The organism is Methylosinus sp. Sm6 (genome assembly GCF_019802345.1).
In the GTDB taxonomy this organism is placed as follows: domain Bacteria; phylum Pseudomonadota; class Alphaproteobacteria; order Rhizobiales; family Beijerinckiaceae; genus Methylosinus.
Genome location: NZ_JAINDZ010000039.1, coordinates 1 through 43676, shown reverse-complemented (window position 1 = coordinate 43676; position 43676 = coordinate 1). Strand labels below are relative to the sequence as shown.

The following is a 43676-nucleotide window of genomic DNA, read 5'->3' as shown; positions in this document are numbered from 1 at the left end:
AAAACCCTCACCGACGAGCGCCTCGCGACCGCCCCGCGCTTCTCCGATCCCTGGAAAACCCCGACAGCCGCGAAATAGATGCGAGACCGCGCCGCCGCGTCCCTTCTCCCGCTTGCGGGAGAAAGGGACGGCGCGTCGAAATTCGGAAATGGCGTCGTCACCAGCCCCAGCCGCCGGCGCCGATCGCATAACCGCCGAAGCCGGCGTCGATGATTCCCGAGCCTCCATAGGCATAGCCGTAAGGATAGCCATAGCTGCCGTAATAGCCGACCGAATAGGCCGGATAGGCGTAGGAATAAGCGGGATAGGCGACATATACGGGCGCTGCGACGACCGCCGCCGGCTCGACGTAAACGGTGCGGCGCTCCACCACGCGGCGATAGACCGTGCGGGTCTCGCAGGGCCGCTCGGTCTCCGTTTTCTCCACCGTCTTCTCAGGGCAGACGCAGCGGCGCGCGCGCGTCCTGGCGAAGGCTGGATCGGCGCCGATCTGCGCGCAGAGGGCGGCGAGAACAGCGAGGCAAGTCGGCTTTACGAAATCTCTCATGGCCCTGTTCCTCAATAGCGACGCGGCCGAGCTGCGGCTTTCGCTCCAACCGCTTGCGCGAAAGGAATTAACGCGCCCGCGCCATCCGGCGAGCCCGCAGGCGGGCGACGCTCGCCTCTCATCGGAGCTTTCTGTGGAATGCAAAAAGCCTCGAAGAATGGTTCGGCGCGCGCAACGGCCCCCTTCGAGACGCTCGCTGCGCGGGCTCAGGGCGAGGGGATTGTTTGTCTCGACACGGCCGGGCTCCCGAGCCGATCGGCCGGAAACGCCCTCAGCTCGCCTGCGCGAATTTCTCGGCCTGCTCGAGATCGACCGAGACGATCTGCGAAATGCCGCGCTCGGCCTGGGTCACGCCGAACAGGCGATCCATGCGCGCCATGGTGATCGGATTGTGCGTGATGGCGATGAAGCGCGTGTCGGTCTTCTTGCGCATGTCGTCCAAGAGATCGCAGAAGCGCTCGACATTGTAATCGTCGAGCGGCGCGTCGACCTCGTCGAGCACGCAGATCGGCGAGGGATTGGTGAGGAACACCGCGAAGATCAGCGACATCGCGGTCAGCGCCTGCTCGCCGCCGGAGAGCAGCGTCATCGTCTGCGGCTTTTTGCCCGGCGGACGCGCCAGAATGTCGAGCCCGGCCTCCAGCGGATCGTCGCTTTCGACGAGCTGCAATTCCGCCGTGCCGCCGCCGAACAGAATTGCGAACAGCTCCTTGAAATGCGCGTTCACCTTGTCGAAGGCCGCGAGAAGGCGCTCGCGGCCTTCCTTGTTGAGGCTGGCTATGGCGCCGCGCAATTTCTTGATGGCTTCGGCCAAGTCCTCGCGCTCGGCCATCATCTTGTCGCGCTGCGCCTCGACCTCGGCGAGCTCGTCCTCGGCGCGCAGATTCACCGCGCCGAGCCGCTCGCGATCGGCCTTCAGCCCCTCGAGCCGCTTCTCCACCTCGGGGATGGCCGGCAGAGGCGCGTCGGGAGCGACGCCGGCGAGTTCGGCGAGCGCCTGCGGCGCGCTCTCCAGCTCCATGGCGATGGTGTGCTCGACATCGGCGGCGCGGCGGCGGGCGGCGTCGAGCTCGGCCTCGCTGCGCGCCTTGGCCTCGCGCGCGGCGCTCATCGCCTCGAGCGCGGCGCGGGCGGCGCGGTCGGCCTCGGCCAGGGCCGCCTCGCCGGCGACGCGCGCCTCGGTCGCGGCGATGCGCGCGGCCTCGGCCTCGGCGATGCCGGAGAGCAGCGAGCGGCGCTGCAGCACGAAAGTCTCGGGCGCGTCGGCGAGCCGCTGCTGCTCCTCGCGCGCATCCTCGAGCCGCTGCTCCAGCTCCGCGATGCGGTCGCCGGAGCGGTCGCGCCGCTCCATCCAGGAGGCGCTCTCGCGCATGATCGCCGCCTTGCGCGAAGTGCGCGTCTCGGCCTGATGGCGCAGCGACGTCAGCATGGCGCGGGCTTCGCCGGCCTGGGCGCGCTCGGCCGCGGCGCGGGCGCGCACATGCTCCAGAGCGCCGGCGAGCGAAGCGGGCTCGTCCAGCTCGTCCAGCGCCCGCGAGGCCATCTCGCGCTTCTGCACGGCTTCGTCGCGATTGGCGACGATCTGGCTCTTGGCCTCCTGCAGCGCCGAGAGGCGCTGGGCGATCTGGCCGAGGCGACGCTCGGCCACGACATGGCGCTCGCGCGCCTCCTCGACATCGGCGCGGGCGCGGCGCTGCGCCTCGCGCGCCTCGCTCTCCATCAGCGCCGCGGCGCGCACCTGCTCTTGGGTCGCCTCCGCCTCTTCGGCGAGAGCGTCGGCGACGGCCCGCGCGGCGGCGGCCTCTCTGCGCAGATCGGCGAGGCGGTTCTTCTCCGCGAGGCGGCGGGCGGCCGGCGTCGGCGCCTCGGCCGCCTGGGTGAAGCCGTCCCAGCGCCAGAGATCGCCCTCCTTGGAGACGAGGCGCTGGCCGGGCTTCAGCAGCGCGCGCAGCGAGGCGCCCTCGCCGCGCAGCACGACGCCGATCTGCGCGAGACGGCGGGCCAGCGCCGGCGGCGCACGCACCATTTCGGCGAGCGGGCGCACGCCGGGCGGCAGCGCCGGATCGCCGGCGGCGGCGGTGAGCGCCCAATGGGCGGGGGCGGAGGTCTCGATCGAGGCGTCGAGATCGTCGCCGAGGGCGGCGCCCAGCGCCGTCTCATAGCCCTTCTCGACCTCGACGCTCTCCACCACCGGCGCCCAGAGGTCGCCGCCGCCGCCCTCGAGCAGCTTTTCCAGCGTGCGCGACTCGGTCTCCAGTCGTCCGGCGCGCTTCTCGGCGTCGGCGAGCGGCGCGCGCGAGGCGCCTTCCGCCGCACGCGCCTCGGCGGTCGCCTCCTCGGCCCGGCGCGCCGCCTCGTCGGCGTCATGGGCGGCGTCCATCGCGATCTCGAGCCCTTCGGCGAGGCGCTCGACCTCCTCGATCGCGCCGCCCTGCCCGGCGATCAGCGCGAATTCGGTCTCGACGCGGGTCTGCTCCGCCTCGAAACGGGCGACGCGCTGGGTCTCGTCGCGCAGCGAGGCCTCCAGCGCGGCCCGCTTGGCGTTGACGCCGGCGAGCGATTGCTGCGCGTCGGAGAGCTCGGCCTCCGTCTGCGCCAGCGCCGCCTCGAGCTCGGCGAGGCGCGCGCGCGCCTCCTCCTCCTGCATCGCGCCGATCTCGTCCTGCTCGGCCAGTTCGCCGCGCTCGTCCTCGAGCCGCTGCGCCACTTCGGCGGCGTCGTCGATCAGCGAGCGCTCGCGCGCGAGGTCGCGGGCGAATTGCTCGGCATGGCGGGAGAGCTCGGCGATGCGCTCCTTGGCGCGCTTCTCCTCGCCGTCCAGCGCGTCTCGCGCGACGATCAGCCGATGCAGCGCGGCTCCGGCCTCGGCCTCCTTGTCGCGCAGCTTCGGCAGCTCATGGGCGGCGATCGCCTGCGCGCGCGCCGTCTCCGCCTGCTGCAATGTGCGCTCGGCGACGAGCTTCACATCCTCTTCGAGCCGCCGCTCGGCGCCCGCCAGCTGCTCGCTGGCCTGGCGATGCGCGATGAAAGCGATGAGAGCCTCGTTCTGGCGGATCTGCGCAGCGACGGCGCGATAGCGCTGCGCCTGCCGCGCCTGGCGGCGCAGGCTGTCGGTCTGGCCGTCGACCTGCTTCAGCACATCCTCGAGCCGGGTGAGATTTTCCGACGCGGCGGTGAGGCGCAGCTCGGCCTCGTGGCGGCGCGAATGCAGGCCGGCGACGCCGGCCGCCTCCTCCAATATGCGGCGACGCGCCTGCGGCTTGGCCGAGATGATCTCGCCGATCTGGCCCTGGCGCACCAGCGCCGGCGAGCGGGCGCCGGTGGAGGCGTCGGCGAACAGCAATTGCACGTCCTTGGCGCGCACCTCACGGCCGTTGACGCGATAGGTGGAGCCCGATTCGCGCTCGATGCGGCGGGTGACCTCGAGCGTCTCGGCGTCGTTGAAGGCGGCCGGCGCGGCGCGGTCGCTATTGTCGAGAACGAGGCCGACCTCGGCGACATTGCGCGCCGCCCGCGAGCCGCCGCCCGAGAAGATGACGTCGTCCATCCCCGAGCCGCGCATATTCTTGTAGGAATTCTCGCCCATGACCCAGCGCAGGGCCTCGACGAGATTGGATTTGCCGCAGCCATTCGGCCCGACGACGCCGGTGAGGCCCGGCTCGATCAGGAAATCGGTCGATTCGCAGAAGCTCTTGAAGCCGAGGAGTCGCAGCCGCTGGAATTTCATGGACCGAGAGCGCCACAAAATAGCGGGGAAATCAACAATGGCGACGCGATATGTTGTGGAGGCGGGGGCCCACGATGATGAGGCTCTTCCTTCTCCCGCCATCGCGGGAGAAGGGATACGCCCCTTCTTGCGAGAGCGAAGACCCCCCTACTCCAGCGGCTCCACCGCCACGATCTCTATGCCGAAGCCGGACAGCCCGACATAAGTCCGCGGCTTGGGCTTCGACGTGCGCAGACGGATCGAGCCGACGCCGAGATCCTTCAAGATCTGTGCGCCGAGGCCGACGTCCAGCCATTGCGCCGTGCGCGCCTCCTCCGAGCTCTTGTCGGAGCCGGCCGGATTGACCGGCACGCCGGCCGCGCCGTCGCGCAGATAGACCAGCACGCCGCGCCCTTCCGCCGCGAACCGCTCCAGCGTGCGGCGGATGGCGTCGGCGCCGCCGAACACATCGGCGAGAATATCGGCGCGATGCAGCCGCGCCGGCACGCCCTTGCCGTCGCCGATCTGGCCGACGACGAAGGCGAAATGCTGGACTGGATCGAAAGCGCTGACATAAGCGTGGCAGGTCGCCTCGCCGGCGAAAGTCTTGACCGGAAAGGTCGCCACCCGCTCGACCAGCTTTTCGCGCGCCTGGCGAAACGCGATCAGGTCAGCGGTCGAGACCAGCTTCAGGCCATGGGCGGCGGCGAATTCGACGATCTGCTTGCCGGCCATCACCGTGCCGTCGTCATTGGCCAGCTCGCAGATGACGCCGACCGGCGGCAGCCCGGCGAGGCGGCAGAGGTCGACGGCGGCCTCCGTATGGCCGGAGCGCATCAGCACCCCGCCCTCCTTGGCGATGAGCGGGAACACATGGCCGGGCCGCACGAAGTCGTGCGGGCCCATATTGCCATTGGCGAGCGCCCGGACCGTGTTGCAGCGCTGCTCGGCCGATATCCCGGTGGTGAGCCCGTGGCGGACGTCGACAGAGACGGTGAAGGCGGTGCCGAGCGGCGCGTCATTGGCGGCGACCATGGGCGCGAGATGCAGCCGCCGCGCCTCCTCGAGCGTCAAGGGCGCGCAGACGATGCCGCAGCAATGGCGGATGATGAAGGCCATTTTCTCGGGCGTGCAGAGCGAGGCGGCGACGATGAGGTCGCCCTCGTTCTCGCGGTCGTCGTCATCGGTGACGACGACGATCTCGCCGCGCCCGATCGCCTCTATGGCCTCGGTGACGGAATGGGACAAGGGTGGCTCCGATGTGGGCGCGGCGCGGGAGGCGCGCCGGGGCCGGTGGGGAGTGGTTTACTCTCGGGGCCGATGGGATTCAAATGGCGGCTTCTTCGCCGGTCCATGCCGGCGCCTCGTCGAGAGAGACTTCAGGTTCCGTTTTCGCCGCAATAGGGTAGGAAAGGACCGATCGCCCCTTACGACAGAGGAAATGGATAGCATGAAGTGCCCAAAATGCGGTTCGGAATATGCCTATCAGGACGGCGCCTTGTGGACCTGTCCAGAATGCGCGCATGAATGGAGCGAAACGGAAGCCGCGCCCGAAAGTCCAGCGCAAGACGAGGTCGTGCATGACGCCAATGGCAACCCGCTGGCGGATGGCGACACGGTGACGCTGATAAAGGATTTGAAGGTCAAGGGATCGTCATCGACCGTCAAGAGCGGCGCCAAGGTCAAGAATATCCGCTTGGTCGCCGATGCTGTCGATGGCCATAATATCGCCTGCAAGATCGATGGCGTCGGCGCGATCTATCTGAAGTCCGAGTTTGTCAGAAAGGCTTGATTGCTCGGCGCCGCCGCACAGCGGCGTGAGCGGCGGCTGACTTTCACGAGCGGGCGGAAAACTCCGCTTGCTCGCGCGCTATCGCGAGACGCGCATCGCGGAGTCGACAATGCATTGGAGCGCGACCAGGACCCTCGCCGCGCTTGGCCGACATCGACGCGGACCGGGCGAAGGAGTGCGACGCGGAGGCCAGCATCGCCAGAGGGAGGGAGCTATCGGCCGAGCGCTGAACCCGTCTGCCCGAAGCGGCGGAGACTGACCTCGCCGAAATCTAACTTTTGTCGCAGACGACGGTGCCGAAGCGAGCGCGACGTTCCTGCTCGACAAAATCTGCGAGAGCTTTCTCTTGCGGCTCATACGTTCGAATACGCGCTTGCCAACGACTCGGGCGAGGCTAAATTCCGAGACGAAACGCCGCGCATGGACCCGAGGGCGACCTGGGGCGGATCGTGCGGCCTCGATCGTGCATGAATTACTTTCGATCAACAGTATATTGTTCGACGTCGCATTCGACAGAATTTGACACCGGCGCCTCGGCGGATGGCCGGCGCGATCAGAAACGAGGAAACAGCGGTCCGGCGGGCATATGAGGACGTGGAGCAAAGGCGCAAGCCTGCGCTCTTCCTTCGAGTCGGCTTCGACATGCCAGCGACAAACGCAGATGGAAAAAGCGTAATGACGAGCGTCTTGCACCAAAACGATCGGATTGCGCCTTGAAAGTTCTCCACATCATTGCTTCCGTCGATCCTCGCCACGGAGGTCCGATCGCCGGTGTGACGTCGAGCGCGGAAGTCTGGTCCCGACACGGTCACGTGCGGCACATCCTCTCGCTCGACGCAGCCGATGCGCCGCACATCGCCGATTGTCCGGTTCTCGTTTTTCCCATCGGCTTCAAAGGACGCCTCTATGCGTTTGCGCGCCGAGCGCTTCCGTGGCTTCGCTACGGCTATTCTCCTCATCTCACGAGTTGGCTGAAGGCCCATGTGCATGAATACGACGCCGTGATCATCAATGGGCTTTGGAACTATGCCTCACTGGGCGGCTGGCGCGGGCTGCGGGGCCTCGACGTCCCCTATTTCGTCTTCACCCATGGCGCGCTCGACCCCTGGTTCAATCACGCCTATCCGATGAAGACCATCTTCAAGTCGATCTTCTGGAGATTATTCGAGCATCGCGTGCTGCGTGACGCCGCTGGCGTGTTTTTCACGTCAGAAGAAGAACGTCTCGTCTCGCGAACCTCTTTCGCTCCGTATCGCGCGAAGGAGATCGTCGTCGGCTATGGATCGCGCGACATCGTCGGCGACGGCGACGCGCAACGCGCCGCTTTCCTCGAACGCTATCCGGCGACGAAAAATCGCCGATTGATCCTTTTTCTCAGCCGAATTCACAAAAAAAAGGGCGTCGACCTCCTGCTCGACGCCTTTGCGCAGATCGCGGCAGATTTTCCCGATTTCGATCTCGTGATCGCCGGTCCGGATCAAGTCGGCTTGCAGGCGAGTCTCGAAGCGCGGGCGGACCGCCTCGCGATCGGCGATCGCGTGCTGTGGAGCGGAATGTTGTCGGGGGACCTCAAATGGGGCGCTTATCGCGCCGCGGACTTCTTCGTGCTCCCGTCGCACCAGGAGAATTTCGGCATTGTGGTCACCGATGCGATGGCGCTGTGCGTGCCCGTTCTGATCACGAACAAGGTGAACATCTGGCGCGAGATCGAAGCAGACGGCGCCGGAATCGTCGTCGACGATGAAGCGAATTCGATCGCCCAGGGCCTGCGCCGCCTTTGCGCGATATCGGCGGAAGATCGCGCGGCCATCGGTCGGAAGGCGAGAGCGAGCTTTCTCGCGCGCTTTGACCTCGAGGCGAACGCGATCGACTTGCTCGAGCAGATCCGCCGCTCGATCGGAAATGCCGACGCCTCTGTCTCTGAAGTGGCGCGAGCGCACGAACAACACGTTCCGGCGCAGGATTCGGTAAGGATTGCCACATGATTTCAGTGATCGTTCTGACCTATAATTCGGCGAAATCGATTTCGAGAACAATCCGAGCCGCGAAACTCGTATCGGACGATATCCACATCGTCGATTCGTACAGCAATGACGACACCGTCGCCATCTGCCGCGCGCTCGGCTGCCATGTCGTTCAACGCGCCTTCAAAAACTATGCCGACCAACGCAATTGGTCGATCGACAATTTGCCGCTCGCGCATCCATGGCAGCTGCATTTGGATGCGGATGAAGAGCTCGAAGCGGAGCTGGCGCGCGCCATAAACACGATCGATTTGTCGAGTTGCCCATATGACGGATTTATCATCGGACGAAAGATGGTCTTCATGGGACGCACGCTCAGGTTCGGCGTCCTGAACAAGACCTGGCATTTACGTCTGTTCGCGAACGGCAAAGCCAGATGCGAAAACAGGCTGTACGATCAGCACTTCATCAGCCCCGGCAAAATCGGACGAATCAATTGCTATGTGCTCGACCATCAGGACCAACCCCTATCCGAATGGACGATACGTCACAACAGATGGTCGGACCTCGAATTGAACGAACTTTTGCGAGGGGGACGCTTGGACCAGGACGTCGTTGCGCCATCGCTTATCGGCACGGTCATCGAGAGAAAACGCTACGCAAAATTGACCTATTATGCTTTGCCGTTGTTTTTCCGCGCCTTTGGATATTTCTTCTATAGATATGTCATGAGGGGCGGCTTTCTCGACGGAGCCGAAGGCCTCATATTTCATGTCCTGCAGGCATTTTGGTTCCGCTTCCTGGTCGACGCCAAAATCTACGAAGAGCGTCTGACGCAGGGCCACGGCAGCGCTGTGCTCTCGGATCGCGTCGAGGGGATTTGAGAGCGTGTCGCCTCGAAGGATGAGGGGCTCGAGCTTGCCTCGAAGCGCAGCAATCAACGGGAAATCACGCCATCCGCGTTTCGAACAGCAATTATGGCATGGTAGGATTCGTCTGCCGATTCCGGCCCGCGGGTGCGCGCATTATATATTTTGAAGCCGGCGCCGACGAGAATTCCTCGAAACTCGCGATAGGACTCGTTTGCAATTCCATCCGAGAAAACCACCCGCAGCGCGCCGCGCGCGAGCAGGCCGTTCGCCCCGCGCAAAACCTCCAGCTCGTGGCCCTCGACGTCGATCTTCAAAGCGATATTGCCGACGTCGCCGAGGCAATCGTCCAAGGTGACGGCCGCAATCCGAAGGCGCTTGCTCTCATCGGCGTCATTGAAATTGCTCTTCGTGACACCGAACACCCCGGACGTGGTCGATTCAAAAAAATCGAGCGTACCGTTGCGATCCGACAGCGCGAGGTTGTGTAGCTGGACATTGTTCAATTCCGAGCAATTTTCTCTCAGCCTTTGGAAGGTCCGCGGATGCGGCTCGAACGCCACGACCTTCAGACCATCGACGATCTGTCCAAGGCTCGCAATCTGCTTGGTCCAGGTTCCGATATTGGTGCCGGCATCGACGAATATCATTCCCGGAGAGAGCGCCGCAACAAACGAAATGAATTGTGGAACCTCGTCTCTGAAAAAAATATTCGAGTTGTTGGCAATAGACGCCCTGTAATACCCGACCTCGGACTGACAGTCGATTTTGAATGCCTGACCGAGCAGCGACACATTTTTTTCGCCGACCGGATACACGAGTTTCTGAATCCATCCTCTGAGCTTTGGATTGCGCATTATGATTCTATAAACGAGATAGTCAAAAAACTTGTTCCGTCCGTACATTGCGGCCTCGATCAGGTTCGGCTGAAGTCGCTGCAGCAGCCATTTTCAACATCGGTGTCCCTCAGGAAGCTTCCGACATGCCGCCGCCGGCGACGCGCGAAAAGGTGCGCTTTCGAATTGCCGTCTCGAATACAGTGCGCCGAAGCAAGCTCACATGTCGGAACGCTCGAGTGGCTTCTTCTTCAAGACGAAAACAATTCTGTTGGAAAACAGCTCGTCGTCATCAAATTGCGACGGTATCGCGGCGCGGCGGTCGCCGGTGAGATATTGCGCGCCCAGTCGACCATATAGGCAATGCTCTTCGACGATATCGAAATATTTCGAAAACGCCGCCCTGAAATCAGCGGCCGTCATCTCGTTCAAAAACGTATCCGCGCCTTTCGATTCCCCCGTCAAATGGCCCCAAGCCGGCCCTCGCTCTATATATCCCTGGTCGACCTGATGTGGATACCAGCCCAGCTCATGGCCTCCGGTTATGCCGGTGAATATCACCGGCGCGACAAAGGCAACCGAGTCGAGGTTCATATGGTTAAACATATGAGACAACACTCTATCGAGATCATTTCTCGGAATATGCTCCATGACGTCGAATGAATAGAGGAGATCGAAGACTCCGCCCGCTCTTTGCCAAACCTCATCATCCGCCAGATCGCCGACGAGGAGGCGCGAGAGCGAAGGGCGGAGCGTGGCGCCGCGAGACCGCAGAAACAGGTCCAACCATCTATATTGATGATGATCGAACGCGATATATCTGAAAACCGTCTTTGCGCATCTGTAGATACCGTTCTTTGTAAAAATCTGTTGCGCCTGCCGAATGATAGGCCTGTACATCGGCGCATCCAGATCTATTCCACTCGCATCATACCCCAGCGATTGCAACGCGAACAGCCTGAACGGCCGCTGCCCGAAGCCGAGCTCCAATATCCTGGATTCGTCTATGCGTTTGGTCGAGAACCTGCTCATGGCGGCGGTCATGAGATCGATTTCATTGCCTAGCTGGCCGAACGAATTTCGCGCTCCGTATCCCTTGATATAGAGCGACAGCAGACCGAGCACGTATCTGCCCCTCTCCGCCGGACCAAGTCCCCGCCGTTGCGAATTCGATCTCTTCTCGACACGCATCGATCGCGCTCTTTCGAAGGACAACTTTTTTTCAAACCGGCTTGCGCTCATTCCTCGCTCCAGCGGTCGAAACCCCTTTCGACGCGAGCCGGCGTCAGCGCCCGCCCTGCGTCAGCCCGGCCCTTGCTCACAACATCAGACGCGGCAACGAGGAGTCCGAGCTCTCTTTTCTCGAGCCGGATTTCCTGCATAGACTTTCCAGCGTTCCAAGTTCCGCATCGCGACCGCCCTGGCGCCGAGAACAGCGCCCTCTCCGATCGCGACGCCGGGTCCGACAAAGGCCTCCGCTGCGATCCATGCGTAGGGGCCGATGACGATCGGCTTTGCAACGAGCTGAAAATTCGGATCGTCGAGGTCGTGCGTGCCGGCGCAAAGATGCGCCCCCTGCGATATGATCGCGCCCTTCTCCACACGAATGCTCGCCATATTGTAGCATATGACGCGGGGGCCGAGCGAAGCGTTCTCGCCCATGATCAGATTCGGCGGATACCATATTTTGACGCTCCCTCGCACAGCCGAGCTCGCCGCGAGCTGCGCGCCGAAAAGCCTCAAGAGAAAGCAGCGCCAGCGGTTCATAAAAGGCGGCGTCCAAGCGGCCGTCGATAGCCAGGTGAGAGTCCAGACTGCGCGAAACATACGATTGGCCAGACCGAAGCTGGGCCCTCCTTCGCACGGCTTGTATTTGGCGGCGTCGAGCGGATTCATGAAGCGAGCTCTCTCATTTTTCTCCGCGAAGATAGATCGGCCCTTTCGCGAGGCGCTCGACAAAACCGCGCGGATTGCGCAAATGCTTCCAGAGCCGCAGCAGGATCGCGATCGCCACATCATAGGGACGCCAGTCGCGACCCATGAGCTTCTCGAAACGCTTGCGCGCAAACAACGCCATTTGATCGGACATCGCGCCGCTATTGGTGATGCTCACTTCGTGCAGGCGATAGGAGCTCAAGCAAGCGTCGATCACTTCGATCCTGGCGCCGCAGAGGAACAGATCGGCCATCAGCTCGCCATCCCAGGACCGTCTGTTCGCGACATTGAACCCTCCTGTCTTCAGAAAGACGTCGCGGCGAAAAAACGTCGAAGGTTGAATCTGAATAGCGGCGCCATAGGCAGAGGACAATCGCGTGAAGGGTTCGGACCAGCCTCTACGCAGCCGATTGTCGCGCCCGTCGGTCACCCAGCAGTGACCGCAGACGACATCCACCTCGGCGTGGCGCTCGAAGTGATCCGCGACTCGTCTCAACGCGCCGGGCTCGAACACATCGTCGGAATTCAAATAGCCGTAAATCTCTCCCGTCGCAGTGGCGAACCCTTTGTTCAGCCCGTCCGCCGGCCCGCGATCCGGCTCGAGGATCACGCGCGAAATCCGGTTCTGGTGACGAGCGATGATGTCACGGCTGCCGTCGGTCGAGCCCGGGTCGACCACGATATACTCGACCTCGACTCCCTCTTGCTCGAGCACGGAGAGAATGGCGCGCTCGAGGAAGGCTCCCTGATTATACGAGATGGTGACGATCGAGAATTTCATGCGCTCGCCCTCTTTCGTCCGAAGCGAATTCCGATCGCTCGAACGAGCGCGCTCGAGCGGAACGCGCTCTACCGACTCGGCGTTGGAAAAGCGAGCCCGAAGGCTCGCTCGAGGCCCCCTCCCCGGCCCTCCCCCGCTGCGCGGGAGAGGGAGCAGAGTCGGCGCGTCATCGAAATTCTCGACACATCGGCCGTCCCACTCCCGAAAAGGGACGGCCCCTTCAGCTCGCGTCGTTGCGCGACGTTCCTCGCGCCAGACGCCGTTCGGCAGCTCGCGACAATCTTGCGAGGCACAGCAAGGACAGAGCGGATTCGGGCGCATGAGGGTTCATGCCGGATAGGATCTGCGCGACCTGGAACTTCAACGCCGACGGTCCTTGCCGACCACTCAGCGCCGCGACGCCATTGCGATGGTTATGTGGAAAAATCTCGACATCGAAACCCAAGGGCCGCAGCGCGTCCGCGAACAGCTCATGCGTCACTCCATCGCCCGGATTATGGTGTAGTTCCGAAGCGAGAACCGCGGCCTGCTCTTCGCTGGTGGAATGAAAGCCTCTTTTCATCCAGTGATAGATCCAAAGCCGCGCGTTCCAAAGCCACAGGCCCAGACCTTTGAAATCCCATGCGCTCTTTTGCGGGTCCTGATCGGCCGCCAAGAGACCGCCCGGAGCGACGAGGCGTCCGGCCTCTTCGATCACGCGCGCCATGTGCTCGCAATGGTGGATCGTCGCGTTGAGAATGACGATATCGGCGACTCCGGACGCGAACGGCAGGTCATGAGCGTCGGCCAAGAGCACCTCGTAACCGGTTGTGCGCGCCTGCTCCAGAGCGCCCGCGGCGACGTCGACGCCGACCAGAACCTTGGGCCTTAGTCCAAGCGTCGAAAAAACGTTGCCGGGGCCGCATCCGATCTCGATGACAATCTTGTCGGTCACGTCTCCCAGAAGCGCTGTCCAACGCTCCCTGAACGACGCTTCACGATGGACGTAATCGAAATAGCTCTTCGTCCAATTCGGATTGCCGAAGTAGCGCCGGTGAGCTTCAATTCCTTCCGACGATTGCATTTTGGCGTCGACTGGAATCGCGCCTGACCAGTCGATCTCCGCATCGGACCTCAGCAGGAAGCGCAATTGGGACTCCAACTCGACCGAACTTTCGTGGCCGCGCACTCGACTGTTTGCTTGGCACATGCAAAGCACCCCTATTTGGCGGCGACCCGGAGACGCGATTTGCGGTCTCGTTTCTCACGACTGCCTTTCACCTGCGAGGCCAAGGGCTTTCCGCCCCTCGGCAGTTCCACCGCATCCCGGTCATGACCGGGATGCGGATTTGTCTGGTGCCTGCGCGCCTGTCGATGGCCGAAGACCTGCGCGACGGCTGCATTTCGGCGCTCTCGGCGCATAGGCGAAGCGTCGCGCCAGGCGCATGTTCGAAATCTTTCGCGTAGATGGCTGCGCCGCGGCTCGCGCGGCGTCAGCGCCGGAATACAAGGAGATGGTCGCCGCGATCATGATCAGCACGGCCGCGTCGGATACGCGCGACGAGTTCGCGAAAGGAGAGAACGGAATCGCCCAGGCGAAACCGAGCAGATTGTAATAGACGAATGTCGAGTATTTGGTGGACCGCGATTTGCCCGTGGCCGCGCCTTTGAACGCGACATATGCCGCAGCAAATATCAACGCCAGACAATAGGTCCAGAACACGCCGCCGAAAATTCCGGCGTCCACCCACGACCCGAGAATGTGAGAATGCGTCGGTATGGTGAAGTCATCGACGCGGTAGATGTCGTCGTAATTCGCATTGCCGGCGTCTTCCAAAGCGATATACAGTGATCTCACATATTTTTCGTCTTTTGCCCACGACCCGTGCCCGATGACGGGCGAGTCTCCTATCGCTTCGAGCGATGCCAGCGATTCCACCCGTCCCGCCTGCAACAGACCGAGGCTGCCGGACGTCTGCCGCTGATATTTCTCGAGGGCGGCTTCGCCGAGCAGATGATTGACGGCCGCATATTCGTAAATCCCCACGAGGCCCTTTCCCGAAAGAGCGGCGAAGGCCAACAGAATCACAAAGCGCGGCAATGTGATCCGTCGGCCGAGCGCTGGCCGCCGCGCGACGAATTGCGTGACCGCGCCGGCAGCCGCCGCCGCTACGGCAATTCCAAAAGCGCTCCTGCTGTTCATAGCCAGATTGACGACTCCGGCAATCAACAAGGGGAGATATTCCGCAGCCATGCCGATCATGCGATAGAGCAGATCGCTCACGCATAGCGCCGCCGCAGCGGCGCCGAAGAACGCTCCCACGCCGAACTTCCACATTCCGTCCGCGAAATCGCCGTCGGCCTGCGCCTGATTTGGAAAGAGGATCGACTGCAATAGAAAGGCGACGCCGAGTCCCAATGACAACAGCACCGCCGATCGCATCCTGAATCGTGTCGACAGCGCCAGCCCCATGAGGTCGATCATGAAAAAGATGATCTTCGCCCAACCGCGAGACCAATCCTCGAATGGCGTGTTCCTATACACATCTGTGAGGATTTGGCCGAGCAGCCACAAGCCGGCGAGAATGAAGGCCCATTTGAGCATCCGGTTCCGAAACATGCCGCCTATGCGCCGCCATCCGGCCGCGACCACGACCGCCAATATGATCTCACAGATGTACAAGTCTCCGATCAGCTTGACACTGATGCGGCTCGACGCCCCGATGAAAAAGATGAACAAATCCACGCGGGACATGCCGATCACCTCGCAGAGTCTGCGGCCTGCTCGAACAATGAGCGGTAGGCGCGCGCGACGGCGGCGGGACCGTATCTCGTCTCGAACCGCTCGATTGCGGCCTCCGCCAGCATGAGCCGATCGCGAGCGCCGCGCAAAGACCTCAGCGCGGCGCAAACCGCCTCCGGCGTCGTCGCCACATTGACGCCGGCGCGCCCGTTATCGAAGATTTCTCTCTGCACTTCCCAGTTCGGCGCGATCACCGCGCAGCCGTGGGACATGGCTTCGACGAAGACGAGGCCGAAGGTCTCGAAGCGGCACGGCATCACATAGACATGCGTCTTGTTCAGAATGTCGTCGAGAGATCGATCGTCGATCTCTCGATGAACACGCAGATCCATGTTCGCCGAACAATCGATCGGACCGTCGCCGAAGGTCGTGACGACGTCGAAGCGCATTGCCTCGCGCTCGACGTCGCTCATCATTCTCAAAGCGTCGAGAACAATGTCCAAGCCCTTGCGGCGCGCCTGCCGGCCGACGAAAGCGAGCCGCAACCGACCATCATCGGCGTGCTTTGCGCGAACATATTCGAGCGACGCCGCGGAAAGACCCGGACGAAACCATGGCGCCCGTACAAATTTATCGGCGAGCTCGGGGAATTTCTCGCGATGGCGGGCGACCTCGGCGTCCGACGTCATTTGCACCTTTGTCGCCGAGCGATAGCCATGGGCCTGCCTTTGATAGTCGGCCTCGATTTCTTTCTCGCCGGCGCCATTGGCTTTCATCATCGCCGGATCGGCAACGGAATGGAACCAGACGAAGGGGGTCGCCCGAAGCGGCGTCGGCAGCTCGGCGCGATGAGAATAGATGACGTCCACATCACGGCCGACACGCACCCTGCGCCGCGGCGGCGCGCCTTGCAAGGGAGCGGCTCCCCCTTTCAGCAGCCGACCGAGCTTGCTGGAAATGAAGCCGATATTTGCTCCGAGCACGTCGAACGGATCGAGCGGATATACAAAATCGACGCTCTCATATTCGGAGATATGGCGTAGCTCCCGCATATATCTCCAATCCGTGTTCGTTCGCGGGCGAATGAAATATGCGGGCGTGTCGATATGGACTCTCATTCCGGCCGCCTGCCTTCGATGGCGCTTCGTCGCATGTCGGCAGCTTCCTCCTCATTCGTCATCGCACAGAAGCTTCGGATCGCGTCTACGCCCGGCGCGAGGCGACGGCGAACTCGGCCGCGGACAGCAGGACCTCGGCGCAGCGACGCCGGCGAGCCTTTCCCAGTCGACGCAAGTCTTCGATCGGCATGCGCTCCGCAGGCGCGTCGAGCATCGACTCCATGCTTTGATGCAGAGCGTCGACGTCATTGGACGGAAAATAGGCCGTGACCCATTCCTCGATCTCGCGATTGACCGAAATGTCGGAGACGATCGTGCGCACGCCGAGGGAGATCGCATCATAGACGCTCAGCCCCCCGGGCGTGCCCTCGAATTCAGTGGGCTGGATGACGGCGAGGCAGTGCTTCATCAAGGCGATCTGGTCGAGCTTTGGAATGAATCCCAATATGCGGATCCGCCCCTCGAGCCGGCGCTCCTCGATGAATTGCAAAAGACGCGGAACATATAGCGGATCCCGATGCTCCTCGGCCTTGCCCGTGCAGACGAGCTGCACGTCCGAGTGATCGCGCGCGAGCTTTTCGAAAGCCGCAAATGCGACGTCATGACGTTTGCTCAGCCAGAATTGATTGCTGATCAGAAAATAGCGTTCGCCGACCCCATATCGGCGCGCGACATCGCGCTGGTCCGTCAGCCACTCCTCAGCGGGAGCGGCGGCGAAGGGCAAGGGAAACATCGTCGCGGTCAGGCCGGGATAGAATTTTCGCGCGTCCGCGGCGGCGTTGCGCGACAGCATCACGACGGCGCGCGGCTCGGTGAGCATGCGGGCGAGGAACCGGTCACGCTTGTCGCGAAATGCGGGCGCATAATTTTGCGGAAAATATCGGTATTGAAAATCATCGATGAAGCCGGCCCATGGGATGGAAAAATTGGCGCCGAGCGGAAATCCCGCCGGCAGCACGGCGTCGAGACGCTCTTTGCGGGCGAGCGCCGCGAGCGCGCCGCGCCAATCATCTATGTGATGAAATCGCGCGCCGATTTGTCCCTCGCCCAGAGACGCTTTCACCAATTCGGATGAAATCCCGCCGGGCTTCGGCGAGACGTCGCCCAGAAGCGCGCCCCGGACGACGGCTCTGACGCGCCACGCGAATGTTCTGGCGCGCAGCACGGGGCCGCGATCTGGAATGATGACGTGCAGGTCCAAGCGCCGATCGTCGAGACCGCCGAGCGATTCGATGACCAGCCGGGCGAAATCGAGCCCACCGCCCCAGCCGGTGTAGCCGCCGCAGAGAATGCCGAGCTTCATCGATGTCATGCCGGCTCACCTCGGAGCCGCTTGACGCCGATGAAGCTATAGAGCCGGCCCGGCGTCCGGTCCAACCATCCATAGAGCTCGAGAGCCAGATGCGGAATGGCGGCGGGAAATGGCCACGCCAATTTTCGTGCGACATGTCGTTTGAGATCGGCAATGGCGGCGGGATAGAGATTGATATCCGACTCCTTGGGGTTGAGCGTTCTCACCACGTCGATCTCCCCGCCGCGGATCGCATTCAGATATTGCGCCAGCAGATAGGCGTTTTCGCCGTGGTGCAGCCGATGCAATGGATGACTGTCCAGAAAGGCGTCCAAATCCGCCTCCTTCGAAATGACATGCTCACGCGCCGCAATGAACATCCCGCCGGGACACAAGACGCGCCCCGCTTCTCTGCACATCTGAAACAGGTCGCGGGAGTGATGCAGCACCGCGCGGCAATAGACCAAATCGAAAGCCTCGCTCGCAAACGGCAGCGACTCGCCGCAAGTTTCGACGACCTCGATGTGGACCTTGCCGGTCCGCGCGAGCTCATGAATTGCGCCGGCTCCGATGATCTCGCTTCGGTCCGGCTCCAGGGCCGTGACATCCCAGCCATTCCGGGCGAAACAATAAGAGACGATCCCTCGCCCTGCGCCGATATCGAGGACCTTTCCGCGCCGTTTCGGCAAAAATGCCTGTAGCGCCGCCCACTCGCCGCCAGAATGGAAGCGCTCGGCGGCGTCGATCAGCGGGTCGTCGAATCCGCAGGCTTCGACCAGCTGGCGTAGATGAGGCTGATTGCGCAGGTATATGACCGCCTGTTCCGCGGTCATCGACATTGGCGACATCTGCGGATTCCGTTGGTTGTCGACACAAAAATCCGAACTCAATGACGCGCACGCGCATTGAGATAATCGCGTAAGAACTTCAGTGTCGGCGGATGCCCCGCAGCAACTCGTATCAACTCGAATCGCGCAGGTTGGTAAATATCCGAGATCGAATACCCAGAAAACCCAGAGGCCTTGTCTTTTCTGACAAAAAATGCATTGGCCCCTGAAGCGTTGCAGCAAACAAGAACGTAGTCGGAAAGCAGCTCGCAAAATGCGCTCAACGACGCCCCGTGATAATCATCGCCAGCCCATTGGACACCCTCGCTGTAGGCGATCGAGATAGCGACAGGCGGCGGAAATTTAGCATTATACTCGACGCAGACAACCTCTGGATTTGATATTTTCATGATCTCGCCGAGAACATAGAGATCATTTCCATCGATGTCCAACGAGAGAAATCCGAGCGACTCGGAGCCGATGAATTTCATGCAATCATCGATCAAAGCCCCTATATTATCTCTATTCACGAACGCATTTATTATATTGAGACTGTCGAATTGAAGCCGTCCCAACTGTCTTTTGATTTGCGCGATGTTTGCGGCAGAACCGTCGATCCAACACCCATCATAGCCGAGAAGAGCCAGAAAATGCGTGTTGTTTTCGACGCCAGTTCCACAACCGATCTCGATGAACGTACGGCTGTGATTTGGAATTCGGCCGAGAATGTTCTGAATGATCCCGTCCTCGTCGACCTGAGAATATACCTTGTAACCGAACACGCACGGATTGTCCGGCATGCTTTCAGCGATCTGACGTCTTATGGAAAAGAGGCGCTCACGCTCATCGCCAAACTCGGCTTGTCGCCGCGAAATATCGCTGGGATAGCGCAACTTGTTCACGACAGTCTCCCACAAGAAGCCCGTCGGCCTTACTCTCCAATCGATGCGCGCTGACATTTCGATCTCTCTATTAGAAAATACAATATCAACAAAACCACATTCACACCTTACGTCCTGTAGCCTTGTTTTTTATTACATACACATCATAATTAATAATATTACTGTGTATTATTCATGACAAGATTCGACATCGACACGCGAATGCTGAAAAAATCCCAAGCTTGCGGCCGTCTTTAAGTAAATTTTCGTTTTATGCGCAAAACTGACGTTAAATATATTTCTGTGCATATATCGATCGAGACGCGGATCTACCTCACATGCCGATGGATGAGTTACAGGAAAGTGTAGTTCACTCGCTCCATACTTGCGGACATACCAGGGCGCCTTGCCCGCGTGCGTGGCGCCGATGTCGAAGCCGATATTGGATACGATCGAGTTTCGAGGCACAATCGTCTTGAAGTTGCATTCAAAATTCTTGAATAGCCATTGGTAGTCCCAGGTCACCTTGTTGTGGCTGCGGTACATGCGCTCGAAAACGTCTCTCCAATGATTTTCAAAAAACCTGTCTCCCCTCGACAAATTGGCCAGTCCTGCGGCTCGGTCCCAGTTCGGCCACGTCCGCATTTCATAGTCGTAGTGCCTCCAGGCTCGCTTCCAGCTCGCCCATCCCCAAATCAAGGGGAAGGCAGAAAATTTGTAGCTGAATCCCTCGAACAGACGAGACGGGGCAAAGCAGCTGCCCGCGATCATCGATATTTGCTCATTATCTTTATATTTGTCGAGCATGGCGTCGCAGAACGCAAAAAAGCTCCGCGTCGGCAAGATGTCGTCCTCGAGGATAATTCCCGCGTCCTCATTGGCGAAAAACCAGGATATAGCTTCGGAAGCCCCTCGCCCGCACCCGAGGTTGTCTTCCCGAAACAATGTCTCGATTCGACATGGCCAATCGACGAAGGAGATCAGATCCCGTACTTGGCCACAGAGCGCATCATCGTCCGGCGCATGGGGGCGTGGGCCGTCCACGGCGACATAGAGTCGCTTCGGAGCGGCGAGGCGGATTTTTTCCAGCACCATTCTGGTTTTAGAAGGTCGATTGAACGCAATTAACAAGACCGGATGACGTGTCATGTCGACCCTTTCCGCGTGACAACGGCGAGAGGTGCGGCGGCCGCGCGCAAAGCGCGTCCTATGCGCTGCTCCAGCGTGTTTTGATTTGGAACAAATTCTGATCGATCGAACGATTCCGTTCGATCGGAAAGCGCTCTAATCAGCCTTCACGAAAGCAATATTCTGATACGCGAATATCTCGGCGAAAAGCGGACGGTAGGGCGTCAGCGGAAGCAGCCTTCCCTGCGGCAATATCCGGAAGGGCTCATATCCGGGGAGCATATTCGTGATATCGCGAAGAAAGCAATGAGAGATAATATTCATCTCATTAAATTCCATAATGATATACTGCGGACAATGGCGCCGGATCGTCTCGCCCAAGCCGACCAGAACGTCCCTCTCGAACCCTTCCACGTCTATCTTTATGATTTGCACTCGCCTGTCTTGGTTCAAAATGATCGAATCGAGCTTCTTCACGGGAACGTCGATTGCTGTCGCAACGCCTTTGTGCAGGTCTTCGATGGCTTCTCGATAGAAGGACGCATGACCGGAACCGTCCCGAGCTTCGTAATCGAACAAACGGTGGGCGCGATCCTCGGGCCCGGCGCCGACGTTCAGCAATTCGATGCGCTCCGAGTTCGAGAACCTCTCGGCCAGCCTGGAAAATGTCTTTGGATGCGGCTCGACGCACAGGACGTGAATATATCTCGACGACGTCAAGACGACATCCGCGAAATCTCCCTCATTGGCGCCGACGTCGAGGACGATCGAGCGGCCATCGTCCAGCTCGGGCAGGACGCGAGCGACAAAGGCGTCTTCTCCGCTCGCCTCCGGCGTCTCATAATTGAGTATCCCCAGGCCCTTGGCGGCGAGCACGAACAAGAACCGGTTGAATTTTGCGAAAATCGGGCGAGCAAATATTTTCACATATGCATGTGAGACGATGTTTCTCATGAGACCTCTCGTGTCATGACGGCCTCACGCTTCGGCGCGAAGGACAAGCGTCGCCGCGGTCGTGAAAATCCAAATTGCATGATGAAAATGTTCGGCGCGAACACGAGGTTGAGAAAGATCGCAGCACAAGCTTGCGACAATATGTAGGACACGGCCGCTCCTCGCAGGCCCATGATCGGCAGGAGGACGACATTGGCGCAAATGGAAACACAGGCCCCGATCAGCACGCGCCAGACGGCGAGGCGCCCCTCTCTTTCGTTCACCACCCAGAGCCCTTGCGCAACTCCCTGGAAGACGAAGAAATTGCCGAAAGCGTGAATGGCGAGCAGCTGGTCCGCGCCTTTGTATTGCTCGCCGAACAAGAGGCCGACGATCAAAGGCGCCGCGGCCGCCGTGACGATCGACGACAAGAGGCCAAAGCTCCCGAACACACGGAAGACCAGCGTGAGCGAGTCATAATAGGCGGCCTCGCTCTCGTTTTTTTTCCGGGCGATGAAGGGGGCGAGGCTCACGGCGAGCGTCGTCGGGATCACCGTCCAGACCGTCGATAGAGGGACCACCGCCGCATAGACGCCCGACGCCTCATAGCCGAGGAGATGGACGACCATCAGCTGGTCTATCCTCATATAGACGACGATGGCGACGGCGCCGAGCATATAGGGAAAGGATTCGCGGACCTGCTTCTCGGCGCGCTCCAAGGTCGCCTTCAACGGCTGCCCGGCGGGAAAAAGGCGGTAGGCCACACAGAGGCCGACAGCGGCGATGAGACCGTCCATCGTCTGGACCAGCGCGAAAACTAACAGCGGGGCCGCCTGAATGATCGCCATCACCTTGAATGCGCTCGCGCAGAGATAGGCGACGAGCTTCGGAACAATGGTCCGCCGGCTCTGGCTCCGACTCTGGAACCATAAATCCACGGTGTCGAAGGCTTGAAATATCAGTCCTCCGGCGGCGAGGGCGCAGAGCATGACCTCGCGGCTGCCGGGGCCGCGCCACAGCGCCAGGCCGCCGACCGCGAGCCCGAAGCAGGCGACGCCGGCGGCGAGGCGAACCGCGAAAGTGGCGCCGAGAATTGCGCCGGCTTCGGTTCGATCCACCGCCAGATCGCGGACGACGACGGCGTCGAGCCCCAAAGGCGCGGCGCTCTGAAACAGCGCGAGAAAGGCAAGAACGAAATAGAGCTCGCCATATCGCTCCGGTCCCAGATAGCGGGCCGTCCACACTCCGACGGCGAGAGCCAGCCCCATGCGCGCGAAGCGGTCGAACAGCAGCCAGGCGCTGTTGGACGCGACCGCGCGAAATGCCTGGCTGGCCGCGAGGCTGGAAAAAAGCGCGCTCGAAGACTTGATCGTCACGTGCGAAGCATCCCCCCGACGACGGCTGCGCGAGCGCTCGGAGCGGCGGCGTCCGTCGTCGGGGAAGCCGCCGCAACGCGGCGCCGCGACCGCCGCTCGCCGAACGAAGTCGCGCCGGACCAGATGTCGGCGCTCGTCACTGTCCCACCGCCGAAATCATGCGATCGGCGACGTCCGCTGCGATCTCCGCCGCCAGAATGGAGCCGAGCATTCGGTTTCCCTCCACATTCGGATGCAAGCCGTCGCGATAATGGCTCTCGTTCCATTCGATCTTTGCAGCGACGTCGACGATCCTCAGCCCGTTGCGTCTCGCCATGGTCTCGATCAGCGCGCGCTCGGGCAGCCATTCTTCGCCGCGCCTCGCCATGCGCAGCTGTTCCTGAGACGGGTACAGCCAAATGAAGCCGGGACGATCGCTGCGCGTGCTCGCCGCGAGATCATGCAGCATGCGATCGAAATCGGCCGCATGGGCATTCTCCGCGTTGCCCCGCGGCGGCAATTCGCTGGCGAGCGTTCCCGGAACGAGCCACGGAATTGCATAGCGACGCAGCGCATACCAGGCGGCCGAGACCGGCCTTTGCGTCGGAAAGACATATTCGCCTCGCCAGGCCGAAGCGGACGAGAGCCCTCCCGCCATATATTCCCAGGCGACATAGCCCGCCGCGCGGACGATCTCTGGGCGCCGATCGAGATAGGCGACCTCATTGGGCTGATTCCAGCCGCCCACGGCGATCGGCCACACCGTCGATCGCGCGCCGAGTCGACTCTGGATCTGCGCGACCAGCTTTTCGGGCTGCTTGTAAGGATTTCCGCCCATGACGATCGAATTGCCGATCAGCAGCGCATCGATCGCGCCGCCTGGCTTCCAATCCTGCGCGAGCGGCATGCTCTCGTTGTTGAAATACCAGTCGTTGGCGTTCATGAAGCGGCCGGACTGCCCGGCTTCGGGGAGATATTCCGTCCCCGGCTCGCGTCGGTAGACCGGGACATCGACAAAGCCCAGCGCCCTCGCCGTGAGTTCCGCGGCGACCAGGACCGCGAGAAGGCCAAAGCCAATCGAATATCCGGGGCGCTTCGACACGAACGCTCGCGATCGCGAGCCTGCGCCTGCCGACCCCGCCTCGCGGCGACGGACGCCCTCGCGCTCCACCAGCAGCTGCTCGAAAGCCGGCAGCAGCCGCGCGGCGCTGAAGGATTCGGCCAAGGCCAGCCCGCGCGCGACTTTGTCGGACGAGTCGCGGGATCTCGCCGTCAGGATCGATGTGGCCAGCGCCTCGTCGTCGCCCGGCGCCGACAGCAGCGCGATATCCGCGAGAAGATCGGCGATTTCCGTTCCTGGCTTCGCCGTGGCGGCGATCGGCCGACCGCTCGCGAGCATGCCGCCGAGCTTCGACGGCAGGACGAGATCCGCCGCGCCGACATGCTGCGGCAGCACGTGAAGATCCGCCATCGCCAGCAATTCGTTCACTCTCACTGCCGACTGCAGCGGCAGGAAGGCGACATTGGCGGCGTCGCGGTATGTCTGCAGGAGCCCCTCGAGAGCAGGGCCTTCGCCGGCGACAACGAAGCGAATGGAGCGTTGGTCGGCGAGACGGCGCGCCGCCTCGAACACCACATCGAGCGCCTGCTTGGCGCCGATATGGCCTGCATAGAGGACGACGAAATCATCCTCCGCAAAACCCAATTGCAGGCGAAACGCATTCGACGCGCTTTTCGGTTGCGGCCGGATGGCGTCGAGGTCGACCCAGTTCCGGAGAACGACCACCTTCGCAGGCTCGAGCCCTTTGGCGGAAAGCGCCCGCCTCATTTTGTCTGAAATCGTCACGATGCAATCGAACCCGCCGAGAAGACGCCGTTCGAGGAAATTCGCCGCCTTCCGGACCGAGGCGCCGCGCAACCGCCCGAGCTCGAAAGCGGCGTCGACTTCGAGGTCCTGCACATGCAGCACGCTGCGCGCTCCGACGAGCTTGGCGGCGAGCAGGGCCGCGGGCGCGGAGAACAGGGTCGGCTCCACGCACAGCACGACATCCGGCCGGCGCCGCAGAATGCGCCAGGCGACGATCGGAGCGGCGGCCACCGCGAAACTGAGCGGCGCCAGCAGGCGCCACACACCAGCCGCTCCCGCTTTCGTGGCCATCGGGCAGCGGATCAGACGTATGGAGCCGAGCGTCTCTTGCCGATAGGCCGAGCCGCGATAGGGAGCACGCACGATCCATCCTGGATAATGCGGCGGCGCGGTGACGACTTCGACTTCATGTCCCCGCGCCGCGAGATATTGCGCGAGCTCGGTCGTGCATTTCGCGCACCCGATGAGCTCCGGCGCGAAATTAATGGCGTGAACGAGGATCTTTTGCGTGAGCCGATCCGCGCTTCGCGACCTATCGTCCAAAAGAGGCCTCGCTTTCCGCAACGCTGCAAATCGGAGGACGTTCGGCCATGCAGCCGCCGTTCGTCCGTGCGATGAAACGACTGTTTCGATGGTCTGCCGAGCGGAACAGAATCGGTTCTCGCGGCTGGCTGGAGCTTCGGAAGAGACGGTTAGTCGAAAACGCTCTAGTGAACTGCTTCATCGAATTTGATGGGCTTCGAGAGCGAGCCTGAAGGCTCGCGGTCCATGGGCCGCGCTTGGACCGCGAGCCTTCAGGCTCGCAATGTCACGACCCGCTTCGGCGCGGCGCGCTCATGCGCCATCGCAGAGCCGGCGACGGCGCGTGAACGCCGCCAGAAGCATCGGTGAAAGCTCGGCGGCGGCTCTGTTCGGATCGCTTGTCCGCGCCGCCGCGGCCAGCTTCGCGACGCTCGGTTCTGGGAATGGCGCACAAGACGGCGCCACAGAATGCAAATACCGCGGCGACTCCCGATGTGCGCAACGGATAATCCCAGAGCGAGTGAACGAACAGCAATATCGCGACGAGGAGCGCAGCCGATCGTTCGGTCGCGACGGTCGCGTCGCCTTCGCGAAGGCAACGCCAGGCCGAGAGCCCCGCAAAGACGATCGCGCCGATGATGACGACGAGGCCGACGAGACCGAGCTCGACCACGAGCTCGAGCACATCATTATGCGCATGATTGACGAACGCCGGGACGATGCCCGCGGCGCCCTCGAACACGGGATACACCCGATCGAAAGCGCCGAGACCGGAACCGAACGGGAAAAACGCCTCGGCGGCCGAAAACGACGCTTTCGCGACCGACCAGCGCGCATCGGCCGCAATCTTCTCCTCGCTGAGACGAGCGAGAATGCCGGACAATCCGAACGAGGTCGCAAGACCGCCGGCGCCGGCCAGGAAGCCGCCGGCGATGAGATAGTCGGCGACCCGCAGCTGCTTCAACAGGCCCATTCGCCCCCGCATCAGCAGAGCGGCGGCCCCAACTGTCGCGATAAAGCCCATCAGCAGCGCGGAACGTGACGCTGTCATCATGAGTCCGAGCCAGGCCGTCAGCAAATAGCCGAGCAACAGCGCGACGCCATGGTTCCCGTGTCGAATAAACCGATCCGAGGCGAACGCCGCGATCGGGATCGTCGCGTAGAGAAACGCCGCCGTGTGATTCCGATTGGCGAAAAACCCGACCCCGACATCGCGAAACGTCAGCGCATAGAAACGCAAGGCGCTGTCTTGACCCTGTACCAGCTGCATGATCTCGAGGACGACGGTCGCGACGCCGAACGCCAGAATGAGCAAGGCGAGACGTCGACGCTCGCGGCGCCCACACATCCGCACGCCGAGAAAGATCGTGACAGGCGGTATGAGCGCGAATGCGGACCGTGTCGTCGCCCAGCGGCTGACGGAGATGCTCGACCATGGAACGTCGAGCCCCGCGCTGTGATATGTCGCGGCGATCGTCGCGTGCCCCGGCAGCGCTGTCCAAACCGCAGGAGGAAGCGGGATCGTTTGAATGATCGGAACCGCCGCCAGGATCGCCGAGCCGAAAAGGACCCAGGCGAAAGAGCCTCCACACGATCGATATTCGAGAATGATGCAGCCGAGCAGCGGGAGACAAAGGAGCTGAACACTGTCGTCCGATAGCGCGCCTTTTTGGGTCGCTCCCCCCAGCAGAAGCGACGCGGCGATAGCGAGGCCGCTGGCAATTTCGATCCGTCTCACGCCGACCCTCTCGATCACGGACTGAGAGTCAGCGGCAAATTATCGTTGGGATTATTGTTGCTGCTGTTCACGCTGGAAATGCCGACGCCCAATCCCACGCCCAGGGCGCCGAGAGCGCCGCCGGCCAGGAGCAGCCCCTGCGCGTCGAGGCCCCCACCCTGCTCCGCCTGACCGACAGCCGACGGGCTCGCGGATACGCGAGCAATGCAGACAGCGCCGTCCTTCTCGCCGATCGTGATCATCACGCCGTCGCTCACGCGCGCCACGATCGCGCCGCCCATCACGACATTTGCGAATCCGTCCCGGGCGATGACGTGGTCGCCAGCCGCCAGCCGCATGCCTTCGGACGCTTGCGTGAACGACCCGCCGCGGGAGACCAGCACGGCGCCCTTCACCGCTTTCAACCACGCTGGACCCGCGGCGCAGACCTTGCCGGGCCCCTTCGATTCGACGCGCTGGTCGCGCTCTTCGGCGGACGCGGATGCGAGCGCCAGAGCGTTCAAGACGACGATCGCCGCGACTGTCTTTCTCATGGGAGACGTCCCTTCAAAGATGAAAGCGCAGAACAGATTGCTCGAAACACGACGAGCCTATAGCCGATCGGCTTCACTGTCGAGGCGCTCGATCTGCAGAGCCTTGTAGCGCGCTTCGCCGCTGACCTGCGTTTCGAGAACGGCGCGCGCCGGGATTTCGAGCACGAGCCATTGCGCCGGGCAGTCGGTGGGGGCGACCACGAATGTCGAACGAAATGGCGTCCATGGCGTCGTTCCGACGAGCAGATCGGTCGCGCCCAGCGTCGCTTTCGTCTGGTGACAATAGAGCCTCCAGCGAAGGCCCCGCTCGCTCTCGACATGATCCAATTTCGCAGATCCGGAAAAGGCGTAGGTTCCCGCCGGAAGCGCCAAGAGATGCATCACATGCGCGAAAAGCACGCGCGTTCCGAAAAACCGCACTCTGAGCGCGCTCGCGTTTCCGTCCGGAACAACGTCGATCTTGGCGCCGCGAGCCGGAAGGAAGCGCCAATCGAACGCGAGATTCGAGACCGCGTGCCGGAAGCGGCCGTTGTACAGATAGCCGAGCTCCTTCCACCTGCTCTGCGGCACTTGCGCGAGCCAGAAGAAATAGGCCTCGTCCACTCGTCCATCCCGAACGAGCCGATCGAGAAACGCGCGCCTTTCCTCTAGGGATGGCGGCGCGCCCGATGCGCTCAATTGCTGGAACAGCGCTATCAGGACGTCTGTTTTCTCGAGCGTCTCGCACAAATGCACGAACATTCGGACGCGCCAGGGAGGTTGCGTGGCCAGTGAACGTCCGAGCTCCGCCGCGGCCTCGACATTCGTGCGGATCAACACATTCGCGGATTGGTAGAGGGACGCGCGATGCGGGCGGCCTCGCAGCAGAATGTCCAGCTCGCGGATGGCGGTCCGATGATCGCGGGCCTCGGCCGATCGCAGGAACAATTCGCCATGTGCGATGAGATCGAGCGGCGCATGCTCCGCCGCTGTTCGGAAGATGTCGTCCGCGCGCGCCGTGTCGCCGGCGCGCGACAGCGCCACGCCGTACAAGGAGAGCCCCTCGAAGGCGAGAGGATCGACCGAGAGGAGCCGCGCCGCGCTCTCGATCGGATCGCCGCTTTCTCCGGCCTCACCGAGCTCCATTCGCACGAGGGTCGAGAGCGCGCGTGGATCGTCCGCGACCCAAGAGAGAGCAGCTGGCGGATCGTCGAAAAGGAAATCCGCGGCCGCGTGGCGCACCATCCGCCAGCCCAGCGCCAGCAGAACCGCAATCACGCCGAGTCTCACGCTCGAATCGGCGCCCGCGAGCCGATTCCGCATCATCCTTTCGGACGTCCCGCAATCAGCGAGTCGACTTGCGTCTGCTCGCAATCGTCCCAATGAGACGGCGCGAAGCGGCCGCGATCCATCGTATCGAACGAACGGAAGGTCGCCGTCGGGCCGACGCCTAGGCGCGATGTGAACGATCCGGCAGGAACGCCGTCCGGCAAGGGAAGCCTGCGCACCGCTGCGGCGAGCCTCGCAGCTGCCGCGAGCTCGAACGCCTGCATGAGCGCCCTATCCCGCCGCACGTCGAATCCTCGCAGAGACGAAAGGCTCCCGCTCATTTTCGAGCATCGTCCGTCAGCCTTCCATATCGATAATCGTGCAAGCCATAGGCGTCGTAGGCGTATCCGAAGCCGTAGCCGTAGGAATGGCCGGCTTTCTTGGCGTCAAATCTGTTCATCACTGCGCCGAGCAGCCGGGTCCGCGAGAAATACAATCGCTTCAGCGCGGCCCGAACCACTCGCTTTCGCGTCTCGCGCGAGCTGACGACGAGAATTGTTCCGTCCACCAGATGGCCGATCAGCGGCGCGTCCGCCAGACCGACGACCGGCGGACCGTCGACGATGACGATGTCGAATTTCTCCCGCGTCCTCGCCAGAAGCAATCCCATGCCCGCCCCCGCCAGCAGCTCGGCGGGATACGGCGGCGCCGGCCCCGACAGGAGCACGGTCGCTCCAGACAGGCAGGTCTCGATCGCGACCTCCTCGGCCTGCGCGGTTCCGATCAGAACGTTGGACAGGCCGGCGTCGTTATCGAGACCAAATATCTTGTGCAGGGAAGGATTGCGCAGATCGCTGTCGATCAACAGAACACGCATGCCGAGCTGCGCGAAGTTGCTCGCCACGCAAACGGATGTCGTGGATTTTCCCTCGGCGGCCTGCGCGCTGGTGACGAGCAATGTTCTCGGAAGCCCCGTCTCCGTCGTGAACTGGAGTGACGTGCTGAGGCTGCGAAACGCTTCGGCGGCGGCGGAAAGCGGAGTCTCGATGACCATGCGCGCCATCGCGCGGCTCTCGCCGTCCTTTTCCCCCACTGGGATGACTCCGAGCACGGCCAGCCCCAGCGTCTCCTCGACGTCTTCCGGAACTTTCAGCGTATCGTCGCGGATTTCGCCGACGATGATGGCGCCGGCCGACGCCAGCACGCCGAGCGCCAGCGCCAGGCCGAGATTGAACAGCAGCTTCGGGCTGGACGGGCCCTTCGGCAGCTCGGCCCTGTCGATGATCGACACATTGCTGGTTCCGATCGCGCCGGTGATGCCGACCTCCTTGTATTGCTGCAGGAGACCGTCGTAGAGAGACCTGTTGGTGTCGAGCTCTCGTTGCAAAATGTTATATTGAATGCTTCTGCCACGAAGATCGAGAACGTCCGCCTTCAACCTCTCGATCTGCTCGCGGAAAGAGATCTCCTGGTCTCGTGCCGCCTCATAGCGAGCCTTTATGGCCTGCTTTATCAGCGAAACCTGCGCGCTGATCTGGCGATCATATTCGGCGATCTGCCCGCGCAGCTGGCGCATCTCCGGAAAGTCCGGCTTCATGACGCTGAGCTTGTCCTGGAACTCGGCCATCAGTTGCGCTCGCCGATCGCGCGCGGACTGAATGTTGCGATCCTCGAGCACTTGCGGAAGCCCGACGCCATTGCCTGCCTGCGCCTGGGCCCATAGCCGCTCGCTCTTGATCCGCTCGGCCGTCGAGACGGCGAGCGAGTCGTTGAGCGTCTTCAGATTTGCGCCCGAGGTCGAGATCTTGTCGTCGACATTGACGATTCCCTCCCTCTGCGCGTAGTCGACGACCAGCTTCTCGGAGTCCTCGAGCTTGACCTTCACCTGCTGAAGCTTGTCCTCGAGAAACTGGCGCGCATAGGCGGAGGCTCCATAGCGACGATCCAATGTCATCGCCACGAAGTTCTGTCCGATCGCCGAGCTCACCTCTTGCGCGATGGCGGGATCCCGAGAGCTGAACCCCACTTTCACGATGCGGGATTTCGCCACCGGCTGCACCGTCAATCCGTTCATCACCAACTCGACGGCGCGCTCCCGCAGGCGCTCGACATCCGGCGCGCTTTCGCGCTTTTGCGAGAAGAGCTTTCTGATCGCGCTCGAAAGCGACCAGCTCTCGCCCTCCCCGAATCCTCTCCTGTCGGCGAGCGACAGGGACGACACGACTCGCTCGGCGAGCGCTCTGCTCCTCAACAGCTCATATTGCGTTTCATAGAATTGCGGATCGGACGAATTCTCGACGATCGCATCATGAAGACGCAACACCTTCGCTGCTTCTCGGTCGATCTGTATCGTCGTCGTCGCCGTGTAGATTCTCGGCATGAGAAACGTGACCACGAAGCCGACGATCGAGAACGCGGCGCAGATCATCGCGATCCGCTTTTTGTATTTCAGAATGATGTCGTATAGCTTCAGGAATTGGAGCGCTTCGATGTCGTCGGGAGCTCCCCCATAGCCGTCGTCGCGAAAGCCCGAAAGCGGCGCACCCGCCGCCGCCAGGTTTCGCTCGCGGGACGTCTCGTCCAGGATCACGGCGGGAACATCCCCGCCCATTCTCCGCTCTCGATTCATCCGATGAGCCTTCTCTCGACAAGACGATCCGTGATCGACGCGATCACCACGGTCGCGCTCCGACGTTCACGAGCGTGGGAACAGTGCTCTTCAAGACCTGCACGCCCATGCGCGCCGCGGATTCCTCGACGACGATCGTGTCGCCTCCATACACCAATGGATCTTCGGCCTTTCCGGATCGAATAGCGGACACGTCATATTTCGCGGTGAAGCGCCGCTGTCCGGACACCCGGATCAATGAAACGGTGTAGTCGCCGACGTCATTGATGCCCTCCGCCAACGCCAGCGCTTGCACCAGCCTCGTCTTCCCCTTCAGCTGATAGACGCCGGGCCTCCTGACCGCGCCCTCCACAGTGACGCGAGACCCGACCGACTCCTTGATGAGAACGGTCACTTGCGGCGAGCGGAGAAATCGCGTCCCCAGCCTGGCCGCGAGCTCCCTCTCGAATTCGCTCGTCGTGCGCCCGGCGGCCGTCACAGCGCCGATCAGCGGGAATGACACGCGGCCGGAGCCGTCGATCTGCACGGTCCGACTCAAGCTCGGAAATCCGAACACCTCGATCTGCACGATGTCCTGCGCGGAGAGACGATATTCGGCGCTCGTGAAATCGGCGCCCGCTTGCACGCTGTCCGCGGCCGGCAAAGCGGACGATCCGATCGAGTTCGTGGCGGCCTGATCGAAGCTCGCCTCTGTGGTCGAGCAGCCGCTCAGAAGGATCGAGCACTCCAGCGTCAGCAACGCGAGCAGAGAGCGCCACGCCCGCCTCATCATCGGCGAGCCTTCGTCGAAAATCATACGATCGATACTCCTGGCGAGAGGCTCCGAAAGAGCCACATCGAAAATGAGCGCCGGCATCGGAACGACGCGGATGCTCCCGTCTGGCCCGACCTCAATATGCGTCGCGTTCGGTCAATATGATCATGGCGGTTCGCAGAATGATCCGCACATCGAGCCAGATGCTCGCATTGGCGGCGTACCAGAGATCGGCGTCGATTCGCTTCGCCATGACATCCGGAGAAGGGGTCTCTCCACGCAGACCCGTGACTTGCGCCCATCCCGTGACGCCCGGCTTCACATGCTGGCGAATTTCGTAGTTTTCGATGATCTTGGCAAACTCCTCGTCGTGCGCGATCGCATGCGGCCGTGGGCCGACGAGCGACATCTCGCCCTTGATGACATTGATCAGCTGAGGCAGCTCGTCGAGGCTCGTGCGTCGCAGCACGCGGCCGACCTTGGTGACGCGCGCATCGTTTCGTCGCGCTTGCCGAACATGCGATCCGTTTTCGGTGACATGCATGGTTCGAAACTTCAATATGTCGAAAGGACGTCCGCCCAGTCCCAATCGCGTTTGACGAAACAGGATCGGTCCAGGACTATCGACGCCTATCGCGATCGCGACGATGGCGAGGACGGGCAGCAGCGCGATCAAGAGCACGGTCGCGCCGGCGAGATCGATCATCCGCTTCACCGCTCGCTCGAAACGCGACAGCGGCTCTCGCTGAATTTCGACGGTCACATGCTCTCCGAGCTCGCTGATCTGCCGGCCTCGGAGAACTCGGGAAACGGCGTCGTCGGGCACATAGAACAAGGAACGCGGAATGAGGCTGAGACCGGTCTCGAGGCTTTTCAGGCGATCGATTGGAATGCCCGAGCCGCAGAGAAAGATTTCGCCGGCTTTCATGGTCTTCGCACAGAAGGCGATGTGATCGAGCACGCGGCGGCGCTGTTCCGGCCAATGCTCCTGCGAACGCGAGACGTCGATCGTCACGGCGATGGGCGAATCATAGCCGACGTCGCGAAGCGCTCGAACGACCGCGAGCAATGCCGGATTGCACGCATCGGCGATGACGAGCGCGCCGCGCCGTCGCAAGGCGGCGCGCCGCGTCGCTCGCACGAGCGCCGGAGCGAGCACGCCGCGAACCGCCGTCACGGCGAGAAGGCCGGTCACGAAGAACGTCAGCATCGTCGCTCTGGAGAAATGGTCGCTGACCTTCAGGACGAAGATCATCAGCAGCAGCATCGCGCAGGCGGCGGCCCATGACGACAGCGCCAGGCGGACGCGCTTTTCGAGTTTCGAGATGGCGCGTGGATTGTCGGCGCCGAGCACATTGCTCGCGCCCCAATCGAGCAATCCCGCAGTCATTCCGACCCCGAGAAATTCGCAGATGCTGTCGGGCGAGCCGAATGCGGGACGGCCATAGAGCGCCGCGCTGAAGCCGCTGGCGGCGATCAACGCCAGAAATCCGGCCGAGGCGACGATCCAGGAGCGCGCTTCTGCATTTGTCAGCACGCGGTCCTGTTCCGCTTTCGGCGATCTATCGGCGAGCGCCTCTCGCTCGACCGAGGCGAGGCGCGCCGGCGTCGCCGGCGACGCCGAATTATCGAATGGGTCCGACTCCTGTTGTTCTCGCGTCAACGCGGCTCGTCGCAGATCCAACGCGTGCAAGTTCATCGAAACATGTTCCTCTGAAACGGCGCGGAGTGCGGTAGCGGGCTGGCCCGTGACGCGCGCGAGCGTCGGCGGCGGTCGGAGACACATGGCTGCGGCCGCAGAGGGATCGCGGCGGCGACAAAGCTACCGCACTAGGGGGGAGTCGAACTCGTCCCCGACTACACCGCGTGAGCGCGTCTCCTGCACATAGCCTGCTCTGCAGCGGCGCATCTATCCGGCGAGTTCCGTAGTTTGCGGCGCATCCACGAAAGCCTGACCAAATTACCCGTTTGGCCGACCGATTTCCTCGTCTGCGGCTTCGCGCGATCGCTGCCGGCGAAGCGAGCGGCGGGGCACGGTCGCGTTCGATGCAGGCGCAGCTCGGTCGCGCGCCGATTTCGCCCGAAGGACGCCGACCGGCGATGCGCGCCGCCGCGTTAGAGATCGCGATTTTGGCGCGCTCGCCGATCCGGCGCGGCGCGCCCGGCGACTCGACCGTCGTCGCGGCCGCCTCCGGCAGCGATGGCGCGGCGCTCGCAGGCGCTCGCTCCACGGCGAAGACGCGGCGCCCCTCTCGACGGTCGCCGCGAGGCAGCCATTATCGAGCGGCCGATGTCCGAATGATCGATTTGCGAGCGCGATCGAGCTGCGATCGATTTATGGTACCGCCACCCCGACTTGAACGGGGGACCCCCAGATCCACAATCTGGTGCTCTAACCAACTGAGCTATGGCGGCCCGTCAGCGGGGCGGAAATTAGAAGCATCGACGCTTCTTTGCAACGCGAATATCGGCCTGGACGCGCAAAATCCTTCCGGCGGCCTCTGGCCGGCAGAGTCCTTGCGGATTCGCCTCGCCATTGGCCGGCGCCCGAATCTCTGCTTAACATGGGGGCGCCGCGCGCCTCTCGCCCGCGGCCCCGCGAGGACCGCCCGCCGATGAAAATCACCTTGATCCAGATGAACTCCGTCAGCGACAAGGCCGCCAATCTCGCCGCCGCGAGCGCGCTGATCGAGCAGGCCGTCCGCGAGGAGCGCCCCGACTGGATCTGCCTGCCGGAAGTGTTCGACTTCATCGGCGGCGCCCGCGCCGACAAGGCCGCCGCCGCCGAGGCCCTGCCGGGCGGCCCCGCCTACTCGCTGTGCAGCGAGCTCGCTCGCCGCCATGGCGTCTTCATCCACGCCGGCTCTATTCTCGAGAAAGCCCCGGGCGAGGAGCGCCTCCACAACACGACCGTCGCCTTCGACCGCTGCGGCGAGGAGGTCGCGCGCTACCGCAAGATCCATATGTTCGACATCACCGCCCCGGACGGGGCCCAATATCGCGAGAGCGCCGCGTTCAAGCCGGGCGACGCCGTCGTCACTTATGATTGCGACGGACTCACCATCGGCTGCGCCATCTGCTACGATCTACGCTTTCCATATCTTTTTCAAAAACTTGCAGAAAAGGGCGCCGACATGATCGCTCTGCCGTCCGCCTTCACCATGGTCACCGGCAAGGATCATTGGGAGGTGCTGCTGCGCGCCCGCGCGATCGAGAGCCAGACCTATCTCGTCGCGCCGGACCAGACCGGCGCCCACAAGGCCGGCCACGAGACGCGCGTCAGCTATGGCCATTCGCTGGTCGCCGATCCTTGGGGCCATGTCGTCGCCCGCGCGTCGGATGGCGTCGGCCTCGTGTCGACGCGAATCGAGCCCGAGCGCATCCGCAAGGTGCGAGCGATGATCCCGGTCGCGAGCCACAAGGTCGCGTTGCCGGCCTGATGCGACCCCCTCCCCAGAAGTCGCTAACTGGCGGGCCCGCCAGCGGAAATTCCGCGCGCACTTGCGCCCGTCGGGAAAGTATGGCTACAATATTGTTCTGCTTACAATCCGAAACAGGATGGGCGCCGAAAACGCGCGCCGGCAGGGGGGAGCAAAAACCATGAAATCGCGTTCGAAGAATCGCGAGGCGGGCAGGCTTGCGCCCGCACCTTTAGCATGACCAAGAAAATCGAGCCAGGGCGCACTTTGACGCGGGCCGCGCTGCGAGAGGCCGTCTATAGCTGTTGCCCGACGCTGTCGCGGGCCGAGGCCCGCCAGATCCTCGACGCGACTTTCGAGGAGATCAGCGACGCGCTGGTCCGCGGCGAGCCGGTGAAGCTGCGCTCTTTCGGCAGCTTCAACGTGCGCGCCAAGCGCGAGCGCGTCGGCCGCAATCCAAAGACCGGCGTCGAGGCTCCGATCTGCTCGCGCAAGGTTCTGACCTTCAAGGCCTCGCCGGTGCTGATCGCGCAGGTCAACGGGCTGGCGACCGCCCATCTGGAGGAGGCGGACTAACGCGCGGCTGCGCTCGCGGCTCGGCGTCGTCCAAAAGGACGACACGCGAGGGCTCGGGCCGCGTATCGGAACCGCGCGCTACTCCGCCGCCTCCTTGTCGTGGCCGCCGCGCGCGAGGCGCTCGGCCTTCAGCAGCTCGGCGACGAGGAATGCGACCTCGATCGCCTGCTCGGCGTTGAGGCGCGGGTCGCAGGTCGTGTCGTAACGCATATGCAGCTCGCGCTCGGAAATGTCGCGGGCGCCGCCGATGCATTCGGTGACGTCCTGCCCGGTCATCTCGAGATGGATGCCGCCGGCATAGGTCCCTTCGGCGCGATGGGCCTCGAAGAAGGTGCGAATTTCCGACATCACCCGATCGAAGGGCCGCGTCTTGCGGCCGCCGGCGCTGATCGTGTTGCCGTGCATCGGATCGCAGCACCACACCACATTGCGGCCCTCGCGCGAGACGGCGCGCAGCAGCGTCGGCAGCGCCTCGGCGGCCTTCTCCGCGCCGAAGCGGCAGATGAGCGTGAGCCGGCCGGGCTCATTCTGCGGATCGAGGGCGTCGATCAGCCGCAGCAGCGCATCGGGCTTCAGGCTCGGGCCGCATTTGAGGCCGATGGGATTTTGGATGCCGCGCACATATTCGATATGGGCGCCGTCCGGCTGGCGCGTGCGGTCGCCGATCCAGAGAAAATGGCCGGAGGTCGCGAAATAGCCGCCCTCGAGCGAGTCGACGCGGGTCAGCGCCTGCTCATAGCCGAGCAGCAGCGCTTCGTGCGAGGTGTAGAAATCCGTCTGGCGCAGCTCCGGATGATGCTCTGGATCGAGCCCGATGGCGCGCATGAAGCCCAGCGTCTCGCTGATATGGTCGGCGAGCTGCGAGTAGCGGGCGGAGAGCGGGCTGTTGCGCACGAAGCCCAGCATCCAGCGACGCGCATTCTCGAGATTGGCGTAGCCGCCGGTGGCGAAGGCGCGGATGAGGTTCAGCGTCGCCGCCGACTGGCGATAGGCCATCAGCTGGCGCTGCGGATCCGGCCGTCGGACGTTCACGCTGAACTCGATATCGTTGATGATGTCGCCGCGATAGCTCGGCAGCTCCACGTCGCCCTGCGTCTCGAACGGCGCGGAGCGCGGCTTGGCGAATTGGCCGGCGATGCGCCCGACCTTCACGACGGGCGACGCCGCCGCATAGGTGAGGACCACCGCCATCTGCAGGAAGACGCGAAAGAAATCGCGGATGTTGTCGGCCGAATGCTCGCTGAAGCTCTCGGCGCAGTCGCCGCCCTGCAGCAGGAAGGCGCGCCCGCCCGCGACCTCGGCGAGCGAGCGCCTGAGGCTGCGGGCTTCGCCCGCGAAGACGAGCGGCGGAAATCCGGCGAGCTGGCGCTCGACGTCGGCGAGCGCGGCCTGATCCGCATAGACGGGCGTCTGCTCGATCGGCTTGTCCCGCCAACTTCCCGGCGTCCAATGGTCCACGGCTCGTTACTCCCGCGCGGCGTCGCGGCGCCCGCCAGCCGATCTATACAGGAGCCGCGCGCCGGAGGCGACTGTTTTGCCGCCGGCGTTCCGCCGCCGGCCGCAACCGAACAGCCGAAACTCAGCGGTCCGTCCCGGGCTCGATGCGCGGCAGCAGAGGCGCCGCGGCGCCGGAGCGCTTGATCAGCGCGGCCGCGTCCAGAGCGAAAGACGGTTCATCCCAGCCGCCCACGACATCGAACGCGATCTGCACGCCATTGTCGCGCGGCGAGCCGGCGGCATCGGCCTCGCGCGCCTGCGCCTTGATCGCGAGGCTGCGCTCGGGGATGCGGGCCGACCCGGCGAAGGCCAGGGAGAAGCCCGGTCCGCGCGCCTCGCCGTCCACGATCGCGGCCGCCCCCTTGGCGATCTTGATCGTCGCGGCGGCGCGGTCGATCAGAGTATGGCCGGAGCGAATGTCCAGCGCGCTGGACAATGGGCGCTTATCGGCGCGCCTCAGCGCGCGCTCGAGATCGATGCCGCCGACCTCGCCCTCGCTCAGGACGAGGCTCGCGCGCCCATCGAGCTCGCGCATCATTTCCGCCGGACTTTCGCCGGCTGCGTCGAGCACGATGCTGGAGTCGAGATTGCCGCCGAGATCCGGCCGCGCGGCGAGGTCCCAGGCGAGCGCTCCGGCGTCGACCGCCTGCGTCTGCGCATTGGCGTGCAGCTCGATCGCGCCGGAGGCGTTGGCCGCGAGCGTGACGCGGCCCTTGACCGACCCCTTGTAGGCTTGCGCCTCGGCCAGCGCGACCTCGAGACGGCCGCCGCGCAGCATCAGAGACAGAGCGGCGTCTTCGAGGTTGAGCCGCAGAATGCGCGCCCGCGCCGCCGAGAGCCGCAGGTCGACGTCGGCGCCGTCGATAGCGGGAAGGACGAAAGTCTCGCGGCTCCACTGGCCGTCCGGCCCGATGAGCGCGGGCGCGTCGGCGGTCATCGGCTTCAAGGAGACGAAGCTGCTGGCGAGCGTGCCGTGCAGGATCGGCCGGTCGCCGTCGTGGCGCAGTCCGAAAACGCCCTCGAAGTCGTTCTCGTCCGCCGAAAAATGCAGCTCCGTGAGCTGGAAGTCGCGCAGGCCGACGCTGGCCTTGGCGGTGAGCTGCACATTCTCGAAAGGCCCCGGAAGCGGCGCAAACACATCGGCGAGGCGCAGCGCATTGCGCAGGGACGGCGAGGAGGCGGAAAGCCGGCCGTTGAAGCGCGGCTTCGGCCCGCTCTGGGCGACGCCATCCGCCTCGAGGCGCAGATTGTCGGAATCGATTCGCATCATCATCGGCGAGGTCTCGCCGCGCAGCAGCGCGCCGGGCTTTTGCACCCACAGCATCGCCCGCGGCCGCTCGCCGCGCCAGGAGAAGGCGGCGTCGAACATCGCCGGGGCGCCGACCGAGGTCCAATCGAGCGTCGCGTCGACATTCTCGATCCTCTCCTCGCGGGCGCCGTCGCCGGAAAGGACGCGGACCTCGCCCGAGACGATGGCGACGGAGCCGAGCGGCGCGCGGTCGGCCCTCTCGGCCTCCGGCGTGGACGGCCGGGCGGCGGCGGCGCGCGCCGCCGCGCCGCTCGCGCTCATCGGCTTGCGATCGAGGGCGATCGACAGGCGGGGACGCAGCAGCTCCACGTCGGAGAGCTCGAGGCGGCCTGCGAGCAGAGGCGGCACCCGGACATTGCCGCGCAGCCGCTCCGACTCGATGGTCAAGGCGAAGGACGGATCGGCGAAGGCGACGTCCTCGATCGTAATATGCGGACGCGGCAACAGAGAGAAAGTCGAGCGCCCCTTGGCGGCCGCGCGGAGGCCGCAGGAGGCCTCGATCTGTCCGGCGATCTCCTCGAGCATGGCGCCCGTCGAGAAGGTCCAGGGCGCGACGGCCGCGGCGAGGCCGATCGCGGCGACGGCGAGCATCGCCGCGATCCAGCCGCGCGACAGCCCCCGCATGACGGCGCGCCCCTGGCGCATGCCCGTCCTCAGGCGGTCGAGCTCGCGCGAAAGGCCGGTCGAATTCGACATGGGTTGGTCCTGCTGACGGGGCGGCCGCGGACGGCGTCGCGCCGCCGCGCCAGAGCGCGGGCCGCGCCGGCCCGGGTGCGCGGACGATGACGACAAAGGGCGGCGAGATCGTGGCGGCGCCGCTGCGGCGGCCGCGTCAGTATTTGCGCAGCAGGCTGACGAGCCGGCCCTGAATGCGGACGCGGTCGGGCCCGAAGATGCGCGTCTCATAGGCGGGATTGGCCGCCTCCAGCGCGATCGACGCGCCGCGCTTGCGCAGCCGCTTCAGCGTCGCTTCCTCATCGTCGATGAGGGCGACGACGATGTCGCCGGTGTCGGCGCTGTCCTGTTTTTTCACGACGACGATGTCGCCGTCGAGAATGCCGGCGTCTATCATCGAATCGCCGCGCACCTCGAGCGCGAAATGCTCGCCAGCGCCGAGCAGGTCGGGCGGCAGGGAGATGGTGTGGCTGCGGTTCTGCAGCGCGGAGATCGGCGTGCCGGCGGCGATGCGGCCCATGACGGGAACGGCGACCTGCTGGTCGACATCGCTCTCGGCGCGCTCGGCCATCGGGCGGACGCGGCCGAGCGCGCCCTCGATGACGGAAGGAGAGAATTTGCCGCCGCGGGCGACGCGGGGCGTCGCCGATTCCGGCAGGCGCAGCACCTCGAGCGCGCGGGCGCGGTTCGGCAGGCGGCGGATGAAGCCGCGCTCCTCGAGAGCGAGGATCAGCCGATGAATGCCGGACTTCGAGCGCAGATCCAGCGCGTCCTTCATCTCGTCGAAGGAGGGCGGCACGCCGGTCTCCTTCAAGCGCTCATGGATGAAGCGCAGCAGGTCGCTTTGTTTCTTGGTCAGCATTGCGAGCAGCCCCCGGTGGCGCCGAACCGCCGGCGCGAAGCATAGTGACGAGCGTTCATAAACAAATCATGAACGCAACTCTATGCGTTCGCGGTGCGTTCCGCAAGGCGTAGGAGAGCTTCACTCGATGGTTGCTTGTGGGAATGACTGATGTGGCGCGGGAAAAGCGGGCCGAAGGCGCGCGGTCCAGACGGCGCGCCTTCGGACTGCGAGCCCTTCGGCTCGGCTTGTCGACGCTTCGAAGCGAGCCTCGGCAGGGCGCCGCCGCGACCCGCGCGCTTATTCGCACACGCGAGCCCGGCGATAGCCGACGACGTCGCCATATTCGTCGAAGACGGGGCGACGCTCGCGCCAGCAGCGATAGGGCGGCGGCGCCTCATAGACCGGGGCCGGGTAATAGGCCGGCGCGCCGTAATAGGGCGGCGGCGGCGGCGCCGGGCGGGCGGAGCTGCCGGCGAGCGCGCCGAGCGCGAAGCCGCCGATGCCGGCTGCAATGGCCGCGCCCGGGTCGCCGGCCGCGGCAGGGGTGGCCGTCGCGAGCGTCGCGGCCCCGATGGCGAGCGCGACGAAGGCGCCCGCGAATGTTCTCGGCGTTGTGTTGGTCATGACAGTCTCCGTGATCGTCCCGGCCGCAGGCGGCGCGGCGTCCGTCATCTCAACCGGAAATCGGCGGCGAAAACGTGACCATGGGCGGATTTCCGCGTTTGCAGACATGGCGAAATGACGGAATCTGTCGCGCCGCCGCGTCCAGGATCGCCGTCATGATTCGCCTTCGCTCCCTCATCGCCGCTCTCGCCTGCCTCGCCGCGCCGAGCCGGCCGGCTCTCGCCGCCGAAAGCTCGGTCGTCGCTCTCGCCGTGACCGACGGCGAGCACGGCGGCGGACGCATCCATGTCGCGGCGCGCTTCGGCAATGTGCTGGGGACGATGCGCCTCGACACGGGCGCGTCGAGCACGCGGCTGCGCGCGGCGCCCTGGAATGCGGAGCTTCCGCCGGTCGGCCGCAGCGAGTCGGAATCCGCCTCGGGCCGGACGACGCGCTGCGAGGACGTCGAAGCGCAGAACGTCCAGCTCGTCGCCGAGGAGGGCAATAACATCGGCCGCGGCAAATATGTCGTGACGCGCTGCGAGGAGAGCGGCGGCGACGATCTGCTCGGGCTCGATTTCTTCCGCAACGCCCGTTTCACGCTCGATCTCGACGGACGGCGGATGATGTTTCCCGGCGCCGCCGGACCGCTCGCGCCACTGCGCCGTCTCGGGCCGGACGGGCGGCTCGTCGGCGTCGGGACGCGGCTCGGCCGCACCGAGGCGATCGGCCTCGTCGACAGCGGGGCGGAGCTCTCCGCCGTCGACCGGCGCTTCCTGGAACGGCACAGATCGCTGTTCAAGCCGGCGCGGGAGAAGGCGCATGCGAGCGACGCAAGCGGCGCGGCGATCTCCGCCAAGCTCTACAAGGTCGCGGAGATCGATCTCGGCCAAGGGCGCGTTCTGCGCGACCTCTATGTGATCGCCTATGATTTCGGGCCGCTGCGCCGCGCGCTCGGGCGCGACGCGCCGCTCATTCTCGGCGTCAACGCGCTGCGGCCGCTGCTGTGGACCTTCGATTTCACCACGCCCGACGCGCCGCAATGGCGCGCCGATCCGCGCTAGAGCTTTCGTTTGAGCGAATTCTAATCGATCGAACGATTCCGTTCGATCGGAAAGCGCTTCTAGCGTCAGCGGCCGAAGCCGCCGCCGCCGAAGCCGCCGCCATAGCCGCCGCCGAATCCCCCGCCGGGCGAGCGGCCCGGAAAGCCCGCCGCGCCGTCGGACGGCCGCTGCGCGCCGGAGCCGGAGGGCCGCGCCCGCGCGATCTCCTCCTGCAGGACGCGGCAGCTCCCCCTCTTGTCGTAGCGCTGAAAGAAGGGGCTCGGAAAAGCGAGGAACTCCGCTTTCGTCACCCTGCCCTTCCCGGCCATGTCGAAATATTCGAAGCTCGCGCCGCGAAAAACCGGGCTGATGCGGCGCACGGCCTCGAAATCCTGCGCGTCGAAGAAGCCGCGATGGCGCTTGTCGGCGACATTATACATGCGCTGTAGATATTGCCGCCATTGCTCGCAGGTGTAGACGCCTTGCGCCCCGCCCCATTCGCTCGCCGTGGCGAGAATGGCGTCCTCCCCCTCGGGGGCGGGACCGCGGCCGGCGCCGCCGTGAAAGCCCCCATGCGGCCGCTGCTGCGCGAGCGCGCCGGCGGAGACCGCCACAATGGCGAGGGCAAGGCCAGAACTTCGTCGACTCATTTCGGCGCCTCTCATGCAAAACGCGCTCACCCGAACTGCTCACGCAGAATGCGCTCCTCCAGCGAATGGCCGGGATCGTGCAGCAGGACGAGGTCCGTCGCGTGGTCCATCTCCACCTCGACGTGAAGCGCGTCGCGAAACTCGTCATGGTCGGCGACCACCGAGACCGGGCGCTTCTCCGCCTCCAGCACTTCCAGCCGCACCTTGGCGAGGTCGGGCAGAAGCGCGCCGCGCCAGCGCCGCGGGCGAAAGGCGGAGATGGGGGTCAGCGCCATCAGCGGCGCGTCGAGCGGCAGGATCGGGCCATTGGCGGAGAGATTATAGGCGGTGGAGCCCGCCGGCGTCGCCACCAGCACGCCGTCGGTGACGAGCTCCGGCATGCGCTCCTGGCCATTGACCAGAATTCGGATCTTGGCGATCTGCGAGCTCTGCCGCAGCAGCGAGACTTCATTGATCGCGTGGGCGGTGAATTCGTCGCCATGGGTGTTGATGGCGCGCAGCAGCAGCGGATGGACGATCGAGGGCTTGGCGCCGGCGATGCGCTTGCGCAGATTGCCCTCGCGATATTCGTTCATCAAAAAGCCGACCGAGCCGCGGTTCATGCCGTAGATCGGCTTGCCGGCGCCCATGAAGCGATGCAGCGTGCGCAGCATCAGGCCGTCGCCGCCGAGCGCGACGATGCAATCGGCGTCCTCGGGCGGGACATCGCCATATTTGCCGACGAGCCGCACCCGCGCCTCTTCGGCCTCCGGCGTGCCCGAGGAGAGGAAGGCGAGCCGCTTGAAACTATTCGGCGCTTCGCCGACGTCCGACATGGGGAAACCCGGAGTGGGCGCCGCCGGGCGGCGGGCCTTGGAGCGGAGGATTGAATACACCGGCGAATAGCGGGGTGGGAAGGGGCGCGACTTGCGCGTCGGTCGAATTGGCGGGCCGCGAAGGGCGAGCCTGAAGTCTCGCGGTCCAGATGTCCCCTTGGGACCGCGGCAGGGCTTCGAATCCAGGTTAACAAATTCCGTGCAACCGCGTCATGCCCGCGCTTGTCGCACGGCTGTCCGGTTCAAGATAGGCATAGTATTATCTCGTA

At 63.8% G+C, this 43676-nt stretch carries 35 protein-coding genes and 1 tRNA gene; 6 read left to right on the top strand and 30 right to left on the bottom strand.

Annotated elements, in window-relative coordinates; genetic code table 11:
* Positions 1-157: 157 nt before the first annotated feature.
* The 3 genes from K3F48_RS19910 to ribB form a co-directional block, all read right to left on the bottom strand.
* Positions 158-547, bottom strand: a complete 390-nt coding sequence (locus K3F48_RS19910) for a hypothetical protein (RefSeq protein ID WP_222577188.1) — start codon at positions 545-547, stop codon at positions 158-160.
* A gap of 271 nt (positions 548-818) precedes the next feature.
* Complete coding sequence (gene smc / locus K3F48_RS19905) at positions 819-4274, bottom strand: chromosome segregation protein SMC (RefSeq protein ID WP_222577187.1); 3456 nt, start codon at positions 4272-4274, stop codon at positions 819-821.
* Between the two features lie 147 nt (positions 4275-4421).
* Positions 4422-5501: a 3,4-dihydroxy-2-butanone-4-phosphate synthase gene (ribB, locus tag K3F48_RS19900; protein WP_222577186.1), complete on the bottom strand. Its 1080-nt coding sequence runs from the start codon at positions 5499-5501 to the stop codon at positions 4422-4424.
* Between the two features lie 193 nt (positions 5502-5694).
* On the opposite strand from ribB, the gene K3F48_RS19895 reads away from it, so the two are divergent.
* The 3 genes from K3F48_RS19895 (at position 5695) to K3F48_RS19885 (ending at position 8893) form a co-directional block, all read left to right on the top strand.
* Positions 5695-6045, top strand: coding sequence for a zinc ribbon domain-containing protein YjdM (locus K3F48_RS19895; protein WP_222577185.1), 351 nt, complete (start codon positions 5695-5697; stop codon positions 6043-6045).
* Between the two features lie 713 nt (positions 6046-6758).
* Entirely contained in the window at positions 6759-8030 is a 1272-nt protein-coding gene (locus tag K3F48_RS19890; protein WP_222577184.1) for a glycosyltransferase, read from the top strand.
* Positions 8027-8893, top strand: a complete 867-nt coding sequence (locus tag K3F48_RS19885; RefSeq protein ID WP_222577183.1) for a glycosyltransferase family 2 protein — start codon at positions 8027-8029, stop codon at positions 8891-8893. The genes K3F48_RS19890 and K3F48_RS19885 overlap by 4 nt, the downstream gene beginning before the upstream one ends.
* A gap of 53 nt (positions 8894-8946) precedes the next feature.
* On the opposite strand, the gene K3F48_RS19880 is transcribed toward K3F48_RS19885, so the two are convergent.
* The 21 genes from K3F48_RS19880 to K3F48_RS19780 form a co-directional block, all read right to left on the bottom strand.
* Positions 8947-9735 (bottom strand): FkbM family methyltransferase, encoded by a 789-nt coding sequence (locus tag K3F48_RS19880; protein ID WP_222577182.1) that lies wholly within the window; start codon positions 9733-9735, stop codon positions 8947-8949.
* Between the two features lie 198 nt (positions 9736-9933).
* Positions 9934-10905, bottom strand: a complete 972-nt coding sequence (locus K3F48_RS19875; protein WP_222577181.1) for a methyltransferase domain-containing protein — start codon at positions 10903-10905, stop codon at positions 9934-9936.
* A 135-nt stretch (positions 10906-11040) separates the two neighbouring features.
* Positions 11041-11610, bottom strand: a complete 570-nt coding sequence (locus tag K3F48_RS19870; RefSeq protein WP_222577180.1) for a putative colanic acid biosynthesis acetyltransferase — start codon at positions 11608-11610, stop codon at positions 11041-11043.
* A 13-nt stretch (positions 11611-11623) separates the two neighbouring features.
* Positions 11624-12430, bottom strand: coding sequence for a glycosyltransferase family 2 protein (locus tag K3F48_RS19865; protein WP_222577179.1), 807 nt, complete (start codon positions 12428-12430; stop codon positions 11624-11626).
* Between the two features lie 220 nt (positions 12431-12650).
* On the bottom strand, positions 12651-13559 hold the full coding sequence (locus K3F48_RS19860) for a class I SAM-dependent methyltransferase (RefSeq protein ID WP_222577178.1): 909 nt from the start codon (positions 13557-13559) through the stop codon (positions 12651-12653).
* Between the two features lie 180 nt (positions 13560-13739).
* On the bottom strand, positions 13740-15164 hold the full coding sequence (locus K3F48_RS19855) for a hypothetical protein (RefSeq protein ID WP_222577177.1): 1425 nt from the start codon (positions 15162-15164) through the stop codon (positions 13740-13742).
* 5 nt (positions 15165-15169) lie between these two features.
* The gene (locus K3F48_RS19850) at positions 15170-16204 is read right to left on the bottom strand and encodes a glycosyltransferase family 4 protein (protein WP_222577176.1); all 1035 of its coding nucleotides are present in this window, start codon (positions 16202-16204) and stop codon (positions 15170-15172) included.
* 151 nt (positions 16205-16355) lie between these two features.
* Positions 16356-17582: a glycosyltransferase gene (locus K3F48_RS19845; protein ID WP_222577175.1), complete on the bottom strand. Its 1227-nt coding sequence runs from the start codon at positions 17580-17582 to the stop codon at positions 16356-16358.
* Complete coding sequence (locus K3F48_RS19840) at positions 17579-18400, bottom strand: class I SAM-dependent methyltransferase (RefSeq protein WP_255609438.1); 822 nt, start codon at positions 18398-18400, stop codon at positions 17579-17581. Before K3F48_RS19840 ends, K3F48_RS19845 begins: the two co-directional genes overlap by 4 nt.
* Before the next feature lie 47 nt (positions 18401-18447).
* Complete coding sequence (locus K3F48_RS19835) at positions 18448-19290, bottom strand: hypothetical protein (RefSeq protein WP_222577173.1); 843 nt, start codon at positions 19288-19290, stop codon at positions 18448-18450.
* Positions 19291-19458: 168 nt separating this feature from the next.
* A complete protein-coding gene (locus K3F48_RS19830; RefSeq protein ID WP_222577172.1) occupies positions 19459-20418 on the bottom strand; it encodes a hypothetical protein in 960 nt (319 codons plus the stop codon).
* Between the two features lie 135 nt (positions 20419-20553).
* A complete protein-coding gene (locus K3F48_RS19825) occupies positions 20554-21351 on the bottom strand; it encodes an FkbM family methyltransferase (protein WP_222577171.1) in 798 nt (265 codons plus the stop codon).
* Complete coding sequence (locus K3F48_RS19820; RefSeq protein ID WP_222577170.1) at positions 21348-22706, bottom strand: flippase; 1359 nt, start codon at positions 22704-22706, stop codon at positions 21348-21350. Before K3F48_RS19820 ends, K3F48_RS19825 begins: the two co-directional genes overlap by 4 nt.
* Positions 22707-22842: 136 nt before the next feature.
* Positions 22843-25095, bottom strand: coding sequence for a WcaI family glycosyltransferase (locus K3F48_RS19815; protein WP_222577169.1), 2253 nt, complete (start codon positions 25093-25095; stop codon positions 22843-22845).
* A 265-nt stretch (positions 25096-25360) separates the two neighbouring features.
* Positions 25361-26812, bottom strand: a complete 1452-nt coding sequence (locus K3F48_RS19810; protein ID WP_222577168.1) for an O-antigen ligase family protein — start codon at positions 26810-26812, stop codon at positions 25361-25363.
* Between the two features lie 14 nt (positions 26813-26826).
* Positions 26827-27345, bottom strand: coding sequence for a hypothetical protein (locus K3F48_RS19805; protein WP_222577167.1), 519 nt, complete (start codon positions 27343-27345; stop codon positions 26827-26829).
* A gap of 57 nt (positions 27346-27402) precedes the next feature.
* Positions 27403-28614, bottom strand: a complete 1212-nt coding sequence (locus tag K3F48_RS19800; RefSeq protein ID WP_222577166.1) for a lipopolysaccharide assembly protein LapB — start codon at positions 28612-28614, stop codon at positions 27403-27405.
* A 316-nt stretch (positions 28615-28930) separates the two neighbouring features.
* Entirely contained in the window at positions 28931-31204 is a 2274-nt protein-coding gene (locus tag K3F48_RS19795) for a GumC family protein (RefSeq protein WP_255609433.1), read from the bottom strand.
* Between the two features lie 61 nt (positions 31205-31265).
* Positions 31266-32018 carry a polysaccharide biosynthesis/export family protein gene (locus K3F48_RS19790; protein ID WP_255609431.1) on the bottom strand — a complete coding sequence of 251 codons (753 nt, stop codon included), beginning with the start codon at positions 32016-32018 and terminating at the stop codon, positions 31266-31268.
* A 94-nt stretch (positions 32019-32112) separates the two neighbouring features.
* The gene (locus K3F48_RS19785; RefSeq protein WP_222577164.1) at positions 32113-33639 is read right to left on the bottom strand and encodes an exopolysaccharide biosynthesis polyprenyl glycosylphosphotransferase; all 1527 of its coding nucleotides are present in this window, start codon (positions 33637-33639) and stop codon (positions 32113-32115) included.
* Between the two features lie 675 nt (positions 33640-34314).
* A tRNA-His gene (locus K3F48_RS19780) sits at positions 34315-34391 on the bottom strand.
* Between the two features lie 200 nt (positions 34392-34591).
* Here K3F48_RS19780 and K3F48_RS19775 point away from each other — a divergent pair.
* Positions 34592-35416 (top strand): carbon-nitrogen hydrolase family protein, encoded by an 825-nt coding sequence (locus tag K3F48_RS19775; RefSeq protein ID WP_222577163.1) that lies wholly within the window; start codon positions 34592-34594, stop codon positions 35414-35416.
* A gap of 216 nt (positions 35417-35632) precedes the next feature.
* The gene (locus K3F48_RS19770; protein ID WP_222577162.1) at positions 35633-35971 is read left to right on the top strand and encodes an integration host factor subunit alpha; all 339 of its coding nucleotides are present in this window, start codon (positions 35633-35635) and stop codon (positions 35969-35971) included.
* A 78-nt stretch (positions 35972-36049) separates the two neighbouring features.
* On the opposite strand, the gene K3F48_RS19765 is transcribed toward K3F48_RS19770, so the two are convergent.
* The 4 genes from K3F48_RS19765 to K3F48_RS19750 form a co-directional block, all read right to left on the bottom strand.
* The gene (locus tag K3F48_RS19765) at positions 36050-37429 is read right to left on the bottom strand and encodes a class II 3-deoxy-7-phosphoheptulonate synthase (RefSeq protein ID WP_222577161.1); all 1380 of its coding nucleotides are present in this window, start codon (positions 37427-37429) and stop codon (positions 36050-36052) included.
* Positions 37430-37550: 121 nt separating this feature from the next.
* Positions 37551-39473: an AsmA family protein gene (locus K3F48_RS19760; RefSeq protein WP_222577160.1), complete on the bottom strand. Its 1923-nt coding sequence runs from the start codon at positions 39471-39473 to the stop codon at positions 37551-37553.
* A gap of 136 nt (positions 39474-39609) precedes the next feature.
* Positions 39610-40314 (bottom strand): transcriptional repressor LexA, encoded by a 705-nt coding sequence (lexA, locus tag K3F48_RS19755; RefSeq protein WP_222577159.1) that lies wholly within the window; start codon positions 40312-40314, stop codon positions 39610-39612.
* Positions 40315-40593: 279 nt separating this feature from the next.
* A complete protein-coding gene (locus K3F48_RS19750) occupies positions 40594-40920 on the bottom strand; it encodes a hypothetical protein (RefSeq protein ID WP_222577158.1) in 327 nt (108 codons plus the stop codon).
* A gap of 155 nt (positions 40921-41075) precedes the next feature.
* Between K3F48_RS19750 and K3F48_RS19745 the strand changes: the two genes are divergently transcribed.
* Positions 41076-41963 carry a hypothetical protein gene (locus K3F48_RS19745; RefSeq protein WP_222577157.1) on the top strand — a complete coding sequence of 296 codons (888 nt, stop codon included), beginning with the start codon at positions 41076-41078 and terminating at the stop codon, positions 41961-41963.
* Positions 41964-42028: 65 nt separating this feature from the next.
* Here the strand turns inward: K3F48_RS19745 and K3F48_RS19740 are convergent, their stop codons facing one another.
* Together K3F48_RS19740 and K3F48_RS19735 are read right to left on the bottom strand one after the other, a co-directional pair.
* On the bottom strand, positions 42029-42592 hold the full coding sequence (locus K3F48_RS19740; protein WP_255609428.1) for an EF-hand domain-containing protein: 564 nt from the start codon (positions 42590-42592) through the stop codon (positions 42029-42031).
* A gap of 26 nt (positions 42593-42618) precedes the next feature.
* Positions 42619-43407 (bottom strand): NAD kinase, encoded by a 789-nt coding sequence (locus K3F48_RS19735; RefSeq protein WP_222577155.1) that lies wholly within the window; start codon positions 43405-43407, stop codon positions 42619-42621.
* Between the last annotated feature and the right edge of the window lie 269 nt (positions 43408-43676).

Bases quoted from the DNA above. Each gene is read 5' to 3' on its own strand.
- K3F48_RS19910 (WP_222577188.1), bottom strand. From the start codon at position 547: ATGAGAGATTTCGTAAAGCCGACTTGCCTCGCTGTTCTCGCCGCCCTC.
- smc (WP_222577187.1), bottom strand. From the start codon at position 4,274: ATGAAATTCCAGCGGCTGCGACTCCTCGGCTTCAAGAGCTTCTGCGAA.
- K3F48_RS19895 (WP_222577185.1), top strand. From the start codon at position 5,695: ATGGATAGCATGAAGTGCCCAAAATGCGGTTCGGAATATGCCTATCAG.
- K3F48_RS19885 (WP_222577183.1), top strand. From the start codon at position 8,027: ATGATTTCAGTGATCGTTCTGACCTATAATTCGGCGAAATCGATTTCG.
- K3F48_RS19880 (WP_222577182.1), bottom strand. From the start codon at position 9,735: ATGCGCAATCCAAAGCTCAGAGGATGGATTCAGAAACTCGTGTATCCG.
- K3F48_RS19875 (WP_222577181.1), bottom strand. From the start codon at position 10,905: ATGCGTGTCGAGAAGAGATCGAATTCGCAACGGCGGGGACTTGGTCCG.
- K3F48_RS19870 (WP_222577180.1), bottom strand. From the start codon at position 11,610: ATGAATCCGCTCGACGCCGCCAAATACAAGCCGTGCGAAGGAGGGCCC.
- K3F48_RS19865 (WP_222577179.1), bottom strand. From the start codon at position 12,430: ATGAAATTCTCGATCGTCACCATCTCGTATAATCAGGGAGCCTTCCTC.
- K3F48_RS19855 (WP_222577177.1), bottom strand. From the start codon at position 15,164: ATGTCCCGCGTGGATTTGTTCATCTTTTTCATCGGGGCGTCGAGCCGC.
- K3F48_RS19850 (WP_222577176.1), bottom strand. From the start codon at position 16,204: ATGCGGGAGCTACGCCATATCTCCGAATATGAGAGCGTCGATTTTGTA.
- K3F48_RS19845 (WP_222577175.1), bottom strand. From the start codon at position 17,582: ATGACATCGATGAAGCTCGGCATTCTCTGCGGCGGCTACACCGGCTGG.
- K3F48_RS19840 (WP_255609438.1), bottom strand. From the start codon at position 18,400: ATGTCGATGACCGCGGAACAGGCGGTCATATACCTGCGCAATCAGCCT.
- K3F48_RS19830 (WP_222577172.1), bottom strand. From the start codon at position 20,418: ATGACACGTCATCCGGTCTTGTTAATTGCGTTCAATCGACCTTCTAAA.
- K3F48_RS19825 (WP_222577171.1), bottom strand. From the start codon at position 21,351: ATGAGAAACATCGTCTCACATGCATATGTGAAAATATTTGCTCGCCCG.
- K3F48_RS19805 (WP_222577167.1), bottom strand. From the start codon at position 27,345: ATGAGAAAGACAGTCGCGGCGATCGTCGTCTTGAACGCTCTGGCGCTC.
- K3F48_RS19795 (WP_255609433.1), bottom strand. From the start codon at position 31,204: ATGGGCGGGGATGTTCCCGCCGTGATCCTGGACGAGACGTCCCGCGAG.
- K3F48_RS19790 (WP_255609431.1), bottom strand. From the start codon at position 32,018: ATGATTTTCGACGAAGGCTCGCCGATGATGAGGCGGGCGTGGCGCTCT.
- K3F48_RS19775 (WP_222577163.1), top strand. From the start codon at position 34,592: ATGAAAATCACCTTGATCCAGATGAACTCCGTCAGCGACAAGGCCGCC.
- K3F48_RS19770 (WP_222577162.1), top strand. From the start codon at position 35,633: ATGACCAAGAAAATCGAGCCAGGGCGCACTTTGACGCGGGCCGCGCTG.
- K3F48_RS19760 (WP_222577160.1), bottom strand. From the start codon at position 39,473: ATGTCGAATTCGACCGGCCTTTCGCGCGAGCTCGACCGCCTGAGGACG.
- lexA (WP_222577159.1), bottom strand. From the start codon at position 40,314: ATGCTGACCAAGAAACAAAGCGACCTGCTGCGCTTCATCCATGAGCGC.
- K3F48_RS19750 (WP_222577158.1), bottom strand. From the start codon at position 40,920: ATGACCAACACAACGCCGAGAACATTCGCGGGCGCCTTCGTCGCGCTC.
- K3F48_RS19745 (WP_222577157.1), top strand. From the start codon at position 41,076: ATGATTCGCCTTCGCTCCCTCATCGCCGCTCTCGCCTGCCTCGCCGCG.
- K3F48_RS19740 (WP_255609428.1), bottom strand. From the start codon at position 42,592: ATGAGTCGACGAAGTTCTGGCCTTGCCCTCGCCATTGTGGCGGTCTCC.
- K3F48_RS19735 (WP_222577155.1), bottom strand. From the start codon at position 43,407: ATGTCGGACGTCGGCGAAGCGCCGAATAGTTTCAAGCGGCTCGCCTTC.